This window comes from Clostridium sp. AT4 (assembly GCF_001517625.2).
In the GTDB taxonomy this organism is placed as follows: domain Bacteria; phylum Bacillota; class Clostridia; order Lachnospirales; family Lachnospiraceae; genus Enterocloster.
The window spans coordinates 1249048-1306718 of sequence record NZ_LN999828.1 but is presented as its reverse complement, the minus strand read 5'-3'; the positions used below and the strand labels follow the sequence as shown (position 1 = coordinate 1306718).

Below are 57671 nucleotides of genomic sequence, written 5' to 3'. Positions count from 1 at the left end.
ACAGAAAGAAAAAGCCCACGGGGTAACAGGAGGTGAAAACCATGGCTGATTTTATTACTAACTTTCTGACAGCGGATATCAGAACTGCCACACCGCTTCTTCTGGCTGCTCTTGGACTGGTTTTCAGCGAGCGGGCCGGTATCGTAAATATCGGAACAGAGGGTATTATGCTGGTAGGAGCTCTTTTGGGCTGTCTTGGCGCGGCTCTTACGGGTTCCTCTGCCATGGGAGCTCTTTTAGCAATTGCAGGCGGCTTTGCTATGGCTCTGATCTTTGCTTTTTTTACCATTACCCTGCGTTCCAATCAGATCGTAGTAGGAACTGCCTTTAATATTTTCGCAGGCGGCTTTACCATCACATTAAACAGGCTTCTGTTAAATGGTGAGAAGGTAGCCGGTTATGAAGCCATCCCTATTCCCGGACTGTCAAAGATTCCTATTTTGGGAGAAGTGCTGTTTAACTGGTCATTTCCCGTTTATCTGGCTTTTTTAAGCGTACCGGTATGCTGGTTTGTCCTTCAGCGCACCAATATCGGCCTTAAGGTAAGAGCAGTGGGAGAGTATCCCAAGGCCTGTGATACGGTGGGTATCAATGTATTCCGCATTCGCTATGGAGCCGTTCTGTTTTCCGGCATGATGGCAGGCTTTGCAGGCTCTTTTGTTTCCATGGGGCAGCTTTCTTCCTTTACAGAGGGCATGGTTTCTGGCAAAGGCTTTATGGCCCTGGCTGTGTGCGTATTCGGAAATTATTCCCCCAAGACGGTACTTTGGGCTGCGCTGCTGTTTGGCGCGGCAGATGCGTTAAAATACCGTCTGCTGACAACCGGCATCGGAAGCTATTACCAGTTCTTAAATATGCTTCCTTATTTCATCACCATAGTAGCACTGTGTATGTTTGCAAAGCGCAGCAATAAACCGGCCTGCAGCGGTGTTGCTTACAGAAAGGAATAGGGGGGAAAACAGGATGTCAGAGTATATTTTGGAAATGAAGCACATTACCAAGCGCTTTGCTTCGGTAGTTGCCAATGAAGATGTGAATCTGAGTGTAAAAAAAGGCGAGGTTCATGCTCTTTTGGGTGAAAACGGAGCCGGAAAATCAACCCTTATGAACTGTCTGTACGGTATGTACGACAGCTATGAGGGCGAAATCTGGTTTAACGGGCAGAAGGTTGTGATCAATGATCCAAAACAGGCCATTGCTCTGGGAATTGGAATGGTGCATCAGCATTTTATGCTGATTCCGGCCCTGACCGTAATCGAAAATGTGGTTCTTGGCCTAAAGGAAAATAAACAGGTCCTGGATTTAAAAGCGGCGGCAGAACGCTTTACAGAGCTTGGAAAACGCTATAACATGGAAATCGATCCCTGGGTGAGAGTCGAGCAGCTTTCTGTCGGCCAGCAGCAGCGACTGGAGATTTTAAAGGCTCTTTACCGCGATGCAAAGCTTCTGATCCTGGACGAGCCTACAGCTGTTCTCACGCCGGACGAGGTAGATGGTCTGTTTGACATGATGAATAAGCTTACAAGTGAAGGCCACACCGTTATCTTTATCAGCCATAAGCTGAATGAGATCATGAAAATCTGCGACCGCTGTACGGTTCTGCGCCAGGGCAAGCTGGCAGCTACGGTGGAGATCTCTGAAGTACATAACCGACAGGAACTGGCAAATCTCATGGTAGGCCACCAGGTAGAGTTAAAAACGGAGCGCAAACCGCCGGAATATACGGGAGAACGCCTTCGGGTAGAGCATCTGACCTGTTTAAATGACAGGGGGCTTCCAGCGGTAAAGGATGTAAGCTTTGAACTTCAGGGCGGTGAGATTTTAGGCGTCTGCGGTGTAGACGGAAACGGACAGTCAGAACTGATCCAGTGTATTACAGGACTCAGAAAACCTTCCGAGGGAAAGATTATGATCTGTGATACTGATACGACTAACTATACACCAAAGCAGATATTAAACCTGGATGTGGCCCATATCCCGGAGGACCGCCATAAATACGGTATGGTAGGGGCTATGTCCATAGAGGAAAACCTGATCCTGGTAAGCTATGATCAGAAGCTGTTTTCTCTGCATAAATTCCTGAACTGGAAATGGATCGCAGATCACAGTAAGAAGATCTGTCAGCTTTTTAAGGTAAAGACACCTACGATCAAGGAGCAGGCGATTAATCTTTCTGGCGGAAACCAGCAGAAATTTGTGGTAGGACGTGAGTTAGACCGTACGCCCAAGCTTCTTGTGGCAGTCCACCCCTCCAGAGGTCTGGATATTGGCGCAACCAAGTATATCCAGTCTAAAATCATGGAACAGAGAGACCGAGGCACAGCGGTGCTTATGGTTTCTACGGAACTGGATGAGCTGATTGAGCTTTCGGATCGTATTATGGTTATGTTTGAAGGCAGGATCATGGGAATCGTGGATCAGAAGGATGCTTCCAGAGAAACGTTAGGTCCTATGATGGCAGGTCTTACAGAAGAAAAATAAACAGACGCATTCATGATGCAGACCACCAGACGGATCGCTGTCTGGTGGCCTCTTTTTTCGATGCGCATCTGGTGGTTATCCACGTCCTCTCATTTGATTTAAACCTTTAACGTTATAAATAATTGATTGACAAATACAGGAATCAGCTTTAATATTATGCTTATACATGAAAATAAGGAGGGGAATTTCATATATGTCTGAATTTTATGAACAGGTGAAGGAACGTTTTATCCGCTATGTAAAGGTTGATACCCAGTCTCAGGCTGGTTCCTCTACAGCTCCCAGCACGATGAAGCAGAAAAATCTGGGGCGGATGCTTAGAGATGAGCTGATTTCATTGGGAGTAACGGATGCAGAGCTGACAGAAGAAGGTCTGGTTTATGCGTCCATCCCGTCTACGATGCCGGATGGAACAGGCTTGTCTATTGGCTTTGTAGCCCACATGGATACTTCTCCGGATGCAGACGGCACAGATGTAAAGCCATGGGTTTTTGAAAAGTATCCAGGTGGGGATGTGATGTTAAATAAAGAACAGAATATCCTTATGAGGGAAGATGACTATCCTACACTTAGAAAATATGTGGGAGAAGATCTTGTTTTTACAGATGGAACCACGCTCTTAGGAGGAGATGATAAGGCTGCGGTAGCATCGATTATGACAATGGCAGAGTTTTTCTGCCGCCATCCTGAAATTCCTCACGGTCCGATCAAGCTGTGCTTTACTCCGGATGAGGAGATCGCGCGCAGCACGGAAAATTTCAGCGTAGAGCGTTTTGGGGCAGATCTTGCATATACCATGGACGGAGACGCCCTGGGCGGTCTGGTGTATGAAACCTTCAACGGTGCGGAAGCTCAGTTGACTATCCATGGCCTGAGTGTTCATCCGGGAACAGCCAAGGGCATTATGAAAAATGCAGTGGAGATCGGTGGAGAATTTATGGCTATGCTCCCGGCTCTGGAACGGCCTCAGTTTACAGAAGGAAGGGAAGGGTATTTTCATCCCTTTGTTTTTGAAGGAACTGTTGAAAAGACCTATATCCGCTGTCTGGTTCGGGATCATGAGCTGGATCGGTACGAGGAGAGAAAAGCCTATGTTATATCCTGCATAGAGGAGCTGAACCGGCGCTATGGTGAGGGAACCGTGGAGCTTAAATGGGACAGCATTTATTACAGCATGCGGGAAGTCATCAAAAAGGTTCCGTTTATGATCGACTACTGCAAGCAGGCTATGAAAGAATGCGGAGTGGAGCCCTTTGAGATCGCAATGAGAGGCGGCACAGACGGTTCCTGGATTTCCCAGATGGGTCTTCCATGCCCCAACATTACAGCAGGTTATGAAAATGCTCATGGCAGATTTGAGTTTGTTTCCATCCAGGCTATGGCGAAAAATGTGGAGATCCTGATCCGGCTGCTGAAGCTTTATGCAGCCCATAAGGAATAATGTTCGGATAAAAATGCAGATGGAACAGGTATGATAAAAGAGAGGAAAATGATATGGATGTACGGTTTTTATTCGTAGTGGGCTATCTGCTCCTGATGGTGGGAGTGAGTCTTTATTTAAAAAGAAAAATGGTAAAAAGCTCAGATGACTTTGCGGTAGCGGGAAGACGCCTTCCCATGATCGTATTAGTGGGAACGCTGCTTGCTACATGGTGCGGCGGCGGCGGTATTTCGGGTTCCGCAGGCCTGGTTTATAAAAACGGACCTCTGTTTGGTATCCTGCTGTTTGCAGGAGCTCCGATCGGAATGATCGTTCTTTATTTTATTTCAGGAGCAGTCCGCAAAAGTACCACATATACTATTCCGGAGCTGTTTGAGCTGCGCTACGGAGCAGCTGCCAGAAATCTGGCTGCAATCTGCATTATTCTGGCGTATATCGGAACCACAGCTTCCCAGTTTAAGGCAGCCGGCAATATCTTTATGATTACCAGCGGCATTGATTTTATCACCTCCACTGTGATCTGCGTGATATTTATGGCGCTTCTGGCTCTGATCGGCGGTATGGTCAGCGTGGCATATACGGATGCTTTATCTGCTTTTATGATGGTGTTTGGCTTCATGTTCGGCATTTTATATCTGAGCGGGGATTTCGGTGGCTTTGGCGGCGTACTGGCTCAGGTTCCCGCAGAGAAAAATTCCATCTTTGGAACTATGAATATTGCTCAGGTGCTGGGCTATGTGCTGCCAACGCTGTTTTTGGTGCTGGGTGATCAGAACATGATCCAGCGGTTCAGTTCCGCAAAAGACAGCCGCACCGCCCGCAAATCCAATGTGGGCCTTGTAATTGCAGAGGTTGTTGTATGTGCCCTGATTATCGGTCTTGTAACCTGTGCCATTCCTCTGTATCCAACCAACGATTCTGCAGATACCATTTTATTCCAGCTGGCAGCACAGAAGCTTCCTACGGTTTTAGGCGGTATCGTAATGGCTGCCTGCATGAGTTTTGTTATTACTACGGGTGACTCCTATCTTCTGTCGACGGCTTCCAACCTGACTTATGACGTATGGGTGCGCCTGATCAAAAAGGATGCGGATGATAAGCAGAAACTGAATATGCTTCGTATTTCCATTGTCCTTGTGGCTTTTCTGGCGTTTGTTCTGGGCTTTTATTTCCCGGATATCCTTTCCGTTCAGATGTATGCCTATACCATGTATGGAGCAACCATTACACCGGCCCTGATCTGTGCGCTGTTTTATAAAAAAGCAACCAAGGCAGGCGGTCTGGCAGGCATCATCACCGGAGCGGTGACGACGATCATCTGGGATGTGGTCTTACGTTCTCCGGGCGGCGTCCAGAGTGCGATCATCTCTGTGCCCCTGGCTTTTATAGCAATCTTCCTTGTAAGCGCCATAACGCAGAATGGCGCAAAGATTCCTCTGGAAGAGGTATATAAAAGAAGTGAAGAATCTGAAAAGTAAGCAGAAACAGTAATTTTATATAGCTATAGGTAAAAACCACCATATACGCAAAAAAATATGGTGGTTTTTTGTGCCAAACATCAAAAAAACTCTTTTTCCTTTTTGAAAAGTGACATATGTCCTTTTATTCTTTGTGAAAATGTGATATGATGAAAACAAGTTAAATGGAAGAAATATACAAAAGGGAATCCTTTATGAAGGAAACACAAAAGCAGATTAAGAAACTGAATATAGAAACTCAGAAGCAGATTGAAAAGCTGAATCCGGAAAAGGTGGATTATCTGAAACAGTATTTTGCAGGCGCTCCCCGTTGGCTGCTGGAACAGTTTCAGGTGATCGAGGTTCCGGCAGGGACTGTTTTTATCCATGAGGGAGAGCCGGCAGAACGCGTTTATGTGCTGTTACAGGGACAGGTGTCTGCGGTTGACTACCGGGTACAGGAGGCCGTATATGGTTTCTTTCAGTTTTATCCTATTGAACTTTTTGGGGTGATGGAAATTTTAGGCGGAATGGAGCGGTATAAGACCTCTCTTGCAGCAGTGGAAAAAAGTATTTTCCTGCGGATTGGAAGAGACCAGTATGAGCGATGGCTGAAAAGCGACAGCAATGCATTTCAGATGGAAACAAAGGAAATTGTCAATTATCTTCTGGAGCAGGCAAGAAAAGAACGGCTGTATGTGCTGTTGTCCGGAAATCAGCGGGTTTATCAGGTATTGATCAAATTATATAAATCCTATGAGGAAAATGGAACATACAGCGCCTATATCAGCCGAAAGGATTTTTCTGAGATGACAGGCCTTTCAGAACGGACGATCACCAGAGCGATCAAGAGTCTGGTATCAGAAGGATATATTACAAAAAAAGGATGGAATATCACTATGGACAGCAGCCAGTACCAGCGCTTAAAAGCTCTGGCGGATGCAAAGATGAGTGAAATTGACAGTTAGGAATCAGCCGCGGCTGGTTTATAATAATTAAAAAACGTACAGGGAGGAACAGAACGTGAAGTATTCAGAAGATCCTAACAAACAATATCACATTCAGGTGGGAAAAGGAGAGGTCGGACGGTATGTGATACTGCCGGGAGATCCAAAACGCTGTGAAAAGATCGCGAAGTATTTTGATGATCCGGTATTAGTGGCTGACAACCGGGAGTATGTGACCTATACTGGTACGTTAGATGGAGTAAAGGTAAGCGTTACTTCTACGGGTATCGGCGGCCCCTCTGCTTCCATTGCCATGGAGGAGCTGGTAAACTGCGGAGCAGATACCTTTATCCGTGTAGGCACCTGCGGAGGGATGCAGCCGGAGGTAAAAAGCGGTGATGCCGTAATTGCCACCGGGGCCATCCGTATGGAAGGAACCAGCAGAGAGTATGCTCCGATTGAATATCCGGCAGTTGCTGACCTTGCAGTGACAAATGCGCTGACAGCTTCTGCAAAGGAACTGGGCCTTGCTTTCCATACAGGCGTAGTTCAGTGCAAGGATGCTTTTTACGGCCAGCACTCCCCGGAGCGCATGCCTGTAAGCTATGAGCTTTTGAACAAATGGGAAGCCTGGAAACGGATGGGCTGTCTGGCATCCGAAATGGAATCAGCCGCATTATTTATCGTGGCCGGAGCGCTTCATGTACGGGCCGGTTCCGTATTCCTGGTTGTTGCAAATCAGGAGCGGGAAAAGCTGGGCCTGGAAAATCCGGTGGTCCATGATACGGATATGGCAATCCGCACCGCCATAGGGGCCATCCGGGAACTGATCCGTCAGGAACAGAAATAGGCAGTTTTATAAAAGGCAGCAGGCTGGAAAAATCCCTGTTTCATAAGCAGGGGATTTTTCCAGCTTCACATGGGCTTTGCTTAAAAGCAGGGCTTCATTATATACTTTAAAAGGAGAGAATCATTATGAAAAAGAAAACAGCAGCACTTATGTTGGCAGCAGCCATGGCAGTATCTCTGACTGCCTGTGGAGGTTCAGGCGGCACTTCTGAGACAAAGGCAGAGTCTTCCGCAGCCGCTGATACTTCAGCAAAAAAAGAAGAAGCTGAAACAGAGGCAGCAGGTGAGAAAAAAGACGGATCCGAATACAAGATCGGTCTTGTAACAGACGTAGGCGGTGTAAATGACGGTTCCTTCAACCAGTCTTCCTGGGAGGGTCTTCAGAAGGCGGCAGAGGATTTTGGCGTTGAGGTAAATTATCTTGAGTCCTCTACTGATGCAGACTACGTTCCAAACATTGAGACGTTTATTGATGAAGAGTACGACCTGATCATCAGCGTAGGCTATATGCTGGCAGACGCTACCAAGCAGGCTGCGGAAGCAAATCCTGAGTGTAAGTTTGCTATTATTGATGACGCTACCATTGACCTGCCCAATGTTACTTGTCTGATGTTCCGCCAGGAGCAGGCTTCCTATCTGGTAGGATACGTTGCCGGCCTTATGACAGAGACTGACAATATCGGCGTAGTGATCGGTATGACAAATGAAACCATGAACCTGTTCGGATACGGCTATTGTGCAGGTGCTATTGATGCAAATCCGGATATTACGATCCAGCAGTTTAACGCAAACTCCTTTGCAGATCCGGCAACCGGAAAAACAAACGCAGGTACCGCGATCACCAATGGCGCTGATATTGTTTTCCATGCAGCAGGCGCAACCGGACTTGGCGTAATCGAGGCATGCCAGGAAGCAGGCGTATATGCTATCGGCGTGGACAGAGACCAGTACAATGACGCACCTGGAACCGTAATTACTTCCGCTATGAAGCGTGTAGATACCGCTGTTTATGACAGTGTAGAGTCTCTGCTTAACGGTACCTTAGAGGGCGGCCTTCATACGTATGACCTGGCAGCAGGCGGCGTAGATATTGCTCCTTCCCAGGATCTTCTTCCTGAGGATGTAAAGAAGGCAGTAGAGGATGTTAAGGCTAAGATCCTTGCAGGCGAAGTGACTGTTCCTGCCAGCAAGGAAGAGTTTGAGGCTGCATACGGCGATGTATATCAGTTAGACTAAGATTGAACAATGACAGAGGGAGGAACCATATATGCGTGACATTTCAATGGAGCGTGTAAATGAAACAAGGGAGAATATCCTGAGCATTATAAAAAGCCCTGTGCTGACCCATGAGCAGAAGCTTACGAACCTGGCCTGCCAGGCGGATTCCCTGATGGAGGTTTTGGACCTCCCCGAAGGGCTGGATGAACTTTTAAATGTTCCTGCAGACCGTAAGTGCATCTGTGATCTGGCAGAAGGCCATGCGCCCATGCGTCCCCGGTACATTATCCCGGATTATGCAAAATTTATGAAAGAGGGCAGTGAATTTCTCCAGCTTAAACCGCCGACAGATCTGTATGAGGCTATTAATAATCTGCTGATCTTTTATAAGCATGTTCCCAGCGTTACCAACTATCCGGTTTATGTGGGACAGTTAGATGAACTGCTGGAGCCTTTTATTGATACAGTGGACGAGGCTCAGGCGAAAAAGCTTTTAGGGATGTTCATGACGCACATTGACCGCACGGTACTGGACTCCTTCTCTCATGCAAATATCGGTCCCAGGGCGACCAAGGCAGGCCGCCTGCTGTTAGAAGTGGAAGCGGAGCTTGAACATGCGGTTCCCAACATTACCATGAAATATGAGGAAGGCGTTACAGAAGGTGACTTTGCCCTGGAGGCCATCCGGTGCGCACTGCACAGTGCAAAGCCCAGCTTCGCAAACCATAAGATGTTTAAGGGTGAATTGGGTGAAGGCTATGTGATCGCAAGCTGCTATAACGGCCTGCTTTACGGCGGCGGCGCTTATACGCTGTGCCGCCTGATCCTGGGAAATATTGCAAAGCGTGCAAAGGATATCCGGGATTTTAAAGAACAGCAGCTGCCGTATGTACTGGATATTATGGCACGGTACATGGATGAGAGAATCCGGTTTGAGGTAGAGGAAAGCGGATTCTTTGAACATCACTTCCTTGCGAAGGAGAGCTTTATCCACAGGGATCGTTTCTCCGGCATGTACGGTCTTGTAGGCCTGGCAGAGTGCGTCAATATCCTTCTTGAAAAGGAAGGTATAGAGGGACGGTTTGGCCATGATGAGATCGCTACGCGGCTGGGCGTTGAAATTATGGATCAGATCCAGGCCTTTAACGCAGCCCATGTAAATCCCTACTGTGAAGGAACAGGAGGCCATTTCCTGCTTCATGCCCAGGTGGGAATTGCGGAAGACATTGATATAACTCCAGGAACCCGTATCCCGATCGGAGAGGAGCCAGAGGAGCTGATCGACCAGTTAAAGGTGCTTGAGCATTTCCACCGGTATTTTACCTCCGGAACCGGAGATATTTTTCCAATCGATATGACGGTGCACCGCAATCCGGAATATGTGCTGGATATCATTAAGGGGGCCTTTAAAATGGATCTGCGCTATCTGTCCTTCTATTCCAGCGACAGTGATGTGATCCGAGTGACCGGTTATCTGGTAAAACGCTCTGAAATGGAAAAACTGGATCAGGGACAGGCCGTTCTCCAGAACACAACCGGTCTGGGGCTGGGAGCTTCCAAGAACGGTCATATCCTGGAGAGAAAGGTGCGCTGATGAAAGCCATTGTAAATCGAATCATTCCTTTCAGCAGTGTAGACGGTCCTGGAAACAGAACTGCCATTTTCCTCCAGGGCTGCAACATTAACTGCAAATATTGTCATAATCCCGAAACAAGAAGGCTCTGTATAAACTGCGGAGCCTGTGTGGGACAGTGTCCTGCCGGGGCGCTGTCCCTGGGAGAGGATAACCGGGTCATCTGGGATCAGGGAGCCTGCGTGCAGTGTGATACCTGTATCCATGTCTGTCCCAATGACAGTTCCCCAAAAGTGCGGGAAATGACGCCGGAGGAGGTATATGCGGCTGTAAAACGGCAGATTCCCTTTATCCGGGGCATCTCAGTATCCGGCGGAGAGTGTATGCTCTGGCCGGATTTTTTAAAGGCGCTGTTTACGCTTGCCAAAGCAGACGGACTTGGCTGTCTCATTGACAGCAATGGGACTATCCCTTTATGGGACTATCCGGAGCTTTTAGAGATATCTGACGGCGTAATGCTGGATATCAAGGCGTTTGATGATACAGACCACCGCCGGATCACCGATGAAGGCAACGGGATCGTGCTTAAAAATGCGGTTTTTCTTGCAAAGCACGGAAAACTGGAGGAAGTCCGGGCTGTGATCGTTCCGGATCTCTATGACGGAGAAAAAAGCATCCGGGGAATCGGAACGCTTCTGGCGCCTTACCGGAATATACGCGAAATCCGTATCAAGCTGATCGCGTACCGTCCCATGGGAGTGAGGGAAGCGTATTCCCACTACCAGGTTCCGTCTCCTGAATGTTTGACGCAACTGGCAGACATACTGAGGGAGATGGGATTTAAAGATATTGTGATCATATGAAAAAGGAGGGAATATACATGGGAAAGACCAGCCATATGGATGAAAGCCAGGTCATGGTCCAGATGAAGGACATTGTAAAGAAATTCGGTAATTTTACAGCCAATGACCACATCAATCTGACGGTGCATAAGGGTGAGGTACATGCCATTTTAGGAGAAAACGGAGCCGGTAAAAGTACGATGATGAATGTGCTCTGCGGGCTTTATAAGCCTACCAGCGGACAGATTTTTATTAAAGGGAAAGAGGTGCATTTTTCCAGTCCAAAGGATGCTATCGACATCGGGATCGGTATGGTTCACCAGCATTTTATGCTGATCCAGCCATTTACGGTAACGGATAATATTATTTTGGGAATTGAGCCTGTAAAGGGGCTTTCCATCGATAAGGCAGCCGCCAGACAGAAGGTAATGGAGCTGTCGGAGCGTTATGGCATGAAGGTCGATCCTGACGCAAAGATCGAGGATATTTCCGTTGGGATGCAGCAGCGTGTGGAGATACTGAAGGTGCTTTACCGCGGTGCGGATACGCTGATCCTGGATGAGCCTACCGCTTCCCTGACCCCTCAGGAGATTGAAGGACTGATGGAGATTATAGAGAATCTGACAAGGGATGGAAAGAGCGTGATCCTTATTACCCATAAGCTGAAGGAGATCACGGCGTCTTCGGATCACTGCACCATTATCCGCCAGGGGAAATATATCCGCACGGTAAATGTGGATGAGGTAACAGAAAATGACCTTGCAGCCATGATGGTCGGCCGTGATGTGAATTTTAAGGTGGATAAAAAGGAGCAGGAGCCGGGAGAAATCGTTCTGGAGGTAAAGGATGTAAGGGCAAGGGATTATCGGGACGCAGAGATCTTAAAGGGACTTAATTTAACGGTCCGCAGGGGAGAAATCGTAGGTCTTGCAGGCGTGGACGGAAACGGCCAGACGGAGCTGGTGGAAATCCTCACAGGCCTTAAGAAGGCAGAATCCGGCAGCGTGAAGATGCTGGGAAAAGAGGTTATCAATAAAACGCCGAAAGAAACCTTTGAAAGCGGTATTTCCAGTATTCCGGCAGACCGCCAGAAGCATGGACTGATCCTGGACTTTTCCAATGAGGACAACCTGATCCTGCAGCATTTTGAGGAGGCCCCTTTCTCAAATAAGGGATTTCTAAATCGGAAAGCGATCCGCGCCCATGCCGCAGAGCTGATTGAAAAATTTGATGTGCGTCCCAGAGGCTGCGAAGAAGCGCCGGCAGGAACGCTTTCAGGAGGCAATCAGCAGAAGGTCATTATTGCCAGAGAGGTCACCAATGACAAGGATCTTCTGATCGCTGTAAATCCTACCCGCGGCCTGGATGTAGGAGCCATTGAATTTGTTCATAAGTATCTGGTAGAGCAGAGAAATAAAAACAGGGCCGTTCTTTTGGTTTCCTTTGAGCTGGATGAGATCATGAGTCTTTCTGACCGGATTGAGGTCATCTTTGACGGCAGGATCACAGGAAGCGTTCCCGGAAAGAATGCAGATGAAAAAGAACTCGGCTATATGATGGCAGGAGGACGGAAGAATGAATAAAAAGAAAAGTATCCTTGAATCCAATCTACTTTATACGCTCATTGCGATCGTTGCCGGGTTTATCATCGGAGCTGTCTTCCTTATGATCGCAGGGATCAGCCCTGCAGTGGCCTACGGCAAGCTGATCGACAGTGTTTTTGGCAAGCCAAAATATCTTGCATGGGTACTGACCTATGCAAGCCCTTTGATCTTTACCGGATTAAGTGTTGCATTCTCCTTTAGGACCGGCGTCTTCAACATCGGAGCAGAAGGACAGTTTGTAGTGGGAAGCCTGGTAGCCTGTGTGCTGGGAATTACCTTAAAATTTCCGGCTGTTATCCATATTCCCCTGTGCCTTTTGGCGGCAGCGGCAGCAGGAGCGCTCTGGTCCTATCTGGTAGGACTTTTAAAGGTAAAGCGGGGCATTCACGAGGTTTTGTCGTTTATCATGTTTAACTGGATTGCCTTTTACCTCTCCAATTATGTGGTAAATATTCCTGCCATTCACAAGGAAGGCGGCGGTGAAGCCACAAAGGATGTGGCAGAAACGGCCCGTATCCTCTTCCCTGAGGCAGTAAGAGATGTACTGGGATGCAAGGTTGCAAACTGGGGGATCATCCTGGCCGTTGCGGCTGCTGTGATCATCTGGGTGATCATCGAAAAAACGACACTGGGATACAAACTGAAAGCAGTGGGCTTTAACCGGAACGGCGCTCTGTACGGCGGTATTAACTCTGATGCGTCTGTGCTTACGGCTCTTAGTATTTCCGGTGCGCTGGCAGGTCTTGGAGGAGCGGTTCAGATCCTTGGCATGGCAGGCCGTTTAAGCCAGTTTGCAGGCCAGGAAGGCTATGGCTTTCAGGGAATCACAGTGGCCCTGATCGGTTCCTCCAATCCCATTGGCTGTATCTTTGCCGGACTGTTTTATGGAGCCATGAAGTACGGCGGCTCCAAGCTGAGCATTGTAAAAGCGCCTTCAGAGGTGGTAGACATTATCATGGGCTGTGTGATCCTCTTTATTGCCATTGCCCAGATCTTCCGTATCCTGTTTAAGAAGCTCGCTGCAAAGAAGGAGGCAAACTAATATGGATGTAATCATTAAAAATCTTGGCCTTTTGATCAATGCAACTTTGATCGCAACGCCGCCCCTTCTTCTGGCGGCCCTGGGCTCCTGCTTTTCTGAGAGGAGCGGAGTTATCAATATTGGAATTGAGGGCATGATGACCATCGGCGCATTTACCGGTGCGGTACTTGGGCTGGAAACGGGAAACGGCTGGCTGGCCTTTTTGGGAGCGGGTCTTGCGGGTGCGCTTTTTGGCGTCATTCATGCGGTCGTATGTATTTCCTTTCATGCAGATCAGACCATTGCCGGAACTGCCATCAACTTTTTAGGCCCAGGTCTTGCGGTATTCCTCTGCAAAGCTATGTACAATAATTCCTCCGATACTCCGGCCATGGATCCGGCAAGCAAGCTTCCAAAGCTTTTTGAGGGCGTATTTCCAACAGGCTCCTTTTTAAGCAATGTACTGAATGTATATTCAGTGGCATATCTGGTGTTTATCCTGGCAGGCGTATGCTGGTTTATCTTTTACAAAACGCGCTTCGGCGCCCATCTGCGGGCAGTGGGAGAGCATCCGGAGGCCTGTGAATCTCTGGGAATTGACGTGTACCGCGTGCGTTACAGCTGTGTGATACTGTCCGGCTTTATGGCCGGCCTGGGAGGCGCTTTTGTAACGCTGGCTACCATTAACCAGTTCCGCCCAAGCGTAATTGTAGGACAGGGCTTTATCGCCATTGCGGCCGTTATCTTCGGTAAGTTTTCACCGGGCGGCTCTATGCTTGCCTGCCTTCTCTTTGGCTTCTGCAGCGGCATCAAGAGCCTTGCGGGCCAGAGCAACATGATCTCGCCGAACCTGATTTCCATGATCCCCTATGTGGTAACCCTGCTGGCGCTGATCCTCTTTGTTGGAAAAGCCCATACGCCGGCTGCCAACGGAAAGATTTTTATCAAATCCAAGTAAAACGTAAACCGCTGCCTTACAGATGCGGTTTGGAAAGGAAACTTATCTATGTCAGTACCAACTCCTCATAACGGCGCCGCAAAAGGAGATTTTGCCAAAACCGTGCTTATGCCCGGAGATCCTCTTCGGGCCAGATATATCGCTGAAACCTATCTTGAGAATCCCAGACAGGTCACGGGAGTCCGCAATATGCTGGGATTTACGGGAACCTATAAGGGAAAAGAGATTTCGGTCATGGGAGCCGGCATGGGAATGCCCTCCATCGGTATCTATTCCTATGAGCTGTTTCATTTTTACGATGTGGACAGTATTATCCGCATCGGATCTGCTGGCGCACTTCAGGATTCTTTGAATCTGATGGATGTGGTTATTGCCATGGGCGCCTGTACGGATTCCAATTATGCGTATCAGTACGGACTTCCGGGTACATTTGCGCCCATTGCAGATTACAGCCTTTTAAACAGGGCTGCCGAAACTGCAAAGAATCAGGGAACGCCGGCTGTGGTGGGAAATGTCCTTTCCTCTGATATTTTTTATAACGAAACTGCAGATGTGAATGACAAATGGCGTTCTATGGGTGTTCTGGCAGTGGAAATGGAAGCGGCAGCCCTGTATATGAATGCTGCCAGGGCAGGCAAAAAGGCGCTTTGTATGCTTACTATTTCCGATCATATCTACCGCCAGGAGGGATTAAGCGCAATGGAGCGCCAGATCGGTTTTGGAAAGATGATGGAGATTGCCCTGGAACTGGCCTGATTCTTATGGATCCGGTGAAGGAAAGATGAATATATGTTTAAAGGAGGATATGAAAATGGGAATAAAAGAACTTATGAGCCATGTAGATCATACACTGCTGGCACAGACGGCTACATGGGAGGAGATCCGGCAGATCTGTGATGACGCCGTCGCGTATCAGACAGCTTCTGTCTGCATTCCGCCAAGCTTTGTTAAGCAGGCAAAGGAATATATGGGAGATAAGATGGCCGTCTGCACAGTGATCGGTTTTCCTAACGGCTACATGACTACAGAAACAAAGGAGTTTGAAACCAGAAATGCTTTGGAAAACGGAGCAGACGAGATTGACATGGTGATCAATATCGGCTGGGCAAAGGCAAGCCTTTATGATGAAATTGAGGATGAGATCCGCAGGCTGAAGGCAGTGTGCGGGGATAAGATCTTAAAGGTTATCATTGAAACCTGTCTGCTGACAGAGGAAGAAAAGATAAAGATGTGCCAGGTGGTTACTGCTTCCGGTGCAGATTATATTAAAACCTCTACAGGCTTTTCAAAGGCAGGCGCTACCTTTGAGGACATTGCGCTTTTTGCTGCTCATGTAGGGAAAAATGTAAAGATCAAGGCGGCAGGCGGCATTTCCTCTCTGGCGGATGCAGAGCGTTTCCTTGCGCTGGGAGCGGACCGCCTGGGAACGAGCCGTATGGTAAAGCTGGTAAAAAATGAAGAAGCATCCGGCTATTGATGCCAGGAAGGAGTAGACGATGAAACCACTGGAACAGGAAGAAATAAAACGTCTGATCCGTACTGCGAAGGCTCAGTTGGATTATTCCTATGCACCGTATTCCCATTTTCATGTGGGCGCGGCTCTGCTTGCAAAAAACGGGAACATATATACTGGCTGCAATATTGAAAATGCCGGCTATACTCCCTGTAACTGTGCAGAGCGGACGGCATTTTTTAAGGCAGTCAGCGAGGCAGTAAAGGATTTTGATGCAATCTGCGTTACCGGAGGGATGAACGGCGTTGTTACAGACTATACAGCCCCCTGCGGCGTATGCCGCCAGGTAATGATGGAGTTCTGTGATCCAAAGGAGTTTCAGATTATCGTGGCAATTGATGAAGAACGGTATATCATAAAAACGCTGGAAGAGCTTCTTCCCCTGGGCTTTGGTCCCGGAAATCTGAAAGAAAAGCAGTAAAGGAGCAGAACATGGAAAAATTCAGACGTATCTTTGTGGTTGTAATGGATTCTCTGGGGGTAGGAGAGGCAGAGGACGCTGCCCAGTTTGGAGATGTAGGTTCCAATACCCTGGGCCACATCTCCCAGTCGGTAGAAACCTTTAAGATCCCTCATTTAAGAAAGCTTGGGATGGCAAATCTCACACCTTTAAAACAGGTGGAGCCGGAGGAACAGCCTCTTGGCTATTATGGAAAGCTGCGTGAAAGGAGCCTGGGTAAGGATACCATGACCGGCCACTGGGAGATGATGGGGCTGGAGGTGAAGACGCCCTTTAAGACCTTTACGGAGACGGGCTTTCCGCCGGAGCTGATCAAGGAGTTGGAGGAGCGCACCGGTCATAAGGTAATTGGAAATAAAAGCTCCAGCGGAACGGAAATCCTGGACGAGCTGGCAGAGGAGGAGATTGCCACCGGCCATATGATCGTGTATACCTCTGCCGACTCTGTGCTGCAGATCTGCGGCAATGAGGAAACCTTTGATCTTGAGGAGCTGTACCGGTGCTGTAAGATTGCCAGAGAGCTTACGTTAAAAGATGAATGGAAGGTAGGGCGCGTCATTGCAAGGCCTTATGTGGGAAAGAAAAAGGGTGAATTTAAGCGCACCAGCAACCGCCATGACTATGCCTTAAAGCCCTTTGGGAAGACAGCATTAAATGCTTTAAAGGATGCAGGCTTTGATGTGATTTCCATTGGAAAGATCAATGATATCTTTGACGGAGAAGGCATTACAAAGGCCCTGAAATCGAAAAGCTCTGTTCATGGCATGGAGCAGACCATAGAAGTGGCGGGAACGGATTTTCATGGTCTTTGCTTTGTGAATCTGGTGGATTTTGACGCCCTCTGGGGCCACAGACGGGATCCAAAGGGATATGCAGGGGAGATTGAACGCTTTGATGAGAAGCTGGGGATCCTTCTTGACGTATTAAGAGAAGATGATCTTTTGATCATCACGGCAGATCACGGCAATGATCCCACCTATGCAGGAACGGATCATACCCGTGAAAAGGTACCGTTTTTGGCCTATTCCCCTTCCATGAAGGGAAGCGGCGCGCTGAGCGAAAAGGATACCTTTGCAGTGGTCGGCGCTACAGCAGTTGATAATTTTGGTGTTTCCATGCCGGAGGGCACCATCGGAGCTTCGGTTCTTGACGATCTGGTATAGTTTTATCTGTTTTTTAAAGGGCTGTCCCTGAATGGGGACGGTCCTTTTTTCGGCGTTTTTTACCCTGGTGCAGCTATAAAAACGTATTGATTTATAGACGGATATCTAGTATATTATAAATTGTATCGCAAAGACGAAAGGAGAGTCTTTTTTATGATCAGAGTAGCGGTAGATGCTATGGGCGGAGACAATGCGCCTGTGGAGATGGTTGCAGGAGCCGTTGAGGCGGTAAAGAAGAAACCGGAGATCCAGGTTCTTTTGGTAGGACAGGAAAAGACCGTACAGGAAGAACTTTCCAAATATACCTATGACAAAGAGAAAATCCAGGTGGTAAATGCCTCAGAGGTGATTGCTACAGAAGAGCCGCCGGTAAATGCGATCCGGAAAAAGAAAGACTCATCCATCGTAGTAGGCATGAACCTGGTAAAGAACGGACAGGCAGACGCTTTTGTATCGGCCGGAAGCTCAGGAGCGATCTTAGTAGGCGGACAGGTCATCGTGGGACGGATCAAGGGCGTGGAGCGCCCGCCTCTTGCACCGCTTATTCCTACAGAAAAAGGCGTATCCCTTCTGATCGACTGCGGGGCGAATGTAGACGCCAGGGCGTCTCATCTGGTACAGTTTGCCAGAATGGGTTCGATCTATATGGAACACGTAGTAGGAATTCCAAATCCAAGAGTTGCCATTGTAAATATCGGTGCGGAAGAGGAAAAGGGAAACGCACTGGTGAAGGAGACTTTCCCGCTGTTAAAGGAATGTAAGGATATCAATTTCATCGGAAGTATTGAGGCCAGAGAAATCCCCCACGGCGGCGCAGACGTAATTGTCTGTGAGGCCTTTACAGGAAATGTGATTTTAAAGCTGTATGAGGGTGTAGGAGCTACTTTGATCCATATGGTAAAGCAGGGGATGATGGCAACGCTCCGGAGCAAGATCGGGGCACTTCTTGTAAAACCGGCTTTAAAGACCACCTTAAAATCTTTTGATGCCAGTCAGTACGGCGGCGCGCCTCTTTTGGGATTAAAGGGACTGGTAGTGAAGACACATGGAAATTCCAGCCGGACTGAGGTGTGCAATTCCATTATCCAGTGCGTGACCTTTAAGGAGCAGCAGATCAACGAAAAGATCCGCCAGTCGCTGGCAGAGGAAAAGGCTCAGGGGCCTATGTTATAAAGAAACAAATTCAGGAGAGGGAATAGAATATGGAATTTGAAAAATTGCAGGAAATTATTGCTGAGGTTTTAAATCTGGAGCCGGATGATATTACCATGGAAGCTACCTTTGTAGATGACCTTGGGGCTGATTCACTGGATATTTTCCAGATCATTATGGGAATTGAGGAGGCTTTTGATATCGAGATTCCGAATGATGCCGCAGAACAGATCGTTACCGTGGGAGACGCTGCAGAGCAGATCAAAAACGCATTGAATGAATAGGACGCGCGGGGCTGTTTTTACAGCCCCTTTGTGTGTTTAAGAAGGAAGGACGCATAGATATGAATACCCGTTTAAAAGAGCTGGAGAAGAAGATCCAGTATGAATTTCACAATAAAAATATTTTCAGCCAGGCGCTGACCCACAGCTCCTATGCAAATGAACACAGGCTGGATCACAGCCGCTGCAATGAACGTCTGGAATTTTTAGGCGATGCAGTGCTTGAGATTGTCACCAGTGATTTTTTATATCATAAATATGATACGCTCCCGGAAGGGGATCTGACGAAAATACGGGCAAGTATTGTCTGCGAGCCTACTCTGGCTTATTGTGCAGGAGATATTAAGCTGGGAGAATATCTGCTTCTTGGAAAGGGTGAGGAGGCAACCGGAGGACGAAATCGCAACTCCGTGGTATCAGATGCTATGGAGGCGCTCATAGGAGCCATTTATCTGGACGGTGGTTTTGCTAATGCAAAAGAGTTTATACATAGATTTATTTTAAATGACATTGAGCACAAGCAGCTCTTTTATGATAGCAAGACTATCTTACAGGAGATGATCCAGAGCCGTCAGACGGGTGCTTTATCCTATGAAATTTTAAAGGAGGAAGGGCCGGACCATAACAAAAGCTTTGAGGTTCGGGCGCTCATGGGAGAGGAAGAGATCGGCCGGGGCGTGGGCCGGACAAAAAAGGCAGCAGAACAGGTCGCTGCCTACAATGGTATTTTAAAGCTTAAGGCAGGTGAATCATGTATCTGAAAAGTATCGAGATCCAGGGCTTTAAATCCTTTGCCAATAAGCTGGTCTTTGAATTTCATAATGGAATTACAGGCATTGTAGGGCCAAACGGAAGCGGAAAAAGCAATGTGGCAGATGCGGTGCGCTGGGTTTTAGGTGAACAGAGAATCCGCCAGCTGCGCGGGGCAAGTATGCAGGATGTGATCTTTTCCGGCACAGAACTGAGAAAGCCCCAGGGCTTTGCCTACGTAGCAATTACCCTGGATAACAGCGATCACCAGCTGTCCATCGATTATGAGCAGGTGACGGTATCCAGACGCCTTTACCGCTCCGGTGAAAGTGAATATATGATAAATGGGAGCGCCTGCCGTCTGAAGGATATCAATGAACTCTTTTATGATACGGGAATCGGAAAAGAGGGCTATTCCATTATCGGACAGGGACAGATCGATAAGATCTTAAGCGGAAAGCCGGAGGAACGGCGGGAGCTTTTTGACGAAGCTGCAGGTATTGTGAAATACAAACGGCGCAAGGCCATTGCACAGAAAAAGCTGGAGGACGAACAGGCCAGTCTGGTACGTGTATCGGATATTTTAAATGAGCTGGAAAAGCAGGTGGAACCCTTAGAGCGTCAGTCAAAGGCAGCCAGGGAGTATCTGCAGTTAAAGGAAGAGCTGAAGGTCTGTGATGCCAACCAGTTTCTGTTGGAAGCAGAGCACATCCAGAGCCAGTTAAACGAAATTTCCAGGAAAAAGCAGGTTTTGGAAGGAGATCTGGAGGAGACTAGAAAAAAAGGTGAGGACATCCGAAAGGAATATGACCGCCTGGAAGCAGAAATCCGCAGTCTGGAGGAAGCTGTTTTAAAAGAACGGAGCCGTTTCAATGAGGCGTCCATGGAAAAAAACACGCTGGAAGGCCGGATCAATGTTTTAAGAGAACAGATCCACGCAGAAGAGCGGAATGAGGAGCATATTAAAAACCGAAAGGAAGCCATCACTGAGGAACTGAAGGGAAAAGAGGAACAGCTTGCGGACTTTGAAGCGGAACAAAACCGAATTGGGGAGCAGAATACAGAGGAATTAAACCGGCTGAACCGTGCCAGACAGGAGATTTCTGAAAAAGAAAGTCATATCAGCCATCTGGAAGCGGTGATCGAGGAGGCAAACGCTCAGATGCTCCGCTTCCTGAATGAAAAGGCCGAGCTGACGGCCAGACAGCAGCGCTATGAGGCTATGTCGGAGCAGGTAAATCTGCGCCGCAGCGAGGTTTCCCAGAAGCTTCTCCGGTTTAAAAGTGACGAATCTCTTCAGGAGGAGAGGATCGCAGAGGAAAAGGAGCATCTTGCACAGGTGCAGGCGGAGCTGGTGGAAAAGCAGGTTGCAGCCCAGGAAGCCGAGGATGGTATGGAGCAGGCAGACGGCGAGGTCCGCCGGTTAAACCGACGGTTAAATGATACCCAGCAGGAATACCACATGGCCCATACCAGGCTGGAATCGCTGCAGAATCTGGCGGAGCGCTATGACGGCTACGGAAACAGCATCCGCCGGGTGATGGAGGTCCGGGACCGGATCCATGGGATCCACGGCGTGGTGGCAGATTTGATCACTACTGGCAAAAGGTACGAAACAGCCATAGAAACAGCCCTTGGGGGCAGTATCCAGAACATTGTCACAGACTCAGAGATTATGGCCAAGCAGCTGATCGAATATTTAAAGAAAAATAAATATGGCCGGGCTACCTTTCTGCCTCTTACCAGTATGGGAAGCGGACCGTCCTTTTCAAGGCCTGAGGCGTTAAAGGAAGCAGGCGTGATCGGCCTTGCAAGCGAACTGGTAGAAACAGAAGAATGTTACCGGGGACTGGTACGGTATCTTTTGGGCCGGGTGGTAGTGGCTGATACGATTGATGCGGCCATTGCCCTGGCTAAAAAATACCGCTACAGCCTGAGAATTGTCACTTTGGAGGGTGAGCTTTTAAGCCCAGGCGGTTCCATGACGGGAGGCGCGTTTAAAAACAGCAGTAATCTTTTAGGGCGCCGCAGGGAGATCGAGGAGCTGGAACAGACCTGCGAACGTTATTTGAAGCAGGCGGAGACCATTCAGACAGAGTTAAGTCTGAAAGAGGCAATTGTTCAGGAAAAAAAGGATGAGGCGGCTGTCTTAAAAAGAGCCGGACAAAAGCTGGCGCTGGAAGAGAATACGCTTCGGGTTACTATTTCCAGACTGGAGGAGAAAAAGGGAGAGATTGCCGATTCTTCCTCTGATCTGGTAAGGGAGCATCATCAGCTGGAGACTCAGGCAAAGGAGATCAGCGAAAGCCGCAGAAGTCTGCAAACACAGAAAGAGGCTCTGGACAGCGAGAGTGAGGCTGCTGCTGAGACTGTAAATGCACACAGCCTTCTTTTGGAACAGGCAAAGAAGGAAAAAGAGGCAGACAGCGAGCAGCTGGCGCAGTTAAGCATTAAGCAGGCAGGACTGGCCCAGAGGCTGGATTTTATCCGTGAGAATGAAAAACGTCTTTGGGGAGAAGGGGAGCTGCTTAAAAAGGAACTGTCCCAGCTCTCTAAAGGAAGCACAGAATCAGGAGAAGCCATTGCAAAAAAGCAGGAGGAGATTTTAAAAATCCGCAGAGAGATTGAGGATTCTCTGCTTCAGACGGCAGACAGCGAAGCGTTGATCGCAAAAAAAGCAGAGCAGAAGGAAGCGTTTCTCGCACAGCAAAAGAAGCTTTTTACAGTCCGGGAAGAAATTTCATCCCGCGCTTCGGAACTGGATAAGGATATGTTCCGCATTCAGTCCCAGGAGGAGAAGCTGCAGGAAAAGCTGGAATCAGGGGCCGCATATCTGTGGTCGGAATATGAGATGACGGCTGTTCAGGCAGAGGCGATGAAAAAGGAGGATTTTCCTTCTCTGGAAGAAGTAAGCCGGATCATAGGCGGATTAAAAACCCGGATCAAGGCACTTGGCCCGATCAATGTCAATGCCATTGAGGATTACAGGGAGGTATCCGAGCGTTTCCTCTTTATGAAAACCCAGCATGAGGATCTGACCGCTGCCCAGGCGGAGTTAGAAAAGATCATCCTGGAGCTGGATACGGGAATGCGCCGCCAGTTTAAGGAAAAATTTTCAGAGATCCGCTCTGAGTTTGACCGGGTGTTTAAGGAACTCTTCGGCGGAGGACGGGGGACTCTGGAGCTTTTGGAGGATGAGGATATTTTAGAGGCAGGTATTCAGATTATCGCCCAGCCGCCGGGCAAAAAGCTGCAGAATATGATGCAGCTTTCCGGAGGGGAAAAAGCGCTGACTGCCATTTCCCTGCTGTTTGCCATCCAGAATTTAAAGCCGTCCCCCTTCTGCCTGTTAGATGAGATCGAGGCGGCTCTGGATGATTCCAATGTGGACCGGTTTGCCGGGTATCTCCATAAGCTTACAGAAAATACACAGTTTATTGTCATTACCCACCGAAGGGGTACCATGATGTCTGCCGACCGCCTTTACGGCATTACCATGCAGGAAAAGGGCGTATCAGCCCTGGTGAGTGTAAATTTGATTGAGGACAGTCTGACAGAGTAGTTTTTCTGTCCGTATATAAAAAGGAGGATAAGCCTTATGGCTGAAGGAAAAAAGGGATTTTTCGGGCGTCTGGTAGAAGGACTTGCCAAAACACGGAACAACATTGTATCAGGAATTGATTCTATTTTCAGCGGTTTTTCTGCCATTGATAATGATTTTTATGAGGAGATCGAGGAGACTTTGATCATGGGAGATCTGGGGATCCAGACCACCATGTCCATTGTAGAGGACCTGAGAAATAAGGTAAAGGAACAACATATAAAGGATCCTGAGCAGTGTAAGGGGATTCTGATCGAAAGCATCAAAAAGCAGATGGATCTGGGCGAAAATGCCTACGAATTTGAGCACAGGACCTCGGTTGTGCTGGTAATCGGCGTAAACGGCGTGGGAAAAACCACCTCTGTAGGAAAGCTGGCCGGCCAGTTAAAGGACAGTGGTCATAAGGTAATCCTTGCTGCAGCCGATACCTTCCGCGCCGCAGCCATTGAGCAGCTTACCGAGTGGTCGGAGCGGGCCGGAGTGGATATTATCGCCCAGCAGGAGGGCTCCGATCCCGCGGCAGTCATTTATGATGCGGTGGCTGCAGCCAAATCCAGAAAGGCAGATGTGCTGATCTGTGATACTGCAGGACGGCTTCACAATAAAAAGAACCTGATGGAAGAGCTTAAAAAGATCAACCGGATCATTGACCGGGAGTATCCTGATGCATACAGGGAGACGCTGGTGGTCTTAGACGGAACCACCGGACAGAACGCCCTGGCTCAGGCCAGACAGTTTATGGAGGTGGCCGATATCACGGGCATCATCCTTACAAAGCTGGATGGAACGGCCAAGGGAGGAATTGCCGTAGCGATCCAGGCGGAACTGGGAATTCCTGTAAAATACATCGGAATCGGTGAAAAGATTGACGATCTGCAGAAGTTTAATGCGGATGACTTTGTAAACGCCCTGTTCCATGTACAGAAACAGTAGGATCCTCTTTCGGTTTTCTGTTGAATTTATCACAATAAAGTGATATAGTTGTAACCAATAAATGCCAAGGAGAGAACGAGTATGGATGAACTTACATTAGAGAAATTTGAGGAAGCTTCTGAGATCGTAAAACAGGTAACACTGGAGACAAAGCTGGTGTACAGTGAATATTTTTCTGCACAGACAGGAAACAGGGTGTATTTTAAGCCGGAAAATATGCAGTATACAGGAGCCTACAAGGTAAGGGGCGCGTACTATAAGATCAGTACCCTGTCCGAAGAAGAAAAGTCCAGAGGACTGATCACTGCCTCTGCTGGAAACCATGCTCAGGGCGTGGCCTATGCCGCGCGTCTGGCCGGGGTAAAGGCAACCGTAGTAATGCCTACCACAACGCCTTTGATCAAGGTTAACCGTACCAAAGGCTACGGAGCCGATGTGGTTCTGGAAGGAGATGTATTTGACGAAGCCTGCGCTCACGCATACAAACTGGCAGAGGAGCACGGATACACCTTTGTACATCCTTTTGATGATCTGGACGTTGCAGCAGGACAAGGTTCTATTGCCATGGAGATTATCAAAGAGCTTCCTACTGTTGATTATATCCTGGTTCCTATCGGAGGCGGCGGCCTGTGCACAGGAGTATCTACCCTTGCCAAGATGTTAAATCCAAAGATCAAAGTAATCGGCGTTGAGCCGGCCGGAGCCAGCTGTATGAAGGAATCGCTGCGCCAGGGAAAAGTTGTAACCCTTCCTCAGGTCAATACCATTGCAGATGGTACGGCTGTTAAGCGTCCAGGTGAAAAGCTGTTCCCCTATATCCAGGAAAATGTAGATGAGATCATCACCATTGATGATAATGAGCTGATCGTAGCCTTTTTGGATATGGTGGAAAACCACAAGATGATCGTAGAAAATTCCGGCCTTTTAACCGTAGCTGCCCTAAAGCACATCAAGGCGGAAAAGAAGAAGGTTGTTTCTATCTTAAGTGGTGGAAATATGGATGTGATTACCTTATCCTCTATCGTACAGCATGGCCTGATCCAGAGAGACAGAGTCTTTACCGTATCCGTGCTGCTTCCGGATAAGCCGGGAGAGCTTGCAAGGGTATCTTCTCTTTTGGCAGAGCAGCATGGCAATATTATCAAGCTGGAGCACAACCAGTTTATCAGCATCAACCGCAATGCGGCTGTGGAACTTCGGATTACCATGGAGGCATTTGGGACAGAGCATAAAAATCAGATCGTAACGGCTTTGACAGATGCAGGATACCGCCCCAAGCTTGTGAAGGTAAAGGGTACCTACAGCGAGATGTAGGGCATGTGGGGGTGTATTAAATGAAACGTGGGGATACCAAAGCCGGAATGAAGGCCAATATCCGTTACTTTATCAAATGGAGTGCCCTTGCTCTGGTCATCGGTTCTGTGGCTGGAGCGGCAGGCACGATTTTTTCCATGGGAGTTTCCTGGGCCACCGGTTTTCGGCTGTCCCATCCGTCCATGCTGTTTTTTCTTCCGGTGTCCGGTCTTTTGATCGTCTGGATGTACCACTCCTTCCATGAGGAAGGAAACAGGGGAACCAATATGGTTATTGATGCAATTTCCTCCAATGAACGGGTGACGCCTGCCACAGGACCTTTAATCTTTTTTTCTACTATCTTAACTCATCTGGGGGGTGGCTCTTCCGGTCGTGAGGGGGCGGCTCTTCAGCTGGGAGGCAGCATCGGAAATTCCTTTGGGGAGTGGTTTAAACTGGATGAGCGGGATAAAAAGATTGCGATCATGTGCGGCATGAGCGCAGTATTCTCCGCTCTTTTTGGAACGCCGGTGGCAGCGGCGATTTTTTCCCTGGAGGTAGTCAGCATTGGTGTCCTTTACTATGCAGCCCTGGTTCCCTGCGTATTTTCCTCCTTTCTGGCGGTGGGAATCGCAAGGGCGGCCGGACTTGAAGGAGAACATTTCCCGGTGGAAATGATACCGGCGCTGGATTTGAAAGCAGTGGGGCTTCTGGTACTTTTAGGTATACTCTGTGCTGCGGTAAGCATCTTGTTCTGTGTTCTGCTTCATACGGCAGAACATGCTTACCGGAAGTATTTTCCAGACGCCAGAGTGCGGATCCTGGCTGGCAGCTTCCTTTTTATCGCCCTTACCCTTTTATCAGGAACCAGAGATTACTGCGGCAGCAGTATGGGACTGATCGAAAGCAGCATAGAGGGAAGTGTTCGCTATGAGGCCTTTCTTATGAAGATGCTCTTTACGGCAGTTGCTTTAGGAGCAGGATTTAAGGGAGGAGAGATTGTGCCTACCCTCTGCGTGGGAGCAGCGTTGGGCTGTGCGTTTGGGGAGATTACGGGGTTTGCTCCCTCTCTCTGTGCGGCCTGCGGCATGGCGGCTCTTTTTGCCGGAGTGACCAACTGTCCTATCACATCCTTAGTGATTGCTCTGGAACTTTTTGGTTATGAAGGGATGGAGTATTTCTCTATTATTATTGCGGTAGCATTTGCCCTGTCGGGCTATTATGGCCTGTATGCCAGCCAGAAGTTTGTTTATTCCAAAACAAGGACAGAATTTATCAACCGCAAATCCAACGGATAGGATAGGTACGGCTTAAAAAGGAGTGAGTATGATGAAAAAAACGTATAAACCATATAAAGCGGCGGCGGTTATAGCGGCTGCCGTTATTATGACCTCCGGATGCGGACAAAAACAGCAGGAGGGAAGTACGATGCAGACAGAAGAGGGGACGTCTGCATCCGGTACGGAAACCTCGTCTGCCGTGCAGAGACCTAATCCCATGACTGCGGTAACAGATGAAACTGCCTTTCAGTCTCTTGGGGTTTATATGGCTCTTCCGGAGGAGGCAGAAGATCCTCTCTGCTTTATCCTGAATGGAGAGGTAGCTGAAATTCAGTTTTCATATCATGAAATTCCCTATTCCTACCGTGCTTCCAACACGGCAGAGGATTTTGCCGGGATTTTTGAACGCTTTACGGATCAGATCCTGACCGTTGAATTTAAGGATTTGGAAGGGGGAGAAACGGTTTCTGCCCAGATCCGTACTACCCAGAGTGGAGGCCGCTTTGCTTCCTGGAAATGGAAGGATACGTCATATACGCTCTATACGGCATCGAACGTATCGGATGCGGATATTTCATCAATGGTAACTATGTTATTAGAGCTGATCTCTCAGCGGTAGGAGAAGGCTATGCTGGAGTTAAAGGATTTTATGCCGATAAATTTCCTAAAAAAGGAAAAATTTACCGGTAGTCATAAAGGACTGCGGTTTCGGATGGAAAAACTGGAGGAGAATGAGGAAACCCTTCTTTTCGTAAGTGTGTGGCCGGAACCCTACAGCTATGATTTTACACCGGAAGAGGAAAAGGAGCATTTAAAAACCTCCTTTGATGCGGACGGGATCGCCCGCGGCGTTGACTGGATCAACGAACGTCTGACAGAAAAAAAGGAGCGGTGGAAAGCGGCGCTTCATCATCAGACCTCATAAGATTTACTTGAATTTCCTCCTATTTCATGTATAATAATTCAATGTGCGGATTGCCGTGGTAGTATAGCCAGAGCGGTCCGATTTGAAATTTTCGAACGAAACAGGAGGAAGATGCAGGTGTTTTTAAATGCAGTGAGAGGATTTTGCATGGCTCTGGCAGACAGCGTACCCGGAGTTTCCGGCGGGACCATTGCGTTTTTGCTTGGGTTTTATGATGAATTTATCAATTCTTTAAATGATTTAATGGGGCGTGACAGCAAAAAACGCAAAAAGGCGTTTCTTTTTCTGGTAAAGCTGGGGATTGGCTGGATCATTGGTTTTGGTCTGTCCGTTTTAATTCTTGCCAGTCTGTTTGAAGCTCACATTTATCAGATCAGCTCTGTGTTCTTTGGCCTTACCTTGTTTGCTATACCGATGGTTATAAAGGAAGAAGCGGCGGTGATAAAAGGACAGGCTGGAAATCTGGTCTTTACCCTTTTGGGCGCAGCTCTGGTATTTGCCATTTCCTGGTTTAATCCATCCGGCGGAGAGGGCATCCGTGTATCAGCGGATCAGCTTTCATTCGGATTGGGCATTTATATTTTCTTTGCTGCTATGATCGCAATTACAGCCATGGTACTTCCGGGAATTTCCGGCTCTACCCTTCTTTTGATCTTTGGACTCTATGTTCCCGTTATCGGGGCGATCAAGGAGCTGCTCCATTTTAATTTCAGTTATCTGCCCGTAGTGGTCATCTTCGGCCTGGGTGTTGTCACAGGAATTATTGCGATTATAAAATTTGTAAAAATATGTCTGGAACGCCACCGTTCCCAGACGATCTACGCCATTCTGGGCCTGATGATCGGCTCCCTATATGCCATTCTTATGGGGCCCACTACGCTGGATGTGCCAAAAGCTCCTGTAAGCCTTTCTACCTTCAGTATCCCGTTCTTTATTTTGGGCGGGCTGATCCTGGCCGGTCTGGAGCTTTTAAAGGCAAGGCTTGAATCATAATATTGGGGGTATATACGATGATCCGACGGATGAAACGCCTGTGCGGTTTCTTTTTGACACTTGCGCTCAGCTGTTCCCTGACAGCTTTTCCCGTGTTCGCAAAACCGGACTGGCCTGCGGATACCGGTGTCCAGTCCGAGGCTGGGATTGTGATGGATATGGATTCAGGAGCAGTGCTGTTTGCCCAGAATATCCATGTCCAGCTTCCGCCAGCCAGTATTACAAAACTGCTCACAGCTCTTGTGGTGGCTGAACATGCTTCCATGGACGAGCAGGTTACGTTTTCTCATGATGCCATTTATAATGTAGAATCGGGAAGCGGAAATAAGCTGGGCCTGGAAGAGGGGGATGTTCTGTCTGTGAAGGACAGTCTGTCTGTTATGCTTTTGCAGTCCTCCAATCAGGCAGCCAACGCCCTGGCAGAACATGTGGCAGGGAGCCGAGAGGCTTTTGCGGACATGATGAATGAAAAGGCAGAGGCATTAGGCTGCCGGGAAAGCAATTTTGAAAACCCGTCCGGCTTAAATGATGAGGCCCAGCTGACCTCTGCCTACGATATGGCCATGATCGGCGCGGCAGCATTTTCAGATCCAGAGATCCTTGAAATCTGTTCGGCAAAAAAAGCCACGCTTCCTCCCACCAAAAACAATCCAGAAGGGCGTACCTATTCCCTTGAGCATAAACTGGTGGTTACAGAGGACGGAACCAGCGAATACTATTATCCGGAAGCAGTGGCAGGAAAGACAGGCTATACCTCTCTTGCAGGACAGACCCTTGTAACTTACGCGGTAAAGGATGACCGGCGCCAGGTAGCGGTGACTTTAAAGAGTACCCAAAAGACCCATTATTCAGATACAAAGACCATTCTGGATTTTGGTTTTAAACGGTTCAAAAATGTAAATGTGGCAGAAAATGAAACCCATTACATCACCGGTGAAGAGCCGGTAGAAATAAACGGTGTATCCTATCTGCCGTCCGAGCTGTATCTGGATGATACAGCGGTGATCACTCTTCCCAATGATGCAGAATTTGGAGACGCAGATCAGTATCTGCAGACTGAGATTCCAGAGAACCATCCAGAGGGGGCTGTCGGCCGGATCATCTATTCCTATAATGACAGACAGATCGGAGTGGCATGGCTGTATACCACAAAGGCTTTAAGCAGTGCGGCAGAGCCTTCACAGGAGGCACCTGAACAGACAGATCCGTCTTCATCCAAAGAGCCGTCTGAAAAGAAAGGGATTTCTTTACCCGACGGGCTCATCGCCGGAGCGGGCGCAGCTGTCCTGCTTCTGATTGCGGTTTGCGGGATTTACGCTGCGGTTCAGCAAAGAAAAGAGAAGGAACGTCTGGCACGGATGAAGGAAAGGCGCAGAAAGCGTCTGGAGGAAATGGGCTGCAGCCAGGATGAGTTTGAACGTCTGTTAAATGAGAGAAAGGCTGCTTTGGGAAAACGGACAGCCAATGATGAACCGGAGGATCTGTTATGAGTTATTTCCCTTTTTTTACAGATATTGAGGGGTGGCTCTGTGTGACAGTCGGAGGGGGGAAGGTCGCATACCGTAAGGTCTGCGGCCTTCTCCCCTTTGGAGTTTTGGTCCATGCGGTGGCAAAGGAGTTTATCCCTGAGTTTGACCGCCTTGAACAGGAGGAAGTGCGTTTCAGGCGGAGCATGCGCCCCTTTTGCCTGGAGGATTTAAAGAAAGCAGATCTGGTCATTGCTGCCACTAATGATATTGAGCTGAACCGGACCATTTCCCGGTGGTGCAAACAAAGGAAAATTCCGGTTAATTCGGTCCAGGGGCCAGAAGACAGCAGCTTTCTTTTCCCGTCGCTGTTTACGGACGGCCCGGTGACAGCTGCCGTATGTACAGGGGGTGAAAGCCCTGTGCTGGCCCATCTTTTAAAGGAGCGCATTTCCCATTCCATACCGGACCATATGGGAGAACGGGCCGGGCTTTTAGGAGCGCTGCGCAGAGAGATGAAGGATCGTTTTCCAGATTCAGGCGGGCTGCGGCGTGAGCTTTCCGTCCGGCTTGCAGAGGCAGTTTTTAATATGGATAAGCTCCCTTCATCAGAGGAAATACAGGCATTGCTGGCTGAATGTTCTCAGACCATGTATATAAAAAAAGAGGAAGAAAACACATGAACCATATACTTCGTATCGGAAGCCGGAAAAGTGTTCTGGCTCTGCGCCAGGCAGAAATGATCGCTGAACAGCTGAAAAATAAGTTTCCGGGTCTTCAGACAGAGATTCTTACAAGGGATACGCTAGGAGACCAGCTCCTTCATTCTCCTCTCCAGGCATTTGGGGGGAAGGGAGCATTTGTTTCCGAATTTGAACAGGCTCTTTTAGAAGGCTCCATTGACCTTGCAGTCCATAGTGCCAAGGATATGCCGGTTTCTCTTCCAGAGGGGCTGGTGATTTCAGCGCTGTCTGAGCGCGAAGATCCGGGGGATGTACTGATACTGCCAAAGACTGCCTTAAAGACAGACAAAAAGGAACTTGTCATCGGAACCTCCAGTCCCAGACGCCAGCTGCAGATCCGGGAGCAGTGGCAGAGTATCTGCGGCAGTACAAAATGGCTGGATAAGGAAAGCCGGCCTGTGTGCAGGACGCTTCGGGGAAATGTCCAGACCCGATTAAAAAAACTGAAAGAAGGCGCCTGTGACGGGATCCTTTTAGCAGCAGCAGGGTTAAAACGTCTGGGAATTGAAGAGGGGGAAGAATGGCGCTTCATCCGCCTGAGCCCGGAACAGTTTCTGCCTGCCGGGGGACAGGGAATCCTTGCAGTGGAGACGAAAGCGGATACAGAGGCTCACAGGCTCTGCAGCCAGATCGACTGCAGATCATCCCGTCTGTGCCTTACAGCAGAAAGGTCAGTGCTTGAAACGCTTCAGGCAGGCTGTCATGCGCCGGTGGCCGTATATGCGAACCTCTTTGAAGAAGATGGAAAAACGAAACTGCGCCTTCGCGGGATCAATGGACCGGAACATGCTTCACAGCTTACGGACGCGGAGCTTAAAAATAAGATACGCCGGGTTGACCTGTGCGGAACACTTTCAGAAATATCAGTGACAACACTAGCAGATCAAGCGGGGAAAGGATTACTTTGGCCATGAAATATACCATTACACCTGTATCAAGGAATGAAAAAAAATGGGGTACCGTGTGTCTGGTAGGAGCCGGACCGGGAGCGGGAGAACTTTTGACCATCCGGGGGATGGAGCGGTTAAAGGCCTGTGATGCCGTGGTCTATGACCATCTGGCTTCCCAGGAGCTTTTAGGGTTTGTCCGAAAGGACTGCAGGATCATTTATGCCGGAAAGGAAGCAGGGAGCCACTCCATGCCTCAGGAGGAGATCAACCATCTTTTGATCGGGCTGGCAAAAGAGGGGTTAAATGTAGTCCGCTTAAAGGGCGGCGATCCTTTTGTGTTCGGCAGGGGATCGGAGGAGATCCTGGCATTAAAAGAGGCCGGGATTTCATGGGAAACCGTTCCTGGGATCACCTCTGCGGTAGCCGTACCGGAGCTTGCGGGGATTCCCGTCACCCATCGGGGCATAAGCCGCAGCTTTCATGTGATTACCGGTCATACCTTGGCGGGCGGCTGTGAGCAGAACGAGCTGAAAGCATATGCTGCAATGGAGGGAACCCTTGTTTTTCTCATGGGCTTTCACAGCCTGTCGTCTATTACAGAGGGCCTGATCCGGGGAGGAAAGTCTCCACAGACACCGGCTGCCCTGATCGAGAACGGTTCTCTTTTAAACCAGAGGGTTTTGCGGGCTGATCTAGAGACGCTTGCCGCAAAAGCGAAGGAGCAGGGCTTTCACACGCCTGCCATTATCGTAGTGGGGGAGGCGGCTGCCTTTAACCTGCAGCCGGAAACGGTAAATCCCAGAGGGCCTCTTGATGGAATGACCGTCGGATTGATCGGAACGGAGCATTTTACAGATCAGATGGAAATCGCACTGCGAAAAGAGGGGGCAAAAACAGAAACGCTCCTTCGGATGGAATGCCTGGAAGAAAAAGGGAAAAATGCCATGGCTTCCGTATATCCCAGACTAGGAACATATACCTGGCTGGTTCTTACCAGTGTAAACGGTGTCCGGCTGTTTTTTAAAGGGCTTTTTGAATCCGGCCTGGATATCCGGGCTTTAGGGCATATGAAGGTGGCTGCGATCGGGGCTGCAACCTGCAGGGCGCTTTTGGAACGGGGGATCCGGCCGGATCTTGTGCCGGAGGAATACTGCTCTGCCAGCCTGGCTCAGGCGCTTTTTAAAGTGCTTCATTCAAAGGACCGCGTTCTTATGGCAAGAGCGGAGGGAGCCTCTGTGAAACTGGCTCAGATGCTTATAAAGGCAGGGATCCCTTTTGATGATATTCCTCTTTATGCGGTAAAGGGCGTTCCCTCGAAACGAATGGAAGAGCAGCTGTCGTTATGCCGTGTGCTGATATTTGCAAGCCCTTCCGGCGTCCGTGCATTTAAACAGGCCGGAGGATTTTGCAGGCCGGAGGATTCAGAAAGACCCTTGTATGCGGCCATCGGCCCGGTTACTGCAGAGGCGATGAAAGAGGAGATCGGAAAAACAGCGGATATCATTGCTGAGTCTTATCATATTCCGGGACTTGTGAAAGCGGTAATTGATGGGACTGCTCCATTGCCATAAGGCGTTTTTCCTGATATAATAGGGGTATCCAAATCAGGAGGAAACCAATGAAACTGATACAGGAGATACCGGACCGGTTCTGGAGCCTTTTCCGCTCGGTGAACCGGTCTGCTTACATTGAAGCGCTGTTAAAAATCAGCGAGGAATACGAATACAGCAATTATTTTTTAAGCAGGGAAATGTGTATTCAGCTTTTAAGTGAATATTTTGCAGAAAAACGCTGTGTGATCTGGCAGGATGAATTAGAGGAAGAAGAGGATCAGTTTGAGCCTCCGGCCACCCGGGTTTTAAACTGGCTTTTAAAGACCGGATGGCTCAGAAAAGTGGATGACTATGCAACCATGACTGTCAATATTATCATCCCGGATTATGCGGCTGTTTTTATAGAAAGCTTTTCCAGGCTTTGTAATGAGCAGGAGGATGAAGCTCAGATCTATATCCAGAATATCTATGCCATCCTTTTTTCATTAAAACATGACCCCAGATCCGGCATCAGCCTTCTGGATACGGCTCTTGTAAATACGAAAAAACTGAATAAGTCCCTTCAGGATATGCTTCACAACATGGATAAGTTTTTCGGAAAGCTTTTGGAGCAGAGGGATTACGGTTCTCTTTTAAAGGATCATCTGGAGGGGTATGTGGAAGAGGTGGTAAATAAAAAATACCACATTTTAAAGACCAGCGATAATTTTTATCTTTATAAAACGGATATTAAAAGCTGGATTGCTTCCATGCGGGAGGATATTCCCTGGCTTACCCGTCTTTCCGGCAGAGAGGGGACGGGTGAGATCCTTGAAAAGCTGGATCAGCTGGAGAAGGGCTTTGACGATATTGAACACAGGATATCCAATATGGACAAAGAACATTCCCGGTATGTTAAGGCGACTGTGACGCGTATGGGCTATCTTTTAAACCAGGAGGATGATATGAAGGGGCTGGTGATCCAGCTGTTAAACCATCTTTCCAAAACAGGAGGAACAGAGGATGAGCTAAAGGCCATTGGGGAACGTATGAACCTGTCCCAGCCCAATGTGGTTTCGGAGGCTTCTCTTTACAGGCGCAGGCATACCAGGGCATCTTTTACGGAGCAGCTAAAGGATGAGGAAGAAATGCCGGAGCTTTCGGCAGAGGAGATCCTTAACATTAACAGGGTAAAGAACCGCTACAGCCACAGAGAGATTGAGGAATTTATCACCAGCCGGATGAAGGACGGCCGGATGGAGGTAACGGAGGATACGGTGGAAAATGACGGGGATTTTGAAAAGCTGATCCTTGCATATGATGAATCCATCCGGAGAAAAAGTACCTATACGGCAGAGACGGAGGATCCGGCGCCTGTAATGAAGGGGCCTTACACCTATCCGGGTTTTGTATTTGTAAGGAGGACCAGAACGTGACGGAAATTATAAAGACAGAAGCAGGGATTCCCTACTATGACGAACAGATGGGCCAGACGAAACAGGAGATCACGGATCTGATCCGCCTTCTGCTTCGCCAGACGTTTCTGCTGGAGCGCAAGTATGATAAGAAAACAGGCCGGTTCCAGTATACAAAGGAGTATCGCAGCTGCAGTCTCCACCTGGAATTTATCCGCCGGTATTTTGCCGTCGCCGGCATTGAGGTTTTGGAAAACAGCCATATGGGGATGATCTATATCCAGGGAGAAGATCTGGTGGGTGAAAAGCTTCCTAGACTGGCAACCCTTTATCTTCTTATTCTCAAACTGATCTATGATGAACAGATGGAAAATGTATCTGCCAGCGTGAACGTATATACTACGCTGGGAGCGGTCCATGAAAAACTGGGGAATTACCGGCTTTTTAAACGCCAGCCTTCTCCCAGCGAGATCCGGCGCACGGTTACGCTGCTGAAAAAATATCAGCTGATCGAGCCTCTGGATCTTTTGGATGAGCTGTCTTATGAAAGCCCGTTTATCATCTATCCCAGCATCAATGTAGTGCTTTTGGGGGATGATGTGAGAGAGCTTTTAGCTGATTTTGAAGAAGGAGAGGAGGAAGGGGAAAGTGACAACGGAATATAAGCCGGCAGTCGGGCCGTTCTGGGCCTTTACGCGGATCTGTCTGAACAACTGGCATTACATTTCCAGAAAGACGCTTACCTTAAATGAGGAGATCAACTTTTTTACCGGTCATTCCGGAAGCGGAAAATCCACGGTAATTGACGCCCTGCAGCTGGTGCTGTATGCCAATACGGACGGCAGAGGCTTTTTTAACAAGGCGGCTGCCGACGATTCGGACCGAAGCCTCATTGAATATTTAAGGGGCATGGTCAATATAGGGGACAATAACGAATTTTCCTATTTGAGAAACCGCAATTTCAGTTCTACTATTGTACTGGAATTAAAACGCACCGATACGGAAGAATACCAGTGTATCGGCATTGTGTTTGATGTAGAAACGGCATCCAATGAGATATCCCGCCGCTTTTTCTGGCATAAAGGCCCTTTGTGGGAAAATGAATACCGCACAGAAACCCGTACCATGTCCATCCGTGAAGTGGAACGCTGGCTGGATACCCATTATGGAAAGGAAGAGCATTTTTCTACCTCCCATAATGAGAGGTTTCGCCGGATCATGTATGAGACGTATCTGGGAGGACTTGACAGTGAGAAGTTTCCTCTGCTTTTTAAACGGGCGATCCCCTTTCGGATGAATATCAAGCTGGAGGACTTCGTTAAGGAATATATCTGTACGGAGCAGGATATCCATATGGAGGATATGCAGGAAAGCGTAATGCAGTACGGACGGATGCGCAGAAAGATTGAAGATACCAGTCAGGAGATCCGCTGCCTTACCGCAATCCGTGAAGCCTTTGATACCTTTACCATGCTGGAGGATAAGCTGGACAAGTATCAGTGGTTTGTAAAAAAACTGGAGCTTTTAGATACCCGTTCCCGGATCCGGAATTTAAATGACCGGACGGCTCTGGGAAAAGAAGAACTGAACCGCCAGACAGAAGCCTTAAAGAGTGCCGAAGGCCGGATCAAGGAGCTTACAGACCAGAGCGATGAGCTGCTGCGCCGGATTGCCTCTACCGGATACGGGGAGTTAAAGGAACAGCTTTCATCCCTGGGAGAGCTTTGCGAACAGTTAAGCCGCAGCGAGGCCCGCTGGCAGAAAACCACCCTTTCCCTGAAAAAATGGGAGGAGGAGGATATCACCTCCAATCAGACACTCTGGGATATTGAGGAGTTTGAACAGCGCACCATTTCAAAGGAAACGATGATCCGCTTAAAGGCATCCCTTGCTTCTATGGAGGCGGATACAGAAAAACTCCGCCAGGAAACGGCTGCCCGGTTCAATGAGCTAAAGCGCAGGGAAAAGCAGTTAAAGGAGGAGCTTGAAAAGCTTCAGGCAGGAAGCAAGGCCTATCCGAAATATCTGGAGGAGGCAAGAGAGTATTTAAAACGGCGCCTGTTTGAGGAAACAGGAAAAAGCGCAGATGTATTCGTGTTGGCTGACCTTCTGGAAGTGAAGCATCCGGAATGGGCCAATGCCATAGAGGGGTATCTGGGAAACAACAAATTAAGCCTGGTGGTTTCCCCCAGGTATGCGAGGGCCGCTTTAAAGATTTACAGTGAGCTGGATCCCAAAAAATATTACAGTGTGGCGGTTCTCGATACAGAGAAAGCTGCTTCTTCTCAGGCTGCGGTATTTAAAAATTCTCTGGCAGAGGAAATCGGGGTTAAAGAAGCGTTTCTTGCTCCATATATGGAGCTTTTGCTTGGAAAAGTGATCAAATGCCGCTCCATTGAGGAGCTTTCAGACTGCAAAATCGGTATTACTCCAGAATGCCTTTTATATCATAATCTCCGTCTTCAGCATATCAATCCGGAGCATTATACCCGTATGGCGTACATTGGAAAGGACAGCCTGCGAAAGAGGATCCGGCTGGTTCAGGAAGAACTGGAGGAGACTAAAAAAGCCGGACTGCCCCTGGAAGCGGTTCTTGCGGACTGCAGGCGGATATCAGGGCTTGAGGCGTTAAAAGGGCCAGCAGAGGAATATATGCAGTGGCTGGAGGAAATTAAGGCCTGGAAGAAAAAGGAATCCGAAAAGAAGCAGTTATCCAGACGGTTAGAGGAGCTGAAAGCCCAAAATATCGGACAGCTGGAAGAGGAACGGTCGGCTGTTCTTGAGCAGTGTGAAGGAGTGAAACGGGAACGGGACCGCCTGAGGGAGCTGATCCTTGGCCGCAAAAATGAATTGGAGCGTTTTTCCCATTCTATTACAGAGCTGGAAGAAACAGCAGCATCCCAGAATGGACAGCTTGAGGAAAATGCGGAGCACGACAGGGAACTTTCGGCTTATCTGGCAGAAAGGGAGGCCATACGCTATGACAGAGAGCGGGAAACCTATGAAAATAAATGCAGGATCCTGACAGAACAGAGTAATAAGGCCAGAGAAACGCTTATGAATCTTCGTACCGAGTATATCCGCAGCTATCCGGGCCGCAATGTGCCGGTAAGTGCCAGAGATAACGAGGCGTATGACAGTCTTCTTGACCGCCTTTCCTGTGATGATCTGGAACGGTTTAAGGAGCAGGCTGCCAGGCAGGCCCGATCGGCAGTGGAGCATTTTAAGGATGATTTTATGTACAAGATCCGCAGCGCTATTAAGGAGGCCATGCTGCGGACTGAAGAACTGAACCGGATCATCAGCCGTCTGGATTTTGGAAAGGATAAATACAGGTTTGTGATTTCGCGGTCTAAGGGAGCAGACGGACGGTATTATGATATGTTTATGGATGAATCTTTAGAGGTAGATCCCTCCCGGCTGGATCACAGCTTTGAAAATCAGCTGAACCTTTTTACCATGGAGCATGAAAATCATTACGGAGACAGGATTAACGAGCTGATCAGCATTTTTATCCCGCCGGAAAACGCTGCGCCGGAGCAGCTTGAGGAGGCCAGACGGAATATGGAAAAATATTCCGATTACCGGACCTATCTTTCTTTTGATATGCAGCAGCTGGTTCAGAACGGAGACGAGGTTATAAAGATCCGTTTAAGCAAAATGCTTCGGAAAAATTCCGGCGGAGAGGGGCAAAATCCCCTGTACGTAGCGCTTCTTGCAAGCTTTGCACAGGCTTACCATATCGGACAGCCTGCAGGACTTCGAAAAAGCCCGTCGATCCGCCTGGTGATCTTAGACGAGGCCTTTTCCAAGATGGATGCGGAAAAGGTGGCAAGCTGCATTGAACTGATCCGGGGACTGGGCTTCCAGGCGATTATCAGCGCTACCAACGATAAGATCCAGAACTATCTGGAAAATGTGGATCGAACCTTTGTATTTGCAAATCCAAACAAAAAAGCGATTTCCATTCAGGAATTTGAACGGGGGCGCTTAAAAGAGTTTACACAGGAAAGGAAGGTTATCTATGAAGATGACAGCAATTCAGCCGGAGAGCTGGAAAGAGGACTACAGACAGTTTGAACAGGCCACGGAGCAGTTTTACAGCGGAGAGATGGATGCCAAAACTTATAAGGGCATTTCGGGCGGTTTCGGAAGCTATGCTCAAAAGGGCGGAAAGGCCAGCATGCTTCGTCTGCGTATGCCGGGCGGTGTGATGACAAAGGAAAAACTGGCCTTTGTGGTACAGAGTATTAAGGAATATGAGGTTAAACGGGTTCATTTAACAACCTGTCAGACACTGCAGCTTCACGATCTGTCAAAGGATCAGGTTTGTGAGCTGGCTGTAAAAGCCCTTTCCTGCGGGATTGTCACAAGAGGCGGTGGTGGAGATTTTCCGAGAAATGTAATGGTTTCTCCTCTGGCCGGTGTGGAGGAGGGAGAATATTTTGACGTTCTTCCTTATGCTTTAAAAGCGGCTGATTATCTTATGAGCTTTATCAAGGGGAAAAAACTGCCCCGAAAGCTGAAGGTGGGATTTTCTAATACGCCAAAGAATGTCACGCATGCGACGTACAGGGATCTTGGCTTTGCGGCCAGAGAGGATGGCACCTTTGACGTATACAGCGCAGGTGGTCTGGGAAATAAGCCTGCTTTTGGCGTAAGGGTGGCAGAGGGAGTGGCTCCGGATCAGATCCTTTACTATATCCGAGCCATGCATGAGCTGTTCTGTGCGTATGGCAATTATGAAAACAGGGCCAAAGCCAGAAGCCGTTTTATGCAGGAAGCTCTGGGAGGTGCTGAGGCGTATAAGGAAGCATTTTTAAAGAAGCTGGACGAGGTTTATGCGGAGGAAGGAGATCTTACTCTGGAAATGGGAGAGACTTCCTTATCCGAAGAGACGGTACAGGATCAGAGTACAGCTTTTGCTACTTCCAGGGAGATTTTATTTGCCTCTATTTCAGATCCTTATATGAGAAAGCGGGTGATCCCTCAGAAACAGAACGGGCTTTACAGCGTAGCCTGCCATCCGCTTGGAGGAAGCCCGGAGCCTTCTCTTTTTGCAGATCTTTATGAGGTGATAGAGTCTATTCCTGGTGCGGAACTTCGTTTGTCTCCGGAAGAAATGTTTTATGTGATCAACTGCCGGGCAGAGGATGTAAAAAAGGTGTTAGAGGTTACCTCTTCTGAAAAGGCGGTCTGCTCCTGCAGCCGTTTTGAGGAATCGGTAGCATGTATCGGCGCATCAATCTGCCAGCAGGGTGTAAGAGATTCCCAGGCTCTGCTTCACCGTCTGATCGAAATGGAGCGTGAAGAGGGCTTTGAAGACGGTATCCTGCCTCAGATCCATATTTCTGGCTGTCCATCTTCCTGCGGCACTCACCAGACAGGAGTAATCGGCTTCAGAGGTGGTGTAAAATCAGTAAATAAAGAAGTCAAACCTGCTTTTAATCTTTTCGTAAAGGGATGCTGCTTCCAGGGAAAAGAACGGATGGGAGAAGAGCTGGGAGCGATACTGGAAGAGAACATTCCGGCATTTTTAAAGGCCTTAGGCCATGCGGTACAGGAAAGCGGCCTCGATTTTGAAGGCTGGTATGCAAAGGATGCGGAAGGAATCCGCAAGATTGCAGAGAACTTCCTGGCATAAAAGGGCACTTTTTAAAAGGTCTTTCCTTTTAAGCGGGAGTGTTGTATAATCTCTACCAGACATACCGGAATGATGGATATTCCGGAACAACCAGGAGGAAACAATGGGATTATTTTCATTTGGAAGAAAAAAACTTGAAGACGGATTTGAATTTGTCATTGACGGCATTTACGCTCTGAAGGGAAACAGCGCCGTGGCTGCGGGAAAGCTTACAAGGGGGCGTCTGATCCCAGGGACAGAAGCTATCTGCTTAAATGAATTGGGTGAGCCGGTGTTTAAGTGCCGGATTTCCGGTATTGAGCAGGGAACCAAGATTTTGCGGGCTGCGTCTTATGATATGAAGGGAACCTATGGGGCTCATTACGGCTTTAAACTGGATGGTGTGACAAAGGAGCAGATCCCGGCAGAGGGAGCTGTGCTGGTATCTGTAACAGAGGAGCTGGAGGAGGCATTAAAGGATGCAGCACCTGTTTCTTCTGTTAAGGCCAAAGCTTCTGTGGAAAATACGGTAGTAGTTCGGGATGCACAGGCTCAGAATGCACTTCTTATGGCAGCCAGAGCACAGGAAAAAGCCGGCCGGCCGGCCGGTCCCCTGGGAGCAGAGCGGGAGGAGCAGTTAAGCGCTGTTTTGGAAGAAACACTTTCAGAAGCAGTTCTGGTTCCGCTTTCTATTCAGGAATCCATTTTCCTGCTTTGCCGTCTGCAGCAGATGAATCATCAGGAGCCTGTAAGCGGATATGAAGATAAGATCCAGATGCTTTATGATACGGTTCTTGAAAAGCTGAAAGCAGCGCCTTCTCTGTTTATTCTTTTGGATGAAGGCTCCAGTCTGCCTTTTATGATCGGAGATACGGTTGATGTATATTCTGCAAAGGAGCTGGCTCTTAAAGCCCTTCATTTTTATGCAGAGCAGTATCACCGTCATCTGGTGCTTCGGGAGATTCCAAGGGAGCATACCGGCCTTCCGGGCCGATTAAGCCTTTTTGCATGGCTGTACTATCTTGGCATGGAGAAACTTCTTATTGACAATGGCTCCTATCAGCTTTTTGTAAATCGGTCAGATCTCCTTGAACATCCGGAAGAAGAAGCAGGACAGTCATTGGAAGTGCCTGTGGTTAATCCTTCTTTGCGCTGTGCCATGGCAGAGTATCTGCAGGAAATCCGCTGGAATGTGTCTTACTCAGAGCGCGAGGCCAATGTGGAAGCGAAAAAGGAACACTTAAAGAAAGAACTTTTGCAGGCAAAGCTTCTGGTGCCGGTAAAATTTGAGAAAACAGAGGGGTTAAATAAGGGACAGAATACCATTGATGCAGAGAAACAGGACAACCTCTTCTTCCCGCGGATTGAAAACAATGAGCATAAGCAGTTCCTGCCTATGTTTACAGACTGGCTGGAATTTCAAAAGGCATATAAGAGGGAAGAGTGGGGCTGCATGGTGTTCAGCCTGGCAGACGGACTTCGGGCAGCAGCGGGAGATCCTGCTGTTATCAATCCTTTGACGGAAAATCTGATCCTGGACAGAGCTCTTGTAAAAGAAATTGCAGAAATGTACCGTTCGTCAAGTAAAAATGCTTGACAAGATTGCAGCTATCGTGTATGATAACACAGGTGGTTGAAATGGAAAAGATCGTTGAACAGGGTCTGCTGTACGATTTTTATGGAGAACTGCTGACGGAGCACCAGCGCCGCATCTATGAGGACATGGTGTTTAATGACCTTTCTCCCAGCGAGATTGCAAAGGAGCAGGGAATCAGCCGTCAAAGCGTCCATGATCTGAAAAAGCGCTGTGACCGTATACTGGAGGAATATGAAGAAAAGCTGCATCTTGTGGCAAAATTCATGAAAATCCGTGATATGGTCAGGGAGCTGGACGGTCTGGCAGAGACCTGTACCAAAACCCGGGATATACAGCTGATGGATGAGATCCGAAGCCTGTCCGGAAAGATCATGGCAGCGCTGTGATCCCTACAGCAAAAGACCTTCAGGAGGTTATCAATGGCTTTTGAAAGCTTATCCGATAAATTGCAGAATATTTTCAAAAACCTGCGCGGCAAAGGCCGCCTGTCTGAGGCCGATGTAAAAGCTGCCTTAAAGGAAGTAAAGATGGCTCTTTTGGAAGCCGACGTAAGCTTCAAGGTAGTAAAGCAGTTTATAAGTTCCATTCAGGAACGGGCGGTCGGCGAAGAGGTATTTGGAAGCCTGACACCGGGACAGACGGTAATCAAGATTGTAACCGAAGAGCTGATAAAGCTTATGGGTTCTGAGACAACAGAGATTGCCTTAAAACCCGCAAGTGAGATTACGGTCATTATGATGGCAGGTCTCCAGGGTGCAGGTAAGACGACCACGACGGCAAAGATTGCAGCCAAGCTAAAGGCAAAGGGCAGAAAGCCCCTTCTTGCGGCCTGCGATGTATACCGTCCCGCAGCCATCAAGCAGCTGCAGGTCAATGGCGAAAAGGTGGGAATCCCAGTATTTACCATGGGCGATAAGATCAGTCCTGTGGATATTGCAAAGGGCGCCATCGAACACGCCTCAAAAAATGGCTTTAACGTAGTGATTCTGGATACTGCAGGCCGTCTTCATATTGATGAAAGTATGATGGACGAGCTGGTAGGCATCCGGGAAGCAGTAGAAGTATATCAGACCATTCTGGTAGTAGACGCCATGACCGGTCAGGATGCGGTAAATGTAGCTGGTACCTTTAATGACAAGGTCGGCATTGACGGCGTAATCCTTACCAAGTTGGACGGCGATACCAGAGGCGGCGCGGCTCTTTCCATCCGTTCCGTGACAGGAAAGCCGATCCTCTACATTGGTATGGGAGAAAAGCTTTCTGATCTGGAACAGTTTTATCCGGATCGTATGGCTTCAAGAATCTTGGGAATGGGAGATATCCAGTCCTTGATCGAGAAGGCGGCGGCTGAGGTAGACGAGGAGCAGGCAAAGGAGCTTTCACAGAAGCTGCGCAAGGCAGAGTTTGACTACAATGACTTCTTAACCCAGATGCAGCAGATTAAAAAGATGGGCGGTATGGGAAGTATTCTTTCCATGATGCCCGGTGTTGGAAGCCAGCTTTCCGGCATTGATATGGATGAAGGCGAGCGCTCCCTGCGCCGTGTGGAATCCATTATCCTCTCCATGACAAAGGAGGAGCGGGCCAATCCGGGCCTTATAAATCCTTCCAGGAAACAGCGCATCGCAAAGGGTGCCGGAGTAGATGTCAGCGAAGTGAACCGTCTGGTAAAGCAGTTTGACCAGATGAAGAAGATGATGAAGCAGATGCCGGGCCTTATGGGCGGCGGAAAGCGAAAGGGCTTAGGAGGTCTTGGTGGCCTTATGGGCGGGAAGCTTAAGCTTCCGTTTTAAATAAGCTAGTCACACAGGAAGGCTCCTGTATGTCTAATATAGAAAAATAAAACAATCAATAGAAAATGATTTTACGGAGGTAAGAAAAATGGCAGTAAAGATGAGATTAAGAAGAATGGGACAGAAGAAGGCTCCTTTTTATAGAATCGTAGTAGCAGATTCCAGATCCCCAAGAGACGGAAGATTTATCGAGGAAGTTGGATACTATGATTCTACCAAAGATCCAAGCGTGATCAAGTTTAATGAGGAAGCTGCTAAGAAGTGGCTGGCAAACGGCGCTCAGCCAACTGAGACAGTTGCAAAGCTGTTAAAGATCGCTGGTATTCAGTAATATTATTCTTTGCAGACGAGGTGGAGAGATGAAGGAATTAGTCGAAGTGATCGCAAAGGCATTGGTCGATAATCCGGACGAAGTAGTCGTTACCGAGTCAATGAAAGGCGAAGATACATTGATCGAACTCAAGGTAGCTCCTGCCGATATGGGCAAGGTCATTGGCAAGCAAGGCAGGATCGCTAAGGCAATCCGTTCCGTAGTCAAGGCCGCTGCCTCTAAGGAAGACAGGAAAGTAATTGTTGAGATCCAGTAAAGAGGACGGACCGTCGGCTGTTTGGCCGGCGGTCTGTTTCGTTAAAGATAAAGAGAAAGTGAGTGTTCAGACATGGAACAGATGCTGCGAGTAGGCGTAATTACTTCCACCCACGGCGTACGGGGGGAAGTAAAGGTATTCCCTACAACGGATGATGCCAAGCGCTTTAAAACATTAAAAAAGGTAATTCTGGATGGAAGAGAGCCTTTGGAGCTTTCCATCGAACAGGTAAAATTCTTTAAAAATATGGTAATCTTAAAATTTAAGGGATATGACAATATCAATGATGTGGAAACATGGAGACAGAGAGACCTTTTGATCACCAGAGATCAGGCGGTTGAATTAAAAGAGGATGAATACTTTATCACAGATCTGATCGGCCTTACGGTTGTAAATGAAGAAGAAGCGGTTCTTGGCAGAGTGAAGGATGTACTGGAAACAGGGGCAAATGACGTATATGTAGTTGAACTTACCGGCGGAAAGGAACTTCTTCTTCCTGCAATCAAGGACTGCATCCTGAATGTGGATCTGGAAGGCGGACGCATGAAGGTTCATGTGCTGGACGGCCTGATGGATCTGTAAAGGAGGTTTGCTATATGGCTGTGATTTCAGTTCTGGATCAGACAACTATCAATCAGATCGCCGCAGGCGAGGTGATCGAGAGACCGGCTTCTGTGGTAAAAGAGCTTTTGGAAAATGCCATTGATGCTCAGGCTACGGCAGTGACCGTAGAGATCCGGGAGGGCGGCTGCAGCCTGATCCGCATTACGGACAATGGCTGCGGTATCCCAAAGGAGGAGATTCCCACCGCCTTTCTGCGCCACGCAACCAGCAAGATACGTTCGGCCGAGGATCTTACCACCGTTGCGTCCCTTGGCTTTCGTGGAGAGGCGCTGGCCAGTATTGCTGCCGTATCCCAGGTAGAGATGATCTCCAAAACAGCAGACAGACTTACCGGAACCCGATATCAGATCGAAGGCGGGACGGAGCGCGGGATAGAAGAAGTGGGGGCCCCGGAGGGAACTACGATCATTGCCAGAAATCTCTTTTTTAATACGCCTGTACGGAAAAAATTCTTAAAAACCCCAATGACAGAGGGGACACACGTGGCAGCGGTGGTAGAAAAGATTGCTCTTTCCCATCCGGATATATCCATCCGTCTGATCCAAAATAACCAGAATAAGCTGTATACCTCCGGAAATAACAATCTGAAAGATCTGATCTATACCGTGTTTGGCCGTGAGATCACTTCCAACCTGCTTTCTGTCGATGCGGTTTATGAGGGAATCCATATTACAGGCTTTATCGGAAAGCCGGTGATCGCAAGATCCAACCGGAATTATGAAAATTACTTTGTCAACGGCAGGTATGTGCGCAGCAATATTATTTCAAAAGCCATTGAAGAGGCCTATAAGCCCTATATGATGCAGCACAAATATCCTTTTACCATGCTGCACCTTTCCATCGATCCTGAGACACTGGATATAAATGTACACCCCACCAAGATGGAGCTGCGCTTCAGCGATGGGGAATATGTGTTTAACCGGACGTTAGAAGCAGTGGGAGAAGCGCTGGCACATAAGGAACTGATCCCTCAGGTGACGCTGGATGAAGCAGCCAAAAAGCGGCAGGAGGATGCCCAAAAGAGGAGAGAGGAGCGCCAGCCAAGACAGCCGGAGCCCTTTGAGATCCGCCGGCAGAGCAGTCTGGACGCGGGAAATTTGTCTTCCGGAAACAGGTCGTCATCTTCCGGTTCTAATCCTGTGTTCCAAGAGACAGCGTTTGCACAGAGATCCGGTGTCTCCCGGCCATCTCTTCTCTGCGAGGAAGCTCCCGGCTGGAAGCATGTTGATAAAAAGGATCTGCCTGCAAATGAATCAGCTGAAGGTGAGAAAAAAACTCAGACAGTGTTTCAAACGAAACAGACAGAAGATGCTGGGCGGGCTTTGAATCCCCCTGCCGCAGCTGCTCCGATCTCCCGATCTTCTGTACCGGCTTCTCAGGCTGCAGAACCGATGCAGCAGCTGGAACTGTTTGACGGAAAGCTCCTGGATCCAAAATCCCGTTTAAAGCACCGGCTCATCGGCCAGTTGTTTGATACCTACTGGATGGTGGAGTACAATGACCAGCTCTATATTATCGATCAGCATGCAGCCCATGAAAAGGTGCTGTATGAAAAAACAGTCCGTTCCTTAAAGGACAGGCAGTATGATTCCCAGCTGGTAAATCCCCCTGTTATCCTCACCTTAAATCAGGGAGAAGCCCTGCTATTAGAGCAGTATCTGGAATATTTTAAGGGGATCGGTTTTGAAATTGAGCCCTTCGGCGGCCGGGAATACGCAGTGCGGGCAGTGCCGGCCAATCTTTTTTCCATTGCGAAAAAGGAACTTCTTCTTGAAATGATCGATGGTCTTTCTGAGGATATGAGCGTACATAACCCGGATATAATTTATGAAAAGATTGCTTCCATGTCCTGCAAGGCAGCTGTAAAGGGACGCCATGCTATGTCTGCTGCAGAAGCGGACCGGCTCATTGACCAGCTTTTGGAGCTGGAAAACCCTTACGCCTGCCCTCATGGCCGTCCGACCATCATTTCCATGAGCCGGTATGAGCTGGAAAAGAAGTTTAAACGTATTGTATAACAGCAAAGGAGAGAGTGTATGTTTTCTGAGAAAAAACCTCTGATCATTCTTACCGGCCCTACGGCTGTGGGAAAAACCTCCCTATCCATTGAACTGGCAAAGGCTGTAAACGGTGAGATCATCAGTGCGGATTCCATGCAGGTATACCGCCATATGGATATTGGCTCTGCCAAAATCACACCGGAAGAGATGGAGAATATTCCTCATCATCTGATAGACGTTCTGGATCCGGATGAGGATTTTAATGTGGTGACGTTTCAAAAACTGGCAAAAAAGGCGGCTGGTGATATCTGGATGCGGGAAAAAATTCCCATTATAGCCGGAGGAACGGGATTTTACATACAGGCTCTCCTTTATGATATTGATTTTACAGAGAATGAAGATGATGGTGAGAAAAATCCGTTCCGACAGGAGCTGGAGGAGCTGGCTGCCCGTTCCGGTTCCCAGGCCCCGGAAGTGCTTCACAATATTCTTAAGGAATCAGATCCTGAGGCAGCCGCCCAGATCCATCCAAACAATATAAAGCGGGTAATCCGGGCCATCGAATATTTCAGACAAACAGGAGAAAAAATCTCACATCATAACGAAGCCATGCACCAGAAGGAATCCCCTTATCATTTCCTCTATTATGTGCTGAATACAGACAGGACCAGACTGTATGACAGGATTGACCGCAGGGTGGATCTGATGCTTGAGCAGGGGCTGATCGATGAGGTACAGCGCTTAAAAGAAATGGGCTGCCATCGGGGGCAGACCTCCATGCAGGGATTAGGCTATAAGGAAATCCTGGACTACCTGGAAGGGCGCTGCAGCCTGGAGGAAGCAGTCTATATACTGAAACGTGATACAAGGCATTTTGCCAAGCGCCAGCTGACCTGGTTTCGCAGAGAGCGCCAGGTGCGCTGGATTGAACTTTCAGGCGCGCCAGACGATACGTCAAACGCGTTAAAACAGATTCTGAAGGATTGCATGGACGAGGGAATCGTGCTACAATGACAGACCGAACCTTGAAAAAGGTCACAAAAAGAAAGAATGGAGTCAGACCAATGGAACAAAATGTATTAACCGGTATGTATGAAACACTGGGAATCAGCAAAAAGGTACTGGATTTTGCTGCAGAGATAGAGGAACATTTAAAAACCCGCTTTCAGGAGATTGATGAACGGGCAGAATTTAATCAGTTAAAGGTAATTCATGCCATGCAGGAATGCCGCGTCAGCGATATCCATTTTGCAGCTACCACGGGCTATGGCTACAATGACCTGGGACGTGATACCTTAGAGGAGGTATATGCGCACGTATTCCACACAGAAAGCGCCCTGGTTCGTCCACAGCTTATGAGCGGAACCCACGCCCTGCATGTGGCTCTTTCCGGAAACCTGCGTCCCGGAGACGAGCTCCTTTCACCTGTGGGAAAGCCCTATGATACCCTGGAGGAAGTGATCGGTATCAGGGATTCCGTGGGTTCCTTAAAGGAATACGGCGTTTCCTACCGCCAGGTGGATCTTCTTCCCGACGGAACCTTTGACTACGAAAATATTGCAAAGGCTGTCAATGAAAAGACAAAGCTTGTAACCATTCAGCGTTCCAAGGGCTATGATCCCCGTCCTACCTTTTCTGTAAAGCAGATCGGGGAGCTGATCGCCTTTATAAAAAAGATCAAGCCTGAGGTGATCTGCATGGTAGATAACTGCTATGGAGAGTTTGTGGAAACCATCGAGCCTACGGATGTAGGAGCCGATATGATCGTTGGCTCCCTGATCAAGAATCCGGGCGGCGGTCTGGCCCCTATTGGAGGTTATATTGCCGGAAGAAAGGACTGTGTAGACCGTGCTTCCTACCGATTAAGTGCCCCCGGCCTTGGAAAAGAGGTGGGCGCCAGCTTAGGACTGAATCAGCAGCTCTATCAGGGTCTGTTCCTTTCACCTACCGTTGTAGCAGGAGCCTTAAAGGGCGCGATTTTTGCCGCCAATATCTACGAGCGTCTGGGCTACGGCGTAGTGCCAAACGGCTCCGAATCACGTCATGATATCATCCAGGCCATTACCTTCGGTACTCCGGAGGGAGTGATCTCCTTCTGTAAGGGAATCCAGGCAGCTGCTCCGGTAGACAGCTTTGTCACCCCCGAACCCTGGGATATGCCCGGCTATGACAGTCCGGTCATCATGGCTGCGGGAGCCTTTGTACAGGGTTCCTCTATTGAACTCAGTGCCGACGGCCCTATTAAGCCGCCCTATGCCGTATATTTCCAGGGAGGGCTTACCTGGTATCATGCCAAGCTTGGAATTTTAAAATCCCTCCAGCAGCTGGCGGATGATGGAGTTGTGTCCCCTAAAAGCCTTGTTTCTTAAGAATTTTTTCAGATGACACCTAAAAAAACTTATGGTAATATGATAAACAGCCCCGTCCTTCGGGGCTTCCTTAGGAGAGTTTGTTTATGGGACGTAAAAATTTCTGGATCCTTCTTATTATGCTCTTAGCCGGAATTGTACTGGGAGGATTTATCGGACAGCTGGCAGATGGTATTTCCTGGCTGAAATGGATGAATTATGGCCAGTCCTTTGGGCTGGATACTCCTTTGGTCATTGATTTTGGCCTTTTAGTCATTACTTTCGGACTTACCATCAAGATTACCATGGCAAGCATTATTGGAGTGGCAGTGGCTCTGTTTATTTATAAAATGATTTAAAAGCTCATCCTGAAAATGTACTTGGAGAGGTGCGTAGTCAGGAGGATAAATGGAAAGAATTACAATGAAGGATCTGCCCAAAGAGCAGCGTCCCTATGAAAAATGCATGGCTTACGGTCCAAAGGCGCTTACGGACAGCGAGCTGTTAGCAGTCATCATACGAACCGGCAGCAGTGAACGCACGTCTCTTGAACTGGCAGACGCCATCCTATCACAAAATGCACCGGGAGATGGACTTACAGGCCTTCTGCACTGCTCTCTGGAACAGCTGCAGTCCATCCGTGGAGTAGGTCCTGTAAAAGGAATCCAGCTTTTGTGCATCGGAGAGCTTTCTAGGAGGATTTGGAAGCAGAAGGTAAGCGCAGAGCCTGTGGCTTTTACACAGCCGGATCAGATTGCGGATTATTACATGGAAGATATGCGTCATTTGGAACAGGAGGAAATCCATGTCATGTTTCTGAATACCAAACAGCATCTGATCCGTGATTTCCTTGTTTCCAAAGGAACGGTAAACGCTTCTGTGGTTACTCCCAGGGAAATTCTCATTGAAGGGCTTCGTTGTCTTGCTGTAGGTATGGTTTTAGTCCACAACCATCCCAGCGGAGACCCTGAGCCCAGCCGCTCGGATCGGCTTTTAACCTGCCGGATCCGGGAAGCAGGAGAGGTCGTAGGGATTACCCTGATCGACCATTTGATCATCGGAGACCGGCGGTATTTAAGTTTTCGCCGGGAAAAACTTATATAATCATATAACACATGAAAGAGGAATGAATATCCATGGAATCAAAACGCAGCAAATATATCCTCTCAGGGCTTACCCTGCTTTGTGTCCTGTTGATCGGCATTACCTCCTTAAAGGACGGTATCTTAGAGCCTCTAAGGACCGGTGTGGGGTATTTTCTGATTCCTATTCAGACCGGTGTAAACCGTGTGGGAACAGGACTTTACAATGAGCTTACGGATATTTCACGTTTAAAGACGGCTCTGGACGAAAATGACCGTTTAAAGATCCAGGTGGACCGGCTGACCGAGGAAAATAACCGACTCCAGGCCCAGCAGTTCGAGTTAAACCGACTGCGCCAGCTATATGAGCTGGATCAGGAATACATGCAGTATAATAAAATCGGCGCCCGGGTGATTGCAAGGGACTCTGAAAAATGGTTTCAGGTCTTTCGGATCAATAAGGGATCTTCCGATGGAGTGGCTGTGGATATGAATGTAGTGGCAGACGGAGGCCTTGTAGGAATCGTTACAGACGTAGGAGCCAATTATGCAACCGTGCGTTCAATTATTGACGATTCCAGCCGTGTAGGCGCCATGTCTGTGGATTCCTCCTATAACTGTATTGTGGCGGGAGATTTAACCCTCTATGAGCAGGGACGTTTAAAGCTGACCGATTTTTCCAAGGATGCTGTGTTAAAGGATGGGGATCAGATCATCACTTCCAATATCAGTACGAAGTTTCTTCCTGGCATTCTGATCGGATATGCGGTGGACGTTACCATTGATCCGGATCATCTGACCCAGTCCGGTTATCTGATTCCCGCAGCCAATTTCGATAACCTCCAGGAGGTTCTGATCCTGACCGATCTGAAAGATGGAGAAGAGGTGGAGAAACAGTGACCAGCGCAAAGGTGAAACAGATTGCGATCAACATCGGCTTTATTATCCTTGCATTTACCGTCCAGAACTGCGTATTCCCCCTGCTTCCCTTTCTGGCGGCAACGCCCAATCTGCTGCTGATCTTAACCTTTTCCTTTGGTTTTATCCATGGAAAAAACGCAGGGATGTTCTACGGCGTGATTTCGGGGCTTTTGCTGGATCTATTCTACAGCGGCTCATTTGGTTTTTATACCCTGATCTATATTTATATCGGTTATTTTAACGGAATCTTTACCCGGTATTATTATGAGGACTACATTACCCTGCCTTTAATCCTGAGTGTGGCAAACGGTCTGTGGTACTGCATGTATATTTATATATTCCGTTTCCTGATCCGCGGACGATTAGATCTTCCCTATTATTTTACGAAGATCATGCTTCCGGAGATTATTTTTACAGCCGTTACCACCCTTCTCATATATCGTCTGTTCCTGTCTGCCAGCCGGCGGGTAGAGGACATAGGAAAAAGGAGAGATACCACCATTGTTTGATGAACTGAAAGAAGTTGTAAAGGAATTTTTAAAAAAGCTTTTTTCCTCCCGTCTATTTGCTTTGGCAGTGATTTTCACTCTGATGTACGCAGGGCTCATTGGAAAGCTGTTTAACCTGCAGATTATCCACGGAGATGAATATCAGCAGTCCTATATGCAGAGAACGGAAAAAATGGTTACTGCGCCGGGAACGAGAGGCAATATCTATGACCGCAATGGAAAGCTTCTTGCCTATAATGAACTGGCTTATTCGGTTACGATCCAGGATTTAGGCGATTATCCAAGGCCTGCAGATCGAAATGCCATGATCTACCGCCTGGTGACAATTTTGGAGCGAAGAGGAGAAAAGGTAGAAGGAAAGCTGGAGATTGCCATAAACGAGCAGGGAGAGATGTATTTCACCACCACCTCTAAGGCTTCTCACAAGCGTTTTCTGCTTAATTTTTATGGAATCAGCTCCGAAAAGCTGGATGATGCCAGCGGCCGTTATCCTTCGGACATTACAGCAAGAGAAGCCTTTGAGCTGAAAAAAAGCTCCGGCCGTGACGGCTATAACTTAAACGATATGAAGGATGAAGAAGGCAATCCCTTAGAGCTTACGGATCAGACGGCTCTCGATATGATCAATATCATCTATACCATGAAGCTTACGGAGTACCAGAAATACGAGAGCACTACCGTAGCCACCAATGTAAGCCGGGAGACCATGACAGAGATCCATGAAAATGCGGCTGATCTAAAGGGTGTTTCTGTAGAAGAAAGCTATATCCGTGTATACAATGACAGCCTGTATTTCTCCCCCATTATCGGATATACGGGAAAGGTTCAGGAAGAACAGGTAGACCGACTGAATGAGCAGTGGAGAGAGGAAGAAAATAAAAAGGGTAAAAATCTCACCGAGGAGGATGAAAAATACAATCTCAATGATGTGGTTGGCCGAATCGGCATTGAGCAGTATATGGAACTGGATCTTCAGGGCGAAAAGGGCTATACCAAAATGTATGTGGATAATATGGGACGGCCAAGGGAGGTCATTGAGCAGCAGGACGCCAAGGCTGGAAATGATGTGTATCTGACCATCGACCGGGATCTTCAGATTGCCACCTATAAGCTGATGGAGCAGCAGCTGGCAGGAATTATCACCAAATTCCTTGTAAACGAGGATGTAGATCCTGACACAGTAAAGGACGGATCTAAAAAGCCGATTCCTGTTAAGAATGCGTATTATCAGTTGATCAATAACAATGTGCTTTCTCTGGAGGCTATGGCTGAGCCGGATGCCTCTTCTGTGGAAAATAAGATTTACAGCACCTATACCTCATCCAAAACACAGATTTTGACAGATATAAAGAATGAGCTTTTAAGTCCTCATGCCAGAGCGATGAATGATCTTCCGGAGGATATGAAAAGCTATATGAATTATATCTACAGTTTTCTGGCTTCCGAAGAAACAGGAATCATCAAGCGTGATAAGATTGATACCAGTTCAAAGGAGTATCTTTCCTGGAAAGAAGGAACCATCAGCCTCAGGGATTATATCTACAGCGGTATATCCGGCAACTGGATCGACACTACAAAGCTGGACTCGGAGAACAAGTATTCCAATGCGGATGACAGCTTTGCACAGCTGGTTGACTACATTTGTGTTCATCTGGAGGAAGATGGGAAATTTACTAAGCGTATGTTCCGCTATCTGATCAATAACGAGGTGATCAGAGGCAGCGAACTCTGTCTGGCCCTCTTTGACCAGGGCGTACTGGAGCCGGATCCCGGAGCACAGGCGGCTTTAGCCGGAGGAGACAGTGTATATGCCTACAACTTTATTAAAAAGAAAATTTCCAATCTGGAGCTGACTCCAGCGCAGCTGGCCTTAGATCCCTGTACAGCCGGAGCGGTTGTGACTGATGTGCGCACCGGAGAGGTGTTAGCCCTCGTTTCTTACCCAAGCTATGATAATAACAAGATGTCAGGCAGTGTGGATGCGGCGTATTTTGCGAAACTCCAGAACGATATGTCCAATCCTCTTTATAATAATGCAACTCAGGCCATCAAGGCGCCGGGCTCAACTTTTAAGCCGATTACTGCCGTGGCAGCTCTGGAGGAGGGCGTGATATCTCTTACCGATACCATTGAGTGTACAGGCTCCTATGATCTGTCTAGCCCGCCTATTAACTGCTGGGTATTCCCGGGACGTCACGGAGTAGAGGATATTGTGACCGGAATCCAAAATTCCTGTAATGTGGTCTTTGCAGAGCTTGGACACCGTTTAAGCCTTACAGAGGATGGAACCTATTCTTCGGAAAAGGGACTTGAGGCAATCCGCAAATATGCATCCATGTTCGGTCTGGATCACACATCAGGTATTGAACTTCCTGAAACAGAGCCTCATCTGACCACAGAGGATCCGGAGCGTTCAGCTATGGGACAGGGAACCAACTCCTACAGTAACGTGCAGCTTTCCCGCTACATTTCCGCTGTGGCAAATCGCGGTACGGTCTTTGAACTGAGCCTCCTGGACAAGCTTACGGATTCAGACGGAAATCTGATTGAAGATTATACCCCTGAAACCAGTTCACAGATTGAAGCAAAGACTTCTACCTGGGATGCTGTCCAGTCCGGTATCCGCCGGGTGGTTACAGAGGGATCTGCAAAAAGCGTATTCGCAAGCTCCCATGTAGAAGTGGCAGGAAAGACAGGTACGGCACAGGAGGATCGGAGCCGGTCCAACCATGCATTTTTCGTTTCCTTTGCTCCTTATTCCAATCCGGAGATCGCGGTAACGGTCAATATCCCATATGGCTATGCGGGAACCAATGCGGCTTCTCTTGGAAAACAGATCTATGAATACTATTACGGCTATACGAGCTTTGAAGAAATTGTGGGCTCAGGAGCCTTAAGCGCATCAAACAGCTCCGTTGAAGAATGATATCATACAGGAGGAAGGTGATCATATGCAAAACGGGATCGTCATTAAAAGCAGCCGGGCAGGCATGACTGTGCTGCTGGATCCAAATCTCCCCTTTGAGGAGCTTCTTGTCGCTATTGCAAAAAAATTTAAAGACAGCGCCCGTTTCTGGGGGGCAGTTCAGATGACTCTTACACTGGAAGGGCGCAGGCTTACACCTGAAGAGGAGATGGCTGTGGTAAATACTATTACGGAAAATTCACAGATTGATGTGCTCTGTCTTCTGGATACGGATGCCCAGCGGATCGAACGTTGCGAAAAAGCTCTGAATGAAAAGCTTATGGAGCTGAGTGCCCAGACCGGACAGTTTTACCGTGGAACACTCCGCAGGGGAGATACCCTGGAATCAGAGTCCAGCATTATAGTGATCGGAGATGTGGAGCATGGGGCCAGGATCACGGCAAAGGGAAATGTGATCGTCTTGGGCGAGCTAAAGGGTTCTGTGACGGCAGGTGTTTCCGGAAATGCTCAGGCAATAGTTCTGGCCTTTTCCATGATGCCTTTTCAGCTTCGTATCGGAAACTGTCCGATTCCAACAAATGAAAAACACCGCCGGTTCGGCCGAGGAGCCATGATCGCCTGTATCAGGGACGGTGAAATAGCGTTCCGGCCTGTAAAAGGACGATCCATTTTTGGGGATATGGGCTGATATATGTAAAATTTTGCCGAACTGTATTAAATTTTTCTTGAATGGAAAAAAATACTGGTAAATTCACAAAATTTAATGTACAATAGATGGGTAAAGTTCATTTTTTCAGGAGGTCTATATGAGTGAAGTCATTGTGATTACTTCTGGAAAAGGCGGGGTAGGCAAGACGACTACTTCTGCCAATGTGGGAACAGGACTGGCCGTTCTGGGAAAGAGAGTGGTATTGGTTGATACCGATATCGGTCTGCGCAACCTGGACGTGGTGATGGGTCTTGAAAACCGCATTGTCTACAATCTTGTAGACGTGGTAGAAGGAAACTGCCGTATGAAGCAGGCCCTGATAAGAGACAAAAGATATCCAAGCCTTTACCTTCTGCCCGCGGCCCAGACAAGGGACAAATCCTCGGTAAATCCGGAGCAGATGGTTAAGCTGACAGAAGACCTGAAGGAGGAGTTTGATTATATCCTTCTGGACTGTCCCGCAGGAATTGAGCAGGGCTTTTACAATGCCATTGCAGGAGCGGGACGGGCTCTGGTGGTGACCACTCCCGAAGTTTCAGCCATTCGCGATGCAGACCGGATCATCGGCCTGCTGGAACACGCGGGCATTACTGAAATCGGGCTGGTAGTCAACCGGATCCGGGCGGATATGGTACGCCGGGGAGACATGATGTCTTTAGAAGATGTACGGGATATTTTAGCCGTGGATATCCTTGGCGCTATTCCGGATGATGAAAACATCGTAGTCTCCACCAATCAGGGAGAACCCTTGGTAGGAATAGGGTCCGCCGCCGGACAGGCTTACCTGAATGTATGCCGCAGGCTCTTAGGGCAGAATATCCCCATCGAATCCCCCGGCGAGGCCAGAGGCTTTCTTGTAAGGCTGGCCCGGGTGCTGAAGCGGGCATAGGAGGGGTGAAACAACGTGAAGACCAGACGTTCCAAAGATACGGCCAAATTCCGGCTGAAGCTTCTCCTTGTGGCAGATAAGGCAGGCTGTTCGCCGGAACTCATAAGGCTGATCAAAAATGACATGATCCGTGTCATTTCCAAATACATGGAGATAGAAAAGGACAATGTCCGCCTTTTGATGGACACAGACGGTTCCGCCTCCTGCCGGGGGCTGCCGGTGCTCCAGGCAGATATACCCATACGCTCCATTTCCAATAAGGGGCTTTACTGATATGCTTTTTGATTATGATTTCAGAAATTACAGCTTCCGGCTTCTTGCCTATATGACAGCTTTAAGCGTCATTGGCATACTGGTCGTGCGCAGTGCCACCAATATGGATTCGGAAGCAGTGACAAAACAGATGTTTGGCATACTGGCTGGCATGGCTATTGCTGTTTGTCTTTCACTGGTAGATTACCATAAGATACTGAATTTCAGCACGGTCATTTATCTGATCTGCATCGGAAGCCTTCTGGCCGTGCTGTTTTGGGGCAGATCCGTCAATAATGCAAAACGCTGGATCGAGGTTCCTGTTTTGGGACAGCTCCAGCCCTCGGAATTTGTAAAGATTGGCCTTATCATCACCTTCTCCTGGTATTTTATGAAATATCAGGAGAAGGTAGACAAGGTTTCTACCGTGGTACTGGCGGCAGCGCTTTTTGCCGTTCCGGCCATGCTTATATTTGAACAGCCAAACCTTTCTACCTGTCTCGTTACTGTGGTGATCGTGTTGGGGATTGTGTTCGCCAGCGGCATCAGCTACCGCTGGATCGTGGGGACACTGGCAGTTGTCATCCCTATGATTGCGACAGGCGTGTACCTTCTTCTTCATGGTATGATCCCGTTTATTAAAGAATACCAGGCGGGACGTATCTTAGCCTGGTTTTACCCAGAGCAGTATGGAGAGGCACGTTATCAGCAGAATAACTCCATTATCGCGATCGGTTCCGGTCAGCTGCATGGAAAGGGGCTTTACAACACTACCATTGCATCTGTAAAAAACGGTAATTTTCTTTCGGAGGAGCAGACTGATTTTATCTTTGCCGTTATCGGTGAGGAGCTTGGTTTTATCGGCTGCGCCATCGTGATTTTGCTGTTTTTACTGATTGTATATGAATGTCTTATGATGGCAGCCAGGGCAAAAGATATGGCCGGCAGGCTGTTATGTACCGGTATGGCTACGCTCATTGCATTTCAGAGTTTTGCCAATATCGCAGTTGCTACAGGTATTTTTCCCAAT

Annotated in this window: 53 protein-coding genes (2 of these 53 only partly in view); all 53 read left to right on the top strand. The window is 48.3% G+C overall.

What is annotated here, in order from left to right; genetic code table 11:
- On the top strand, nucleotides 1-49 hold the 3' portion of the coding sequence (locus BN3656_RS12330; protein WP_066548636.1) for an ABC transporter permease. It extends 1037 nt beyond the left edge of the window; the window shows 49 of its 1086 coding nt (coding positions 1038-1086); its start codon lies beyond the left edge, outside the window; its stop codon occupies nucleotides 47-49.
- Entirely contained in the window at nucleotides 42-950 is a 909-nt protein-coding gene (locus BN3656_RS12325; protein WP_066548632.1) for an ABC transporter permease, read from the top strand. The genes BN3656_RS12330 and BN3656_RS12325 overlap by 8 nt, the downstream gene beginning before the upstream one ends.
- A gap of 13 nt (nucleotides 951-963) precedes the next feature.
- On the top strand, nucleotides 964-2481 hold the full coding sequence (locus tag BN3656_RS12320) for an ABC transporter ATP-binding protein (protein ID WP_066548631.1): 1518 nt from the start codon (nucleotides 964-966) through the stop codon (nucleotides 2479-2481).
- Between the two features lie 193 nt (nucleotides 2482-2674).
- Nucleotides 2675-3922, top strand: a complete 1248-nt coding sequence (pepT, locus tag BN3656_RS12315) for a peptidase T (protein ID WP_066548628.1) — start codon at nucleotides 2675-2677, stop codon at nucleotides 3920-3922.
- A 53-nt stretch (nucleotides 3923-3975) separates the two neighbouring features.
- Nucleotides 3976-5400, top strand: a complete 1425-nt coding sequence (locus BN3656_RS12310; RefSeq protein WP_066548620.1) for a sodium:solute symporter family protein — start codon at nucleotides 3976-3978, stop codon at nucleotides 5398-5400.
- Between the two features lie 194 nt (nucleotides 5401-5594).
- Nucleotides 5595-6347, top strand: coding sequence for a Crp/Fnr family transcriptional regulator (locus BN3656_RS12305; RefSeq protein WP_167544879.1), 753 nt, complete (start codon nucleotides 5595-5597; stop codon nucleotides 6345-6347).
- A gap of 55 nt (nucleotides 6348-6402) precedes the next feature.
- A complete protein-coding gene (gene udp / locus BN3656_RS12300; protein WP_066548613.1) occupies nucleotides 6403-7176 on the top strand; it encodes a uridine phosphorylase in 774 nt (257 codons plus the stop codon).
- A gap of 125 nt (nucleotides 7177-7301) precedes the next feature.
- Nucleotides 7302-8411, top strand: coding sequence for a BMP family ABC transporter substrate-binding protein (locus BN3656_RS12295; protein WP_066548610.1), 1110 nt, complete (start codon nucleotides 7302-7304; stop codon nucleotides 8409-8411).
- A gap of 46 nt (nucleotides 8412-8457) precedes the next feature.
- Entirely contained in the window at nucleotides 8458-9987 is a 1530-nt protein-coding gene (locus tag BN3656_RS12290) for a YjjI family glycine radical enzyme (protein ID WP_347461183.1), read from the top strand.
- Nucleotides 9987-10829 carry a YjjW family glycine radical enzyme activase gene (locus tag BN3656_RS12285; RefSeq protein ID WP_066548604.1) on the top strand — a complete coding sequence of 281 codons (843 nt, stop codon included), beginning with the start codon at nucleotides 9987-9989 and terminating at the stop codon, nucleotides 10827-10829. The genes BN3656_RS12290 and BN3656_RS12285 overlap by 1 nt, the downstream gene beginning before the upstream one ends.
- Before the next feature lie 17 nt (nucleotides 10830-10846).
- Entirely contained in the window at nucleotides 10847-12391 is a 1545-nt protein-coding gene (locus tag BN3656_RS12280) for an ABC transporter ATP-binding protein (protein WP_066548602.1), read from the top strand.
- A complete protein-coding gene (locus BN3656_RS12275; protein ID WP_066548595.1) occupies nucleotides 12384-13454 on the top strand; it encodes an ABC transporter permease in 1071 nt (356 codons plus the stop codon). The genes BN3656_RS12280 and BN3656_RS12275 overlap by 8 nt, the downstream gene beginning before the upstream one ends.
- A 1-nt stretch (nucleotide 13455) precedes the next feature.
- Nucleotides 13456-14391 carry an ABC transporter permease gene (locus tag BN3656_RS12270; protein ID WP_066548593.1) on the top strand — a complete coding sequence of 312 codons (936 nt, stop codon included), beginning with the start codon at nucleotides 13456-13458 and terminating at the stop codon, nucleotides 14389-14391.
- Nucleotides 14392-14439: 48 nt separating this feature from the next.
- On the top strand, nucleotides 14440-15147 hold the full coding sequence (gene deoD / locus BN3656_RS12265) for a purine-nucleoside phosphorylase (RefSeq protein WP_066548591.1): 708 nt from the start codon (nucleotides 14440-14442) through the stop codon (nucleotides 15145-15147).
- Between the two features lie 55 nt (nucleotides 15148-15202).
- On the top strand, nucleotides 15203-15868 hold the full coding sequence (deoC, locus tag BN3656_RS12260; RefSeq protein ID WP_066548588.1) for a deoxyribose-phosphate aldolase: 666 nt from the start codon (nucleotides 15203-15205) through the stop codon (nucleotides 15866-15868).
- Nucleotides 15869-15887: 19 nt separating this feature from the next.
- Nucleotides 15888-16325, top strand: coding sequence for a cytidine deaminase (gene cdd / locus BN3656_RS12255; RefSeq protein WP_347461091.1), 438 nt, complete (start codon nucleotides 15888-15890; stop codon nucleotides 16323-16325).
- Nucleotides 16326-16336: 11 nt separating this feature from the next.
- Entirely contained in the window at nucleotides 16337-17527 is a 1191-nt protein-coding gene (locus BN3656_RS12250; RefSeq protein WP_066548585.1) for a phosphopentomutase, read from the top strand.
- Between the two features lie 153 nt (nucleotides 17528-17680).
- Complete coding sequence (gene plsX / locus BN3656_RS12245; protein WP_066548582.1) at nucleotides 17681-18700, top strand: phosphate acyltransferase PlsX; 1020 nt, start codon at nucleotides 17681-17683, stop codon at nucleotides 18698-18700.
- 29 nt (nucleotides 18701-18729) lie between these two features.
- The gene (acpP, locus tag BN3656_RS12240; protein ID WP_066548580.1) at nucleotides 18730-18963 is read left to right on the top strand and encodes an acyl carrier protein; all 234 of its coding nucleotides are present in this window, start codon (nucleotides 18730-18732) and stop codon (nucleotides 18961-18963) included.
- 59 nt (nucleotides 18964-19022) lie between these two features.
- Nucleotides 19023-19721 (top strand): ribonuclease III, encoded by a 699-nt coding sequence (gene rnc / locus BN3656_RS12235; protein ID WP_066548577.1) that lies wholly within the window; start codon nucleotides 19023-19025, stop codon nucleotides 19719-19721.
- Complete coding sequence (gene smc, locus BN3656_RS12230; protein ID WP_066548571.1) at nucleotides 19712-23272, top strand: chromosome segregation protein SMC; 3561 nt, start codon at nucleotides 19712-19714, stop codon at nucleotides 23270-23272. The genes rnc and smc overlap by 10 nt, the downstream gene beginning before the upstream one ends.
- A 36-nt stretch (nucleotides 23273-23308) precedes the next feature.
- Nucleotides 23309-24244 carry a signal recognition particle-docking protein FtsY gene (ftsY, locus tag BN3656_RS12225; RefSeq protein ID WP_066548568.1) on the top strand — a complete coding sequence of 312 codons (936 nt, stop codon included), beginning with the start codon at nucleotides 23309-23311 and terminating at the stop codon, nucleotides 24242-24244.
- Between the two features lie 81 nt (nucleotides 24245-24325).
- A complete protein-coding gene (gene ilvA, locus BN3656_RS12220) occupies nucleotides 24326-25558 on the top strand; it encodes a threonine ammonia-lyase (protein ID WP_066548565.1) in 1233 nt (410 codons plus the stop codon).
- A gap of 20 nt (nucleotides 25559-25578) precedes the next feature.
- Complete coding sequence (locus BN3656_RS12215) at nucleotides 25579-26835, top strand: chloride channel protein (protein WP_066548562.1); 1257 nt, start codon at nucleotides 25579-25581, stop codon at nucleotides 26833-26835.
- A gap of 28 nt (nucleotides 26836-26863) precedes the next feature.
- Nucleotides 26864-27436, top strand: coding sequence for a hypothetical protein (locus tag BN3656_RS12210; protein WP_066548560.1), 573 nt, complete (start codon nucleotides 26864-26866; stop codon nucleotides 27434-27436).
- 9 nt (nucleotides 27437-27445) lie between these two features.
- Complete coding sequence (locus tag BN3656_RS12205) at nucleotides 27446-27742, top strand: 2-hydroxy-acid oxidase (protein WP_066548558.1); 297 nt, start codon at nucleotides 27446-27448, stop codon at nucleotides 27740-27742.
- Nucleotides 27743-27889: 147 nt separating this feature from the next.
- The gene (locus tag BN3656_RS12200) at nucleotides 27890-28735 is read left to right on the top strand and encodes a DUF368 domain-containing protein (protein ID WP_066550816.1); all 846 of its coding nucleotides are present in this window, start codon (nucleotides 27890-27892) and stop codon (nucleotides 28733-28735) included.
- A gap of 17 nt (nucleotides 28736-28752) precedes the next feature.
- The gene (locus BN3656_RS12195; RefSeq protein ID WP_242963001.1) at nucleotides 28753-30225 is read left to right on the top strand and encodes a D-alanyl-D-alanine carboxypeptidase family protein; all 1473 of its coding nucleotides are present in this window, start codon (nucleotides 28753-28755) and stop codon (nucleotides 30223-30225) included.
- On the top strand, nucleotides 30222-30884 hold the full coding sequence (locus BN3656_RS12190) for a bifunctional precorrin-2 dehydrogenase/sirohydrochlorin ferrochelatase (RefSeq protein ID WP_066548556.1): 663 nt from the start codon (nucleotides 30222-30224) through the stop codon (nucleotides 30882-30884). Before BN3656_RS12195 ends, BN3656_RS12190 begins: the two co-directional genes overlap by 4 nt.
- Nucleotides 30881-31858 (top strand): hydroxymethylbilane synthase, encoded by a 978-nt coding sequence (hemC, locus tag BN3656_RS12185; protein WP_066548553.1) that lies wholly within the window; start codon nucleotides 30881-30883, stop codon nucleotides 31856-31858. Before BN3656_RS12190 ends, hemC begins: the two co-directional genes overlap by 4 nt.
- Entirely contained in the window at nucleotides 31855-33405 is a 1551-nt protein-coding gene (cobA, locus tag BN3656_RS12180) for a uroporphyrinogen-III C-methyltransferase (RefSeq protein WP_066548550.1), read from the top strand. Before hemC ends, cobA begins: the two co-directional genes overlap by 4 nt.
- Before the next feature lie 47 nt (nucleotides 33406-33452).
- The gene (locus tag BN3656_RS12175; protein WP_066548548.1) at nucleotides 33453-34802 is read left to right on the top strand and encodes a Wadjet anti-phage system protein JetA family protein; all 1350 of its coding nucleotides are present in this window, start codon (nucleotides 33453-33455) and stop codon (nucleotides 34800-34802) included.
- A complete protein-coding gene (locus BN3656_RS12170; RefSeq protein ID WP_242963000.1) occupies nucleotides 34799-35446 on the top strand; it encodes a DUF4194 domain-containing protein in 648 nt (215 codons plus the stop codon). The genes BN3656_RS12175 and BN3656_RS12170 overlap by 4 nt, the downstream gene beginning before the upstream one ends.
- A complete protein-coding gene (locus tag BN3656_RS12165) occupies nucleotides 35430-38861 on the top strand; it encodes an SbcC/MukB-like Walker B domain-containing protein (RefSeq protein ID WP_066548546.1) in 3432 nt (1143 codons plus the stop codon). Before BN3656_RS12170 ends, BN3656_RS12165 begins: the two co-directional genes overlap by 17 nt.
- Nucleotides 38806-40425 (top strand): nitrite/sulfite reductase, encoded by a 1620-nt coding sequence (locus BN3656_RS12160; RefSeq protein WP_066548543.1) that lies wholly within the window; start codon nucleotides 38806-38808, stop codon nucleotides 40423-40425. Before BN3656_RS12165 ends, BN3656_RS12160 begins: the two co-directional genes overlap by 56 nt.
- A 103-nt stretch (nucleotides 40426-40528) precedes the next feature.
- Nucleotides 40529-42001 carry an SseB family protein gene (locus tag BN3656_RS12155; protein ID WP_066548541.1) on the top strand — a complete coding sequence of 491 codons (1473 nt, stop codon included), beginning with the start codon at nucleotides 40529-40531 and terminating at the stop codon, nucleotides 41999-42001.
- A gap of 41 nt (nucleotides 42002-42042) precedes the next feature.
- On the top strand, nucleotides 42043-42387 hold the full coding sequence (gene ylxM / locus BN3656_RS12150) for a YlxM family DNA-binding protein (protein ID WP_066548539.1): 345 nt from the start codon (nucleotides 42043-42045) through the stop codon (nucleotides 42385-42387).
- A 33-nt stretch (nucleotides 42388-42420) separates the two neighbouring features.
- The gene (ffh, locus tag BN3656_RS12145) at nucleotides 42421-43794 is read left to right on the top strand and encodes a signal recognition particle protein (protein ID WP_066548532.1); all 1374 of its coding nucleotides are present in this window, start codon (nucleotides 42421-42423) and stop codon (nucleotides 43792-43794) included.
- Nucleotides 43795-43882: 88 nt separating this feature from the next.
- Nucleotides 43883-44125 carry a 30S ribosomal protein S16 gene (gene rpsP / locus BN3656_RS12140; protein ID WP_066548529.1) on the top strand — a complete coding sequence of 81 codons (243 nt, stop codon included), beginning with the start codon at nucleotides 43883-43885 and terminating at the stop codon, nucleotides 44123-44125.
- A gap of 28 nt (nucleotides 44126-44153) precedes the next feature.
- Nucleotides 44154-44381 (top strand): KH domain-containing protein, encoded by a 228-nt coding sequence (locus BN3656_RS12135; RefSeq protein WP_066548526.1) that lies wholly within the window; start codon nucleotides 44154-44156, stop codon nucleotides 44379-44381.
- A 72-nt stretch (nucleotides 44382-44453) separates the two neighbouring features.
- Entirely contained in the window at nucleotides 44454-44963 is a 510-nt protein-coding gene (rimM, locus tag BN3656_RS12130; protein ID WP_066548524.1) for a ribosome maturation factor RimM, read from the top strand.
- Between the two features lie 14 nt (nucleotides 44964-44977).
- On the top strand, nucleotides 44978-47023 hold the full coding sequence (gene mutL, locus BN3656_RS12125; protein ID WP_066548522.1) for a DNA mismatch repair endonuclease MutL: 2046 nt from the start codon (nucleotides 44978-44980) through the stop codon (nucleotides 47021-47023).
- Between the two features lie 18 nt (nucleotides 47024-47041).
- Nucleotides 47042-48019, top strand: a complete 978-nt coding sequence (gene miaA, locus BN3656_RS12120) for a tRNA (adenosine(37)-N6)-dimethylallyltransferase MiaA (RefSeq protein WP_066548520.1) — start codon at nucleotides 47042-47044, stop codon at nucleotides 48017-48019.
- Between the two features lie 50 nt (nucleotides 48020-48069).
- Nucleotides 48070-49374, top strand: coding sequence for a methionine gamma-lyase family protein (locus BN3656_RS12115; protein ID WP_066550798.1), 1305 nt, complete (start codon nucleotides 48070-48072; stop codon nucleotides 49372-49374).
- Nucleotides 49375-49460: 86 nt separating this feature from the next.
- Nucleotides 49461-49712, top strand: a complete 252-nt coding sequence (locus BN3656_RS12110; RefSeq protein ID WP_066548514.1) for a DUF4321 domain-containing protein — start codon at nucleotides 49461-49463, stop codon at nucleotides 49710-49712.
- A 49-nt stretch (nucleotides 49713-49761) separates the two neighbouring features.
- Nucleotides 49762-50457, top strand: a complete 696-nt coding sequence (radC, locus tag BN3656_RS12105) for a DNA repair protein RadC (RefSeq protein WP_066548512.1) — start codon at nucleotides 49762-49764, stop codon at nucleotides 50455-50457.
- Between the two features lie 32 nt (nucleotides 50458-50489).
- Entirely contained in the window at nucleotides 50490-51335 is an 846-nt protein-coding gene (mreC, locus tag BN3656_RS12100; protein ID WP_066548510.1) for a rod shape-determining protein MreC, read from the top strand.
- Nucleotides 51332-51865 carry a rod shape-determining protein MreD gene (gene mreD, locus BN3656_RS12095; protein WP_096807418.1) on the top strand — a complete coding sequence of 178 codons (534 nt, stop codon included), beginning with the start codon at nucleotides 51332-51334 and terminating at the stop codon, nucleotides 51863-51865. Before mreC ends, mreD begins: the two co-directional genes overlap by 4 nt.
- Nucleotides 51858-54791 carry a penicillin-binding transpeptidase domain-containing protein gene (locus BN3656_RS12090; protein ID WP_066548508.1) on the top strand — a complete coding sequence of 978 codons (2934 nt, stop codon included), beginning with the start codon at nucleotides 51858-51860 and terminating at the stop codon, nucleotides 54789-54791. Before mreD ends, BN3656_RS12090 begins: the two co-directional genes overlap by 8 nt.
- Before the next feature lie 25 nt (nucleotides 54792-54816).
- Complete coding sequence (locus BN3656_RS12085) at nucleotides 54817-55479, top strand: septum site-determining protein MinC (protein ID WP_066548506.1); 663 nt, start codon at nucleotides 54817-54819, stop codon at nucleotides 55477-55479.
- Nucleotides 55480-55597: 118 nt separating this feature from the next.
- A complete protein-coding gene (minD, locus tag BN3656_RS12080; RefSeq protein ID WP_066548504.1) occupies nucleotides 55598-56389 on the top strand; it encodes a septum site-determining protein MinD in 792 nt (263 codons plus the stop codon).
- 15 nt (nucleotides 56390-56404) lie between these two features.
- Nucleotides 56405-56662 carry a cell division topological specificity factor MinE gene (gene minE, locus BN3656_RS12075; protein ID WP_066548502.1) on the top strand — a complete coding sequence of 86 codons (258 nt, stop codon included), beginning with the start codon at nucleotides 56405-56407 and terminating at the stop codon, nucleotides 56660-56662.
- A gap of 1 nt (nucleotide 56663) precedes the next feature.
- Nucleotides 56664-57671: the 5' portion of an FtsW/RodA/SpoVE family cell cycle protein gene (locus BN3656_RS12070; RefSeq protein WP_066548495.1), read on the top strand. The gene runs 114 nt beyond the window's last position; 1008 of the gene's 1122 nt are visible here — the first part of the coding sequence; the start codon lies at nucleotides 56664-56666; its stop codon lies off the right edge, out of view.

Coding starts and splice junctions, on each gene's coding strand:
- BN3656_RS12325 (WP_066548632.1), top strand. CDS start 42: ATGGCTGATTTTATTACTAACTTTCTGACAGCGGATATCAGAACTGCC.
- BN3656_RS12320 (WP_066548631.1), top strand. CDS start 964: ATGTCAGAGTATATTTTGGAAATGAAGCACATTACCAAGCGCTTTGCT.
- pepT (WP_066548628.1), top strand. CDS start 2,675: ATGTCTGAATTTTATGAACAGGTGAAGGAACGTTTTATCCGCTATGTA.
- BN3656_RS12310 (WP_066548620.1), top strand. CDS start 3,976: ATGGATGTACGGTTTTTATTCGTAGTGGGCTATCTGCTCCTGATGGTG.
- BN3656_RS12305 (WP_167544879.1), top strand. CDS start 5,595: ATGAAGGAAACACAAAAGCAGATTAAGAAACTGAATATAGAAACTCAG.
- BN3656_RS12295 (WP_066548610.1), top strand. CDS start 7,302: ATGAAAAAGAAAACAGCAGCACTTATGTTGGCAGCAGCCATGGCAGTA.
- BN3656_RS12290 (WP_347461183.1), top strand. CDS start 8,458: ATGGAGCGTGTAAATGAAACAAGGGAGAATATCCTGAGCATTATAAAA.
- BN3656_RS12285 (WP_066548604.1), top strand. CDS start 9,987: ATGAAAGCCATTGTAAATCGAATCATTCCTTTCAGCAGTGTAGACGGT.
- BN3656_RS12280 (WP_066548602.1), top strand. CDS start 10,847: ATGGGAAAGACCAGCCATATGGATGAAAGCCAGGTCATGGTCCAGATG.
- BN3656_RS12275 (WP_066548595.1), top strand. CDS start 12,384: ATGAATAAAAAGAAAAGTATCCTTGAATCCAATCTACTTTATACGCTC.
- BN3656_RS12270 (WP_066548593.1), top strand. CDS start 13,456: ATGGATGTAATCATTAAAAATCTTGGCCTTTTGATCAATGCAACTTTG.
- deoD (WP_066548591.1), top strand. CDS start 14,440: ATGTCAGTACCAACTCCTCATAACGGCGCCGCAAAAGGAGATTTTGCC.
- deoC (WP_066548588.1), top strand. CDS start 15,203: ATGGGAATAAAAGAACTTATGAGCCATGTAGATCATACACTGCTGGCA.
- cdd (WP_347461091.1), top strand. CDS start 15,888: ATGAAACCACTGGAACAGGAAGAAATAAAACGTCTGATCCGTACTGCG.
- BN3656_RS12250 (WP_066548585.1), top strand. CDS start 16,337: ATGGAAAAATTCAGACGTATCTTTGTGGTTGTAATGGATTCTCTGGGG.
- plsX (WP_066548582.1), top strand. CDS start 17,681: ATGATCAGAGTAGCGGTAGATGCTATGGGCGGAGACAATGCGCCTGTG.
- acpP (WP_066548580.1), top strand. CDS start 18,730: ATGGAATTTGAAAAATTGCAGGAAATTATTGCTGAGGTTTTAAATCTG.
- rnc (WP_066548577.1), top strand. CDS start 19,023: ATGAATACCCGTTTAAAAGAGCTGGAGAAGAAGATCCAGTATGAATTT.
- smc (WP_066548571.1), top strand. CDS start 19,712: ATGTATCTGAAAAGTATCGAGATCCAGGGCTTTAAATCCTTTGCCAAT.
- ftsY (WP_066548568.1), top strand. CDS start 23,309: ATGGCTGAAGGAAAAAAGGGATTTTTCGGGCGTCTGGTAGAAGGACTT.
- ilvA (WP_066548565.1), top strand. CDS start 24,326: ATGGATGAACTTACATTAGAGAAATTTGAGGAAGCTTCTGAGATCGTA.
- BN3656_RS12215 (WP_066548562.1), top strand. CDS start 25,579: ATGAAACGTGGGGATACCAAAGCCGGAATGAAGGCCAATATCCGTTAC.
- BN3656_RS12210 (WP_066548560.1), top strand. CDS start 26,864: ATGATGAAAAAAACGTATAAACCATATAAAGCGGCGGCGGTTATAGCG.
- BN3656_RS12205 (WP_066548558.1), top strand. CDS start 27,446: ATGCTGGAGTTAAAGGATTTTATGCCGATAAATTTCCTAAAAAAGGAA.
- BN3656_RS12200 (WP_066550816.1), top strand. CDS start 27,890: ATGGCTCTGGCAGACAGCGTACCCGGAGTTTCCGGCGGGACCATTGCG.
- BN3656_RS12195 (WP_242963001.1), top strand. CDS start 28,753: ATGATCCGACGGATGAAACGCCTGTGCGGTTTCTTTTTGACACTTGCG.
- BN3656_RS12190 (WP_066548556.1), top strand. CDS start 30,222: ATGAGTTATTTCCCTTTTTTTACAGATATTGAGGGGTGGCTCTGTGTG.
- hemC (WP_066548553.1), top strand. CDS start 30,881: ATGAACCATATACTTCGTATCGGAAGCCGGAAAAGTGTTCTGGCTCTG.
- cobA (WP_066548550.1), top strand. CDS start 31,855: ATGAAATATACCATTACACCTGTATCAAGGAATGAAAAAAAATGGGGT.
- BN3656_RS12175 (WP_066548548.1), top strand. CDS start 33,453: ATGAAACTGATACAGGAGATACCGGACCGGTTCTGGAGCCTTTTCCGC.
- BN3656_RS12160 (WP_066548543.1), top strand. CDS start 38,806: ATGAAGATGACAGCAATTCAGCCGGAGAGCTGGAAAGAGGACTACAGA.
- BN3656_RS12155 (WP_066548541.1), top strand. CDS start 40,529: ATGGGATTATTTTCATTTGGAAGAAAAAAACTTGAAGACGGATTTGAA.
- ylxM (WP_066548539.1), top strand. CDS start 42,043: ATGGAAAAGATCGTTGAACAGGGTCTGCTGTACGATTTTTATGGAGAA.
- ffh (WP_066548532.1), top strand. CDS start 42,421: ATGGCTTTTGAAAGCTTATCCGATAAATTGCAGAATATTTTCAAAAAC.
- rpsP (WP_066548529.1), top strand. CDS start 43,883: ATGGCAGTAAAGATGAGATTAAGAAGAATGGGACAGAAGAAGGCTCCT.
- BN3656_RS12135 (WP_066548526.1), top strand. CDS start 44,154: ATGAAGGAATTAGTCGAAGTGATCGCAAAGGCATTGGTCGATAATCCG.
- rimM (WP_066548524.1), top strand. CDS start 44,454: ATGGAACAGATGCTGCGAGTAGGCGTAATTACTTCCACCCACGGCGTA.
- mutL (WP_066548522.1), top strand. CDS start 44,978: ATGGCTGTGATTTCAGTTCTGGATCAGACAACTATCAATCAGATCGCC.
- miaA (WP_066548520.1), top strand. CDS start 47,042: ATGTTTTCTGAGAAAAAACCTCTGATCATTCTTACCGGCCCTACGGCT.
- BN3656_RS12115 (WP_066550798.1), top strand. CDS start 48,070: ATGGAACAAAATGTATTAACCGGTATGTATGAAACACTGGGAATCAGC.
- BN3656_RS12110 (WP_066548514.1), top strand. CDS start 49,461: ATGGGACGTAAAAATTTCTGGATCCTTCTTATTATGCTCTTAGCCGGA.
- radC (WP_066548512.1), top strand. CDS start 49,762: ATGGAAAGAATTACAATGAAGGATCTGCCCAAAGAGCAGCGTCCCTAT.
- mreC (WP_066548510.1), top strand. CDS start 50,490: ATGGAATCAAAACGCAGCAAATATATCCTCTCAGGGCTTACCCTGCTT.
- BN3656_RS12085 (WP_066548506.1), top strand. CDS start 54,817: ATGCAAAACGGGATCGTCATTAAAAGCAGCCGGGCAGGCATGACTGTG.
- minD (WP_066548504.1), top strand. CDS start 55,598: ATGAGTGAAGTCATTGTGATTACTTCTGGAAAAGGCGGGGTAGGCAAG.